The following is a 57,438-nucleotide window of genomic DNA, read 5'->3' as shown; positions in this document are numbered from 1 at the left end:
GGAGGGAGGCATGGCGGAGCCATGCCTCCCTCCTCCGCCTTGCGATCCACGGCACCGGACCCCGCTCACCGATCCGGCCCGATCGACACGAAAGACCCTAGGAGGACCGGAAGCCTCCGGCCCGGTCGGGGCTCGCTCGACCGCGTTCGGGGACCGCGCCGTCCGCACCGACGGCTTCGGTCACTCCGCCGCGGCGGTCGGGCTCCCGGCGTCCTGGTGCAGCTTCTCGAAGATGAACTCGTGCTTGAGGAAGGACGTGTCGTACTCGTGTCCTGGATGCGGCGGGATCAGCTGGGAGGCCTGGATCAGCCGCCAGCCGTCCAGCAGGGCCTCCAGGCCCGTCTCGTAGGGGGGCTCGTCGGCGTCGCCCGTGGTCGGGCGGGTCCGGCCGGTGCCGTCATAGGCCGACCAGCCGATCACGCCCGCGTCGAGCGCCGAATTGGCCAGGAAGAGGATCAGGACCTGCTGCCTCATGCGTTGCTCCCCAGGGCCGGCCGGTTGTTCACGCGCGTGACCCAGTAGTCGATGTCGAAGGTGTCGTCGCCGGTGAGCGCCCGCCAGAGCAGCACCCGGTTGTGGATCTCCAGTCGGCCCGCAGCCGCCTCGTACCAGTCGAAGCCGGCCCGCAGTTCGCGCTCCACCTGCGGGTCGCCGAGATCGTCGGTGTTCCACAGGCGGACCTGCGGAACCACCGGGTTGAACCGGACCTTGAACATGTACCGGGGTATGTCGCTGTCGTTCCTGCGCCCGCCGTGCCAGATGCCGTGGTGGAGGAGGACGACCGTACCGGCCGGGCACACGAGCCGGGTCTGGCCCCGAAGGTTCTGGTAGCGGCCCGTGTCGGTCTCGTTGGTGCGGCGCAGATGGCTGCCGGGCACGCTCAGGGTGCCGCCCATGTCGGCCGTGACCTCGTGCGGGTAGTACATGAGCTGGATGTCGAAGGCGTCCGGCCGCACGTCGATGATGGCGTCGCCGTGCAGCGGCTGGGCTGAGCCCTGGTGCGGCTCCCGTACGTGGACGGCGTGGTGGTCGACCGTCGGTTCGGGACCCACGAGGCTCCGAATGGCGCCGGCCACGGTCGGCAGTGACGTCAGGCGCTGGGCGAAGGAACCTGGGGCGAACGCCTGCGGGAGCGGCGTCCCGTAGGGCACGGGAGGTATCCCCGCGTCCAGGACCTCGACCGCCTGCTCGTTCATCTCGGGCGGTACCACCGCGTCCAGGCGCAGAGATCCGCTCGCGACGAAGCGAGCGACTTGGACCGAAGTCAGCAGGTGTTCTCTGGTCGTCATATGGCAACCGTATGAGTTCCCAGCAGTCAGGGCATGGGCTCCTTTCGTTGACCACTGGTAGATTTTCGTCATGGAACAGGTCTCGCTGTCACTGGCCGCGCCTCCGGGTGTGGTGAACATCGGAGTCGGCGTACACGGCGTCAGCGGTCTGCGTGACGTCTTCCGGCTGCCTGACCTGTGGCAGATGCACCTGTACGGGTACACCGGACACCTCACCGTCGGCGGCAGGCGACATGCCATCGGTCCCGGACGCGTGAGCCTGATCCCGCCCGGCACCGAGGCCACCTTCGACTACCGCGGCCGGTCGGAGCACCTGTACGCGCATCTGCGTGTGGCGGACGCCGGGGAGCGTCACCGAGTACCTGTCATGCAGGACGCCGGCACGGAGGCCCCTCTCCTCTCCGGGCTGTTGAACCGGGCGCTCGCCGCCATGCCGGGGGCGCCGGCCCAGGCGACGGCGGAGATGTGGACGGCGCTGTGGCGAGTCGCGCGGCTCGCCGGGAGTGAGCGACCGGGCGGCGCGCACGGAGCGGTCGCTTCGGCCATGGCTCATATCGAGGCCAATCTCGCCGCCCCGCTGACGGTGCCGGAGATAGCCCGGCGCAGCGGGATCTCCCACAGCCAACTGACACGCCTGTTCCGCGCCGAGACCGGCTCGACCGTGGCGGCCTACATCCGCTACCGCCGCCTTGACCACGCCGGTCACCTGCTGCGTGAGTCGACGATGTCGATCCAGGCGATCGCGAGCTCGGTGGGCATCAGCGACCTCCAAGCCTTCAACAAGGCGTGCCACCGCGAACTCGGCGGGTCCCCACGCGCGATCCGCAGCCGGCTCCTGCCCGGCGGGGGCGCCGCACCGAAGTGACGACCGGGCCGGTCAGGTCACCGGGCCACGGCCCGGCAGTAGTCCTCGTCGGACGCGAGGAGGTGGCGATGTGTGTCCTCGGCCGTGATGACGCCGTCGTCCAGGACGAGGACCCGGTCGGCGGCGTCCAGGAGAGCGGGGCTGCTCGTGATCACGACGGTGGTGCGGCCCTTGCGCAGTTTCGCGATGTTTCGCGCGATGAGCTGTTCGGTGACCGCGTCGACGGCTGTCGTCGGGTCGTGCAGGACCAGGACGTCGGAGTCGGCGGCGAGGGCGCGGGCCAGGGACAGCCGTTGGCGCTGCCCCCCGGACAGGTTCGCGCCACGGTCGCGGACGCCGTGGTCGAGTCCCTCGCGGTGGAGGGCGACGACGTCGGTCAGCAGCGACGCCTCCACGGCCTCGGGGACCATCGAGCTGGTGCCCGACGGATCGATGTTCGTGCGGAGGCTGCCCGCGAAGATCTCCCCGTCGTACGGATTCACCAGCATGTGCTCGCGGAGGGCCTCGACCGACAGGTCCGTGATCTCCCGCCCGCCGACCCGCACCACTCCCTCGTACGCCTGGGGCGGGACGTTCACGCCCAGGATCGAGGCGAGCTCGGCCGCCGCGCGTGGCCGGTAGGCGGCGACGGCCACGAACTCACCGGCGTGCACATGGAACTTGAGCTCGCGCAGGGACCCGTAACGGACACCGTCGATCTCGAGGTCTCCGCCCGCGGCAGGGGTGTCCCGGCCCGGGTTCGTCAGCGGCGGCGCGGCCAGCACCAGTGCCATCCGATCGGCCGAGGCGCGCGCCATCATCACGTACTTCGGCATCTCCGAGAACATCTTGAGCGGTTCCATGATGAACTGCGCCAGTCCCACGGCCATGACGAGCTCGCCGATGGTGATCAGGCCTCCGTACGCCAGCCAGCCCGCCGTCAGGGTCACGGCGGCGGCGAGAACCGCGTTGAGGGCCAGTGCGGTGCCCGCGTAGACGCCGTTCACCCGGGCGACGGTGATCGCCTGGTGCTTCGCCTCCGTGCTGACCTTCCGGTAGGAGAGGAACGCCGCGTGGTTGCCGCCGAAGCCGTGCAGCGGGCGCAGGCCGGTGATCAGGTCGGCGACCTTGGCGCCCGCCCGTGCCACGCGGGCCTGCTGTTCGCGGGTGCTCGAGCCGATCCGCCTGGACATCACGCTGAGGACGGACAGGATCCCGACGGTTCCCACGATCACCAGCAGGCCGAGCCGGACGTCGGCCAGGCCCAGGGCGACCGACGCGACCGCCACCGCGACGAGCGAGCTGATCAGCAGGGGGACGACCTCGACGATGTCGGCGGTCTGGTCGGCGTCCTCGGTGGCGATGGTCAGCACCTCACCGGACTTCAGGTCGACGTCCCTGGCCACGGACTGGAGTCCGCAGGCCGCGACCCGGACCCGCCACCGGTGCGCCTCGGTCGTGTTGGCCTTCTGCAGGACACGCATCCCGAAACGCCACGACAGGGACACGGTCGTGATGATCACGGCCAGCGCGCCGATCGACAGGCCGAGGGAGCCGGGACTCCGGTCCTGCATCGTGTGTTCGACGATGAGGCCGAGCGCGATGGGGAAGGCGGTCTCACCCGCCTGGTACAGACCCATGAGGACGGTCCCCCGGACGACCGCGCCGGCGTTGCGGCGCAGGGCGGTCCGGAGGATGTCGGCCCCCGGGCGGGGCCGCTGTGCGTCAGTTGTTGTCATCAAGGTGGCGGGCAATCGCTTCCGGGGTTCGAAGGGTGAGCAGATCACGGATCGTGACCACAGGACCGTACTCCCGGCGGAGCAGCCCGATCAGCCGCACCGCCAGCATGGAGTGCCCGCCGAGGGACACGAAATCACTCACCGCGCTCACCTCGTCGTCGTCCAGGTCCAGTGCCTCCGCGAAGAACTCGCAGACCGACGTCTCGGTCCCGGTCCGCGGGCCGCGTTCGTCCACCGTGGTGAGCACGCCCAGCGGCTTGGCCTCCGGCAACGCCTTCGTGTCGGCCTTCCCGTTCACCGTCAGCGGGATGCTGTCGACCTGGGCGTAGTGCGTCGGGCGCAGGAAGTCCGGCAGGCCGCTGCCCACCTCGGCGGCGACCGCCGCGAGGTCGGAGCCGCTGAGCACGAGGTAGGCGGCCAGCCGGTGGGCGCCGTCGACCTGTGGGTCGGGCTGAGCGACCGCGGCGACGAACCGCACCGCCGGGTGCGACGCGAACGCGGCCTCGACCTCGCCCGGTTCGACCCGGTGGCCCCGGATCTTGACCTGCTGGTCGGTGCGGCCCAGATACATGAGATTCCCGTCGGGCCGGCGGAGCACCAGGTCCCCGGTGCGGTACATGCGCTCGCCGGGTGCGCCGAACGGGCACGCGACGAAGCGGTGCGCGGTCTGGGCGGGCTGCCCGAGGTAGCCGCGCGCGATGCCGACACCGGACACGTACAGCTCCCCGGGAACCCCGTCCGGCAGGGGCCGCAGCCAGGGGTCCAGCACATACACCTCGGTGTTGTCGATCGCGACGCCGACCACCGGGTCCTGGCATTCGAAGGTGCCGACGCCGAGGGTGTTGATGGTGTACTCGGTCGGCCCGTACAGGTTGTAGCCCGCCGTCCCCTCGGTCTCCGCGAGCCGCTGCCACAGCGTCGGGGTGACGGCCTCACCGCCCAGCAGCACCAGTGCGGGCCGCCGTGCGGGGTCGTCCAGCAGACCTTCGGCGACAAGTTGCTGCGCGTAGGTCGGGGTCACGTTGATGACGTCGATCCCGTGCTCGAGGCAGTACTCGACCAGCCGGGGCGCGTCGCGGCGCAGTTCCTCGTCGCAGATGTGCACCTCGTGGCCGTCCGCGAGCCACAGCAGCTCCTCCCACGACATGTCGAACGCGAACGACACGGTGTGCGCGATCCGGAAGACCCGGTGCCCGTGTTCCGCGAGTACCGGCTCGAAGATGCGGCGCTGATGGTTGATCAGCATGTTGGTGAGACCGGCGTACTCGGTCACCACGCCCTTGGGCTTCCCGGTCGATCCGGAGGTGAAGATCGTGTACGCGGGGTGCCGCAGGCGGTCCGGGGCGTCCGGCGCGAACGTCACGAACGGTTCCGCCTCCGGCAGGGGACGGTCGAGTTCGATGAGGTCGCCGGTCAGCCGGGGCGACACGGCGCTCACGGTGAGGATCACCTCCGGGCGGGCCTCGGCGACGATCGCGGCGATCCGCTCGTCCGGGTGGTCCAGCTCCAGCGGTACATACGCGGCGCCGGCGCGCAGCACGGCGAACAGTGCCACGATCGAGTCGAGGGAGCGCGGGATCGCGAGACCCACGGTCGTCTCCGGCCCGATTCCGCGCCGGACCAGTGCACCGGCCACCGCGCGGCTGCGGTCGCGGAGTTGCGCGAAGGTCATGGTCGAGCCGTGGGCGACGAGGGCGATCCGCTGCGGGTCCTGGTCAGCCGCCCGGTCGAACCTGTCGACGACGGTGTCCGAGCCGACCTCCGTGCGCTCGGCGGGCTCGGGCTGCGGGCCCGGGCCGCACAGTGCGCCGACCGGGCCGGTGGACCGGGCCAGGTCGTCGAGCACACGCAGGTAGTCGTCGAGGAGACGACGGGCGTTCCCGGTGTCGTCGTCGCGGTGCTCCAGCTTGACGGTGAGCCGGTCGCCGGGCGTGACGACCCAGGTGAACGGGTAGTGCGTCGAGTCGTCCGCCTTCACCGAGGTGATGCCGTGCCTGGCGTTCATCTCGGCGAACGCGTCCATGTCCAGGAAGTTCTGGAGCACGAAGAGGTTGTCGAACAGGCTGTCGTGCCCGCTGGCCCGCTGGATCTCGCCGAGCCCCAGGTGCTCGTGCTCCATCGCCTCGACCCTGGCCGCCTGGACGGCCGCCAGGTACTCCCGGACCGTGTCGTCCGGCCGGGCCCGCGTCCACATGGGCACGGTGTTGAGCAGCACGCCGACGATGTCGGACAGGCCCTCGCCCTCACGGCCGGAGACGGTCACGCCGAACACGGCGTCGCTCCGGCCCGTACGGCCGCCCAGCATGAGGCCGAAAGCGCCGGTCAGCACCGTGTTCAGTGTGACGCCGTGCACCCTGGCGGCCTCGCGCACCAGTTCCGACTGTGCGGCGGACAGCTTGTGCACGAGCGCGTGCGGCAGGTCGTCCGTGAGGACGGGGTTCGGGCCGGCGAGGAGCGTCGGGCCGGTGAGACCGGCCAGGTGCTCCGCCCAGAAGCGTTCTGATACGGCGGGGGGCCTGGCGTCGAGCTTCCGGGCGTAGTCCTCGAAGCCCGGCGTGACCGGGGTCGCGTCCAGGGGCTCGCCCGCGACGACTGCCCGGTAGGCGTCGAACAGGTCCCGCAGCAGGATCTCGCGGGACCAGCCGTCCCACAGCAGCAGGTGGTAGCTGAGCAGCAAGCCGTCGCGGTCGTCGGGCAGACGCATCACGGTCAGCCGGATCAGCGGCGGCTCGTCCGGGTCGAATCCGATGTCGCGGTCCCGGATGCGCAGGGCTTCGGCTTCCGCGTCCGTCGCAGGATTGATCGTGCGGACGTCGACCCGCCGGCCCGCCTTGAGGACCTGGACCGGGTTTCCGTCGTCGTCGGTGGTGAAGCCGGCGCCCACGACCGGGTGCCGCGCGATCACGTACGCCATCGCCTCGGCCAGCGCGTCGGTGTCCAGGCGCCGGTCGAAGGTGAAGTAGCTCTGCGCGACGTAGTGTCCGGCCGTGCCGGCCATCTGGGCCTGGAAGAACAGACCCCGTTGGAGCGGGGTGACCGGTGCCGTGCGTTCGGCCGTGGCCGAGGCGTCCGCGATCCGTTCGAGTGCGCCGCGCCAGTGGTCGGTCACCTCGTCGGGAATGCCGTCGGCGAGGGTGAAGCCGGCGTGCAGGCTTCCCGTGGTCTCGTCGGTCCACGCGTTGACCTCGACGGCGTACGGGCTGTACCCGTTTCCGTCGGTGATGGTCAGGGCCTGGGACTCGCTCCCCCTGCCGAGGTAGTTGAACAGCACCTGCGGGCGGGCGTCGAGCAGCGGGGCCGTCTGCGCGTCGAGGTACCTGAGCCGGCCGTAGGCCACGTGGCCGCGCTCGTCCGGCTGGCGTTCGGCGACTTCGCGCGCCGCGGCGACGGGGTCGGTGTGCGCCGTGAGCCGCACGGGCGCGATGGAGGTGAACCAGCCGACCGTGCGGGTGTAGTCGTGGTGTTCCAGCGCCGGGACCCGGCCGTGCCGCTCCAGCTCGACGGCGAGGTCGGTGGGCGACGGCTGGACGTGTGTGAGCGCGGCCCGGAGCGCGCCGCACAGCAGCTCCGTGAGGCCGAGCCCGAGTACGGCGGGCGCGGTACGCGTCACCCGGTCGCTCACGTCGGGCGCGAGCACGACGGTGGTCTCGCGCAGCCCTTCGACCGAGGGCAGCAGCGCGGGGGCCTGGAGTGTGGTGATCCAGTGGCCCAGGTCGTCGGTGACATCGGCGGACCGGGTGTTCAGGGCTTCGGCGTACTCGGCGTAGGAAGTGGTCGGCGGCGGCAGCGTTCCCCCGCGCAGGGCGGTGGCCAGGTCGTCGAGCAGGATCAGCCAGGACACGGAGTCGACGGCGAGGTGGTGGACGGTGACCACCAGGGTCCGGCTCGGCTCCAGCCACGAGAACGCGATGACTTCCCCGGCCTCGGGATCGAGGTGCCCGGCGGCTTCGTTCGCCACGGCCGTCGCGTCGGCCGTGTCACTGCGTACGACGGTGGCCCGGCGGGCGGCTTCGGTGCGCAGTGCCCACACGCCGTGCGCGATGTCCAGCCGCAGCCGGAGGACCGGGTGGGCGGCCAGGACGGCGTTCGCGGCGCGTTCGACGTCGGCGAACCCGGTGCCCTCGGCCGCGACCAGTGCCCTGGCCTGGGCGAACCGGGCAAGTGAGCCACCCAGTTCACGTCGGCGCAGGATGATCGGGGTCGGCGTCAGGGGTCCGTCCTCGCGGCGGGCGGGGGCGGGCACCGCGGCCTGCGGTGTGCGCGACCCCAGGTGCTCGGCGAGCGCGCGCGGTGTCCTGAACAGGAACACGTCGCGTGGCGCGATCGACAGGCCGAGTGCCCTGGCCCTGTTGATCACGGTGATGGCGACGATGCTGTCGCCCCCCGCCATGAAGAAGTCGGTGTCGCCGTCCACGGCGAGGGAGCCGGGCAGCGTCTCGGCGAAGATCCCGACCATCGCGGCGAGTGCGGAATCGCTCGCCGCGGACTGTGTGACGTCCTGAGCGGCGCGCTCGGTCAACGCCTTGCGGTCCAGCTTGCCGTTGACCGTCAGCGGCAGGGCTTCGGCCTGGAGCACCCGGCCCGGGACCATGTGCACGGGCAGCTTCGCGGACAGGCGGCCGGTGAGGTCGCCCGGTACCCGGCCCACGACGTGTGCGACCAGGTGGTCCTCGCTGTCGGCCACGGTGACGGCCACGTCCACCACACCGTCGAGCCCTCTGATCGCGGACTCCACCTCGCCGAGCTCGATGCGGAAGCCCTTGAGCTGCACCTGGTCGTCGGCGCGGCCGGCGAACTCCAGCTCTCCGTCGAGCGTGCGGCGGGCGAGGTCGCCCGTGTGGTACATGCGGGAGCCGTCGCCCGCGAACGGGTTCGCCACGAACCGGCCCGAGGTGAGCCCGGGCCTGCCCAGGTAGCCGAGCGACACCTGGTCACCGGCGACGTAGATGGCGCCCACCCGGCCGGGCGGCACCGGCCGGAGCCGTTCGTCGAGAACGTACGTGGCGAGGCCGGGAACCGGACCGCCGATCGGGCTGACGTCGCCGCCGAAGTCCTCGTCCGTGAGCACCCGGTGGGTGACGTGGACGGTGGTCTCGGTGATGCCGTACATGTTGACCAGCTCGGGCGAAGCGGTGCCGTACCGCTCCACCCAGCCGCGCAGTCGCGCGAGATCCAGCGCTTCGCCCCCGAAGATGATCCGGCGCAGCGCGGTGACGGGCTCGGCGGCGTGCCGGTCGGCCTCGATGAACCGGTAGAAGGCCGAAGGGGTCTGGTTGAGCACGGTCACTCCGCGCTCGCGGACCAGCCGGTGGAAGTCCACCGGGGAGCGGGTCAGCCCGTACTCCGGCACCAGCAGCTCACCGCCGTGCACCAGCGCGCCCCACAGCTCCCAGACCGCGAAGTCGAAGGAGTAGGAGTGGAACTGGACCCACACGTCGTGCGGACCGAAGCCCATGCCGGGCCGTGTGTTCGCCAGCAGCGTCACGACGCTGGAGTGCGGGACGACGACACCCTTGGGTCTGCCGGTCGATCCGGAGGTGTAGATCACGTACGCGGGGTCGTGCCATCCGGCCTCGGGTCCGGGGGTGTCCTGCGGCACGTCCGCCTGCGGTGGTTCGTCACCCAGCACGAGCACGCGGGCTTCCACGTCTGGGAGCCGGCTCAGCAGTTCCGTGAAGCGGTCCCGCTGCTCACGGTCGACCAGGACCACCTGCGGAGCGGCATCGGTGAGGATGTACTCCAGCCGTTCGTCCGGGTATGCCAGGTCCAGGGGTACGTAGGCCGCGCCCGCGGAGACGATCGCCACCAGGGCGACGACCTGCTCGGGGGAGCGCGGGACGGCGACGGCGACGCGCTTGCCCGGGCCGGCACCGGCCGCGCGCAGGGTCGAGGCCAGCTCGTTCTTCGCGGCGGCCAGATCGCCGTAGGTCATCGACCGGGTTGCGCCGTCGAGGGCGCAGTGGGTCACGGCGGTGGCCCCCGGGTCACGGCCGGCTGCGGCGTCGAACAGGCCGCCCAGGGTCGTCGGGGCGATCCGTTCGGGGCTGCGGGCGTTGTCGGGTGCCAGGTCGTCGATGAGCGCGTCCGGCCGGGTGAGCAGGCCGGTGAGGGTCCGGGTGAAGCTGCGGAGGATCGCCTGGGCGCTCGTCCCGCGCAGCAGCTCCCCGTCGTAGATCAGGTTGAAGCGCGCACGGCCGGCGGGTGTGCGCTCAACGACCAGGGTCAGCGGGTAGTGGGGGGCGCCCTCGTTCACGATGCCGGTGACGGCCAGTTCGTCGCCGGGCCGCCGTAGAGCACCCACATCGGTCGCGACGTCGAAGACCACCAGGGTGTCGAACAGGGCGCCGCCGCCGGCCTGGCGGCCGATCCTCGCCAGGGAGACGTGCTGGTGCGCCAGCACCGCGCTCTGGTGTTCCCGCACCGAGGTGAGCAGGTCGCGAACCCTGGTGGCACCGGTCCAACGGGCACGCAAGGGGATCGTGTTGATGAACAGACCCACCATGTCCTCGATGCCGGACAGCTCCGCGTCGCGACCGGAGACCGTGGAACCGAACACCACGTCCCTGCCCTGCAGGATGCCGCCCAGCGTCACCGCCCAGGCGCTGTGCACGGCCACGCTCAGCGGCACGCCCGCCGACCGGACGGCCGCGTCGATGTCGTCGTCCGGCTCCACCGCGGTATCGGCGAACCGGTCGGACGGGGTGTGACCGTCGGCGACCAGGGAGGGGCCGGGCAGATCGGTGAGCTGGTCGCGCCAGACCCGGTCGCTCTCGTCGTCGTCGAGGCCGGCGAGCCGGTGTACGTAGTCGGGGAAGCCGCCGAGCGGATACAGGCTCCCGGGCGCGTGGTACTCGGCCAGCAGTGCGCGGAGCATCGGCGGCACCGACCAGCCGTCGGCGATGATGTGGTGCACGGTCTGCACGAGCACTGTCCTGCCGGGTCCCCCGCGGATGAGCGTGTACCGCATCAGCGGGCCCGTGGCCAGGACGAACCCGGCGCGGCGGTCCCGCTCGGCGTGCTCACGGATCTCGGCGTCGGTGATGCCGGGGCGGTCCAGCGTGGTGAACGGGGCTTCCACCCCGCTCTCCAGCACGGAGACCACACGGCCGTCGGCGAGAGCCGCGAACCGGGCGGCCAGATTCGGGTACAGCGTGAGCAGCCGGCTCGCCGCCGTCGCCAGTCGGCCGGCGTCCACCTCGCCGTCCAGGGTGAGCAGTTGCTGCTCGACGTAGCTGCCCGCCGAGTCGTCGTCGAAGACCGAGTGGAAGTACAGGCCCTCCTGCAGCGGGGTCAGGGGAAGGATGTCCAGCAGCGCCGGGCCGTCCAGGGCGTCGACATCGCCCTGGGTGAGCGGCACCAGGGGGAAGTCGCCGGGCGAGTGGCCGCCCTGTTCGAGCGCGGCCAGCCCGGTCAGGGCTTCTCGCAGATAGACGCCGATGTCCGCGGTGTCCTCGTCGGTGAACATCCCGTCGGGCCAGGAGATGGTGGTGACGAGCTCGTACTCGCCGTTCGAGGCGGGTTCGGCGATCGCGTTGAACTCCAGGGCGCGTGGCAGGCGCATCCTCGGGTCGCGCTTCTCGCCCAGCTGCCCGGTGGCGCCGGCGAACTGCCAGTCCCCGGCCGTGCCCGAGTCGAAGCGGCCCAGGTAGTTGAACAGCACCTGTGGGGCGGGCGCGTCGAGCCCGGTGTCGGTCAGGTACCGCAGGGCGCCGAAGGAGAGGCCGTTGCTCGGCACCCGGGCGAGGCCGTCCTTGACCGCCTTCAGCGCGGCGGCCAGGTATGCGGGGGCGGTGGGATCGGCCGTCGCACCGGGGTCCACGACCACCGGGAACAGTGTGGTGAACCAGCCCACGGTCCGCGACAGTTCGGGCTCGAAGCCGGTGCTGTCCGCCACGAACCGTGCTTCGCGGCCGTGTCCCTCCAGTTCGATGTGTGCGAACGTCTGGTCCTGTCCGAGGTCGCGGCGCCACCGGGCGAGAGCGACGGCGAGCCCGGTCAGCAGCACGTCGTTGACGCCCGCGTGGAACTTCGCGGGTATCTCCCCCAGCAGCGCCGCCGTGGCCTCAGGACCTACCGCGACGGTCCGGGTCCGTTCCCGGGCGACGGTGTCCGCCTCGGACAGTGAGCGCCTGCCCAGGGGGCCGTCCGCTCCGGGCAGGGGCCGCTCGTACGCAGCACGGTCCGATTCGAACGCCGCACTCTCCAGCACCTGCGTCCAGCGCCGGAACGACGTACCCGCCGGGGGCAGCTCGACCGGCACGCCGGACGCGAACTGCCGCCAGGCGGCGGCCAGGTCATCCATGAGGATCCGCCAGGACACGCCGTCGACGACCACGTGATGGACGACCACGACGAGCTGCCGTGCCTCGCGGCGCCAGACGGCGCGCAGCATCGCGCCGCGCTCGGGGTCGAGCCCTTCGGTGGCGAGTGCCACGCAGGCGTCGAGTGGCAGACCGCTCTCCTGCCACCCCACGACGGCCTGGTCGGCCTCCGGGATGTCGAAGCTCCAGCGGTCGCCGCGCACCAGCCTGGCCCGGAGCATGTCGTGCCGGCCGGCCACCGCGGTGAGGATCGCGTCGAGGGCGTCGGCGGTCAGGTCCGCCGGGGTGTTCAGCACGACCGACTGCACGAAGCCGTCGATCGCGTCCGTCGTCTCGCCGAGCCACTGGACGACGGGTGATCCGACGACGGGCCCGGTCGCCACATCGTCGTGCCCCGCGGAGGAGATGTCCTCCCGGCTCACGACCGCCGCCAGCGCACCCACGACGCTGTGGGTGAAGATCTGCCGTGCCGTGACGTAGAGACCCGCGGCGCGCAGGGCGCTCAGCAGCGAGATCGCCAGAATGCTGTCTCCGCCGAGCCGGAAGAAGTCCTGGTCGACACCGACCTCGTCCAGTCGCAGCACCGACGCGACCGCCGCGCACACCAGGCGCTCGTTCTCGGTGGCGGGCGGGACGAGCGAGCCCGTCCCGACGCGGGGCTCCGGGAGTGCGCCCCGGTCGACCTTGCCGTTCGCGGTGAGCGGGAACTCCTTCAGCACGACGATGTGGGCCGGCACCATGTATTCCACCATGTGCTCGACGGCCCACGCCCTGACCTCGTCCCCGTGCAGCTCCTCACTGCCGGTGACCGGGATGACGTACCCCACCAGGTAGCTTCCGCCCGCCGTGTTCTTCTTCGCTACGACGCAGGTGTGCCGTACCGAGGGGTGCTCCCCGAGGCCCACCTCGACATCCTCGATCTCCAGCCGCATGCCGCGGATCTTGATCTGGTTGTCTGCCCGGCCGAGGAAGTCCAGCGACCCGTCCGGGGCGAACCGCGCGAGGTCACCGGTCCGGTACAGCCGGGACCCGTCCCCCGCGAAGGGGTTCGCGACGAACCGGGACGCCGTCAGGCCGGGCGCATTGACGTATCCACGCCCCAGGAGGAACCCTCCCACGTACAGCTCGCCGCCCACTCCGACCGGGACCGGACGCAGTTCGTCGTCGAGCACGTACAGCTGGGTGTTGGGGTTGGCCTTGCCGATCGACGTCGACAGCCGCTCCGCCGCTCCTCGGTAGATGACGTGCGAGACGCCGATGGTCGTCTCGGCCGGGCCGTAGCCGTGGTACATGGGGATGTCGAGCCGGGTGCGGAAACGCTCGTACAGTTCCGGGGTCAGGACCTCTCCGCCGCACCACACGTGCCGCAGGCTGTCCAGCCGCCCGGAGTCGCCGGCCATCTCCAGCAGTACGTCCAGCATGGACGACACCAGGTACGTGAAGGTGACGCGCTGATCGGACAGCACGCTCAGCAGGTGGTGGGGGTCGCGTTCGCCGCCCGGCCGCAGGACCACGAGCCTGCCGCCGCGCACGAGCGGCAGGAAGATCTCGTTGATGGAGATGTCGAAGGACAACGGGGCCTTGAACAGTGACGCGTCGTCGTGGCCGAAGCCCAGGATCTCCTGGGACTGCCACAGCAGGCGCTCGCTGATGGCTTCGTGCCGGATCATGGCGCCCTTGGGACGGCCGGTCGAACCGGACGTGAAGATCACGTACGCGAGGGCGGCGCCGGGGACGGCGACGTCGGTGCGCTCGGCGGGGTAGGAGCGGAACCTCCAGGCGTCGAGATCGACGGGCACCGCTGCCGGTTCACCCGCCCGCTGCTCACCCGAATCGTTGAGCTGCAGCACGACACGGGCGTCCTCGATGACGACTGCCCGGCGCTCGGCAGGCCACTGCGGGTCGAGCGGCACGAACGCACAGCCGGCTTGGAGCACGCCGAGCAGCCCGATCACCATGTCGGCGGAGCGACCCAGTGAGATGCCGACGACCTGTTCGGCGGTGAGCCCACGCCCGATCAGGTGGTGGGCCAACTGGCTCGAGAGCGAGGCCGCCTGACGGTACGTCAGGGACCGGTGCTCGTCGACGATCGCGATGGCGTCGGGCCTGGTCCGTGCCTGCTCGAGGAACATCTCGACGACTGTCGGGCGGATTCGATCGGCCCCGGTGTCGTTCCACTCGGTCAGGGCCTTGATCCTCGCCGCCGCGCCGACAGGGCCGATGGTCCCGACGGGCCGGTCCGGGAAGTCGGCCAGGTCGTCCAGCGCCAGCTGCGCGTCTGCCGGCATCACGCCTTCGGGGGCACTGATGCTTCGGCCGTCGGCACCGATCTCCCAACCCGCGGGTGCTGCACCGCCGTTGTCGACCCACCGGAGAACGTCGGCGAACAGGGTGGTGGAGGTGAGGTCGATGCCGTCGGGGCTGCGGCCTGTCGCCCAGTACGACAGTCCGATGGCGCACGCCTCGGTGATGGTCCGGTCGGAATAGTCCCCGGTTCGCCTGCGTACGTCGTCCAGGCTCGCGGGAGAAAGCAGCGCGCAGAGAGCAGTGGGATCCGTCATCGGAGACTCATCGTCCTTCCAGCGTATGAGAGTTGGACCAATCCCAACTCAGGGGTGCCTAGCTGCCCTCGCGCCAGGCGCGCCACAGTCGCGCGTACCGTCCACCCAGAGCCACCAGTTCCTCGTGGGTTCCCTGTTCCACCACACGTCCCGCGTCCAGCACGGCGATCCGGTCCGCCGCCATCGCCTGGGTGAGCCGGTGCGCCACGAACAGCGTGGTCCGGCCCGAGCACGCGGCCTGTACGGACCTCTCCAGCTCGGCGGCGCCCTCGCTGCCGGCCTCCGCGGTCGACTCGTCGAGCACAACCACCGCCGCCCGGTTCAGCACCAGCCGCGCCAGGGCGATCTGGGCGACCTTCGTGACATCCAGGCGTTCGCCGCCCTCGCCGACCATGGTGTTCAGCCGGTCCGGGAGCGCGTCGACCCAGTGTTCGGCTCCGACGGTGCGCAGTGCGTCCATCAGCTCGGCATCCGTCGCTCGTGGCGCGGCCAGCCGCAAGTCGTCGGCGAGCGGACCGGAGAACACGTGCGTCTCCTGCGTGAGGATGCTCACCAGAGCCCGCGCGCCCGCCTCGTCCAGACCGGCGAGGTCGTTCGGCCCGATGCGTACCGACCCTGCCTGCGGGGTCCCGATGCCCGCGATCAGCGCGGCCAGCGTCGACTTGCCCGCACCTGTCGCCCCCACCAGGGCGAGCGATCCGCCGGCCGGGATCGTCAGGCTGACGTCCCTCAGGACCGGCTCCTCGGCGCCGGGATAGCTGAAGGTCAGCCCCTCCACCGTCACCGGGTACGGCATGGCGTCCGCGGACGCCACGGAGGTGTCGCCCACCAGCCGGTCCTCCGCGGCCTCCCCCAGCACCCCGACGAGCCGGGTGAGGCTCGCACCCGACTTCTGCGCCTCGTCGAAGGTGAACATGATGGCGCCCAGCGGGGTGAACAGCCGGTGGAACATGAGCGGCGCCGCCGACACCTCGCCCAGGCTCGCGGCGTCGGCCTCCAGCAGGACGTAGCCCACCACGAGGATCAGGACCAGCCCGATGAATTCGGCACGGTTCTCCCTGCCGACGAACCGGCCGAAGATCCGGAAGACCCCGATACCGAGATCGCGTACGCGCCACGACTCGGCGGTGACCTTCTCACGGAAGGCACCCTCCAGGCGGTAGGCCCGGACGGTGTCGATCCCGTTCAGACCGCTGATCAACGCCTGCGCGCGGTCGGCCTGGGCCGCCCTCTGCTGCTGGTACAGCGGGGCGGACCGGGGCAGGTACCAGCGAAGTGCCAGCGCGTACGCGGGAAGTGCGCCGGCACCCGCAAGGCCGAGTCTCCAGTCGAGTCCGAACATGCCGACCGTGGCGATGGCGACCAGCACGCCCGCCGAGAACACCGTGGGGATGGCCGTGCGGATGCCCCTGGACAGCACGGCCACGTCGTCGCCGACCCGGGACAGCACGTCTCCCCGGCCGACCTGCTCGATCCGTGCGCTCGGCATCCCCAGCACCGCTCGGACGGCGGCTTCCCGCAGCCGCGCGAGAAGATCCGCGCCCAGCCGCCCGATCAGGTACGTCGACACCGCGGTGGCCGCCGCGCCGAGCAGCGCGGCGGCTCCCATCAGGATCCCGATCGTGACCAGGACCGAATGCCCGTCGCCCTCGACCACGCCGTCGACCACTTGGCCGAGAAGGAGCACCGGAAGCACCTGGAGCGCCGCCCCTGCCACCGTGGTGAGCACGGTGGAGGCCGTCAGCCACGGCACCTCACGGCAGCGCTCGGCGACCCATCGGGTGGACTCGCCCCCGGCCGCCGTGCGCAGGGTGGCCGGGGCGACGCGGGTGTCGGTGCTGCTCACTCAGGAACCGGGCCGGGCCGGCGACGGGCGCGGGCGACGGGCCTCACTGCTCGACCGACTTGACGAGCTCGTCGATCGCGTACGGCAGGGACAGCAGGGTTCCCTGGGACATGGCCGCGCCGACAGCCGGGCCCTCGCTGTCCAGCATGTACGACACCTTCCCGGCCTTGGTCGCGGGCAGGTTGGCGAACAGCTCGAACTTCTTCAGCGCGTCCTGGTCCGCCTTGTCGTTGATGACGAAGATGCGGTCGACGTCGACGAGGTCCATGCGCTCGGGGGAGAGCTTGGTGTAGAACTGGTCGCCCGCGATCTCGTCGATCTTCGTCACTCCCTTGAAGCCGATGCCCGTCACCAGCCGTCCGCGTACGTCGGTCGTGGTGAACGGTGCGACCGAGTCCTCGTACCAGGACAGTGCGACGGCGGTCTGGTCCGCGAACTCCGGGTGCGCCTCACGAGCCGCGTCGAGCTTGCCCTGGATGCCCTTCACCAGTGCGGCGCCCTCGTCCTCCTTGCCGAGCGCCTTGGCGATGTGGACCGCGTTGTCCTGCCAGGGCGCGCTGAAGAGTTCCTTCTCGGCCTTGGTGCGGCCCACGGTCGGGGCGATCTTGGAGAGCTTGTCGTAGGCGGCCTGATCGATCTCGGAGTAGACCGCGATGATCAGGTCCGGCCGCAGGGCGGCGATCTTCTCGTAGTTGGGGCCCGAGTCGCCGTTGCTCATCACGACCTCGGGACGGGTGTCGCCCCACTTGTCCTTCACCCAGGGCCACTGGGTGTTGATGTCGGGGGACGTGCCGGCCGGGTTCGGGTACTGGTCGACCATGCCTACCGGCTTGATGCCGAACGCGAGGATGGCCTGGTCGTCGGTGTAGCCGACGGACACGACCCGTTCGGGAGCCTTGGTGACCTCCGTGGATCCGAACGCGTGCTCCACGGTCACCGGAAACGCGCCGGCGGCGGCCTTCGGGGACTTGTCGCTCGTCCCGTCCTCCGGGTCGGAACCGCATCCCGCGAGGAGGCCGACGCCGAGCGTCACCGCGGCAAGGGTCGCCGCCAGTCGCCGCCCTGGCTTCGCAAACGTCGATCTGTGGAAGAGCATCCGTCAATCCCCTGCTTTCGCGCTGTCCGCTACACCCCGTCTGAGGGCAGCCAAACCTTACCCATACAGGGTGAGGTTAGCCTAGCCTAACTATAGCTATTTCCCTTACGGACAGCTCAGTTGAGCTGCACATGGGTACGCCCGATGGGCACGATGAGCGGGCGGTCGCCCACCGGGTCGTCGATCACCTTGGCCCGCAGCCCGAACGCCTCGTGCAGCAGCTCGGCCGTGATCACGTCGCGGGGGTGCCCCTGCGCCAGGATCGATCCCGCCCGCATGACGATGAGATTGTCGCTGTACCGGGTGGCCAGATTGAGGTCGTGCAGCACCATGACCACGGTGCGTCCCGACTCGTGCAGGTCGTCCACCAGGTCGAGCACGTCGATCGCGTGCGCCAGGTCCAGATACGTGGTCGGCTCGTCCAGCAGCAGCAGGTCGGTGCCCTGAGCCAGCGTCATCGATATCCAGACGCGCTGACGCTGCCCGCCGGACAGCGAGTCCACGGGGCGGTCGGCCAGCTCGGACACCCCCGTCATGGCCAGCGCGCGCTCCACGACGGAGGCGTCGTCCGACGACCACTGCCGCAGCCAGCTCTGGTGCGGATGGCGCCCTCTGGCTACCAGGTCGGCCACCGTCAGCCCCTCCGGCGCGACCGGGGCCTGCGGCAGGAGGCCGAGCTTCTTCGCCACGTCCCTGGTCCTGAGCTTGACGATGTCCTCACCGTCCAGCACGACCGCGCCCGCGGTCGGCTTGAGCAGCCTCGTCAGGGTGCGCAACAGGGTCGACTTCCCGCAGCCGTTGGGGCCGATGATCGTGGTGATCAGCCCTGGCGGCACCGTCACGTCGAGACCGTCGATGACGGTCCGGCCGCCGTATCCGACCGTGATGCCCCTGGCTGCCAGCCGTGGGACGTCCTCGACCGCTGATTCGGTCCTCGTCATGTGCTGAGTGCCCACAGGTCCCCCCGTTGTCCGGTTCGTACGGTCGTCTTCGTCAGCCATGCGTCAACTGCCTGAGGTTCGCCCGCACCAGCAGATATACAAGGAAGGGGCCGCCGATCGCGGCGGTGACCACGCCGACCGGGAGAGTGATCGGCAGCGCCGAGCGCGCGATGAGGTCCGCGCCGATCAGCAGCAGAGCGCCCACCAGTCCGGAGGCCACCAGGGGCGGCGTGGGATACCTCGCCAGGCGCATCGCCACCTGCGGCGCCACCAGAGCCACGAAGGGGACCGGTCCCGCCGCGCTCACCGCCGCGGCCGCCAGCAGGACCGCGCACAAAAGGAGGACCGCCCGCACCCCCGAGAAGCGCACGCCGAGCCCGGCGGCCACCTCGTCCCCGAGGTGCATGGGCTTGAACTGGAACGCCACGCCCGCCACGACGGCCATGAGGACGAGCGAGCACCAGAACACCGTCCGGACCTCGTCCCACGACCGGTTGTCCAGCGAGCCGACCAGCCACACCTGCGCCCGCGCCACATCCCTGATGTCGGCCGAGGTGAGGAGCCACGTCGTGATCGCCTCCATCATGGCGGTGACCGAGATGCCGATGAGGATGAGCCGGAAGCCGTCGATCCCGCGCCGCCACGCCAGGAAGTACACCAGCAGACCCGTGCCGAGGCCCCCCGCGAGCGCCGCCGCCGACAGGCCCACGGTGCTGACGACCGCGGCGGTGGCCCCGCCCGACACCGTCACCAGGCAGACCGCGACGGCGCTCGCTCCCCCTGTGATCCCCAGAATGTCGGGACTGGCCAGCGGGTTACGGGCGACGGACTGCGTGATCGCCCCGGACACCCCCAGAGCGATCCCCACGAGAAGTCCGGCCAGAGCACGCGGCATCCGCAGATCCATGATGACGAACTCGTCGACCTGCTCGCCACGGCCCAGGATCGTGGCGATCACCCGGGGCATCCCGATGGGGAAGTCCCCGACCCCGACGGACAGGCAGAAGACCAGAAAGGTGGTCGCCGCCAGCAGCAGCGTGACGCACAGCAGCCAGGGCCGCCAGACGAAGGACGCCTGACCCAGCCGTACGCCGGGCGCCACCGATCGCTTCACATCCGTACCGTTCATGCGCTCCTGAACTTTCCTCGCCACACCAGAGCCGCGAAGAACGGGGCACCGAGAAGGGCGACGACGACACCCGCGTCCAGCTCGCCCGGCCGCACCACCACTCGTCCCACGATGTCGCAGACCAGAAGGACGACGGCTCCGAGGAGGCCTGCGTACGGCACCAGCCAGCGGTAGTCCGGCCCGGTCAGATACCGGGCCACATGAGCGACCATCAGCCCGAGGAACGCGATGGGACCGCATGCCGCCGTCGCCGCCCCCGCCAGCAGGGTGATGGCGACGATGCCCACGGTCCGGCTCGAAGCGATGTTCACGCCCAGCCCTCGTGCCACGTCGTCCCCCAGGTTGAGCAGGTTGAGCGAGGGCAGCGTGGTCAGGGCCAGCACGAGTCCGACCGCGATGAACGCGGTCACCGGCCAGATGATTTCGAAGCCGACACCGGCCACCGAGCCCGCGTTCCAGAACCGCAGCGCGTTCAGCGACTTCAGGTCGGACAGCGCGACAGCCGTGGTCATCGCCGCGAGGAACACCGTGACTCCCTGACCGGCCAGTGCGAGGGTCAGCGGGTTGCCGGCCCCCCGGCCGATACTCGACAGCCCGAAGACGACGACACCGGCGGCCGCCGCCCCCAGGAAGGCGAACCAGACGTACTGGAAGGGGGAGGTGAAGCCGAACAGGGCGATACCCGTCACCACGGCGAACGAGGCACCGGAGTTGATGCCCAGCAGCCCCGTGTCAGCGATCGGGTTGCGTGTGTACCCCTGGATCAGCGCTCCGCCGATCCCCAGGGCGATGCCCGCGACGATCGCGAGCACCGTCCGGGGCACCCGCACCGTCCGCACGATGAGCCGGATCTCGGTGAGGCGCTGGTCCGTCTCCGGCGCGGCGAACAGCCCGTGCCACACCTCCGCGGGACTCAGCGCGCGCGCACCGACGGCCAGCGACGCGGCCGCCCCGATCACGAGGATCGCCACCAGCGCGCCCAGACCCACAACCCGTCTTCGGCGGGCTTCCGTCGCGCCCCTGGGAGCGGGACGCTCCACTGCAGTCGTGCTCATGTCGACTTACGATATCCCTTTGATCTACGCACATTTCACGGCCAGTTGGGCACCTGCGGCCCTCAGGCCGGGCGCGTACGCCCGAGGAACGGAGTGCCCGCGACATCGCGCCGTCCGGAGTGACCGGCGGTGCTGCCGGTCCCCTCCACCACCAGTCGGGCCTCGTCGGAGGCCGCCTTGACGCCCCGGTCGAGCAGCGAGTCCAGGATCTCGCCGACCCGGATCGCGGTGTTGGACAGCAGGGCCGAGGTGATGCCGTGCGTGTGCTCCGTTCCGCCCTGAAGGTAGATGCCGCAGCGCAGGTCCGGATCGGTCGAGATGCGGTAGTCGCGCTCGACGCGCACGCGCCCCTCCTCGTCACGGAGGCAGCGCTCCGCGACCTCGCCGAGGAGGCCGAGGGGATCGACGGGGCTGTAGCCGGTGGCGAACACCACGACGTCGGCGTCCAGGACGGTCTCCTCCCCCGTGACGAGGGACTTCACCGTGGCGTGGACGGTGTCCGGCTTCTCATCGACGGCGGCGAGCCGGGACACGTTGAGGAAGCGCAGCCGCTCGGTGCCGAGGACCTTCTCCTGGTACGTCTGCCGGTAGAGGTCGTCGATCAGATCGATGTCCACCACGGAGTAGTTGGTGTTGCCGTGGTAGTCCATCAGCCTGCGCTTGACGCTCCCGGGTGCGGCGAAGTACTCGTCGACCGCCCCGGGGTCGAAGATCCGGTTGGCGAAGCTGCTGTCGTCCGCGGGGCTGTAGCCGTAGCGCGAGAAGACCGCACAGACCTCGGCCCGGGGGAAGCGGCGGTGCAGGTAGGCGACGTTCTCGGCGGCGCTCTGCCCGGCGCCCACGACGACGAAGCGGGAGGGCGACTCACCCTCCAGCCCGTCGACCTTCGCCAGCAGTTCGGAGTTGTGCCAGACGCGGTCACCGCGCTCCACGCCCTCGGGCATGAGAGGTCGCAGCCCGGTCCCGATGACGACGTTGCGTGCGCGGTGGACCGTGAGACCGTCCCCCGAACGGACCGTCACGTCCAGGTACTCCACGGCTCCGTCATCCACGACAGGCGTGACCCCGACGACCTCGTGGCCGTAGGAGACCATGTCTTCGACCTTGGCCGCGGCCCACTCGAAGTAGTCGTGGAACTCGACCCTGAGGGGGAAGAGGTTCTTGTGGTTGATGAAGTCGACCAGCCGCCCCCTGCTCTTCAGGTAGCAGAGAAAGCTGAACTCGCTGGTCGGGTTCCGGAGCGTCACCAGGTCCTTGAGGAAGGACACCTGCATGGTCGCGTCGTCGATCAGCATCCCACGGTGCCAGCCGAAGCGCGGTTGCTGTTCGAAGAAGTGGGCGGTGACCGGCTCCTGCGCTCCGACGCCGGCGTTGTGCTCGCCGATCGCGATCGCCATGGCCACGTTGGACGGCCCGAAGCCGATGCCGATGAGGTCGTGGACCTGTGGTGCGTCGCCAGGCTGAACCTGAGACATGTCACTCCCATCGTGCGGGGAAGCCGCCTGAAGTCGCGGGGGAAGACCGAAGTCCGGGCACGCCGAACGGAGTGGCCCGTCGTAATTTAGGTGAGCCTAAGCTCATCTCCCGGAGCTGTCGATAGGGCACGGCAAGTGCGACCCGATGACGGCCCCCGCGCAACAAGGCCACCGCGAGGCCCTGTTGCGCACTAAGGTAAGCCTCGCTTTACTGGGCGTTCGTCAGCCCCTGCACCAAGGAGGAACACATGCGGGTCGTCATGTTCGGGTACCAGACCTGGGGGCACCGCACCCTGCAAGCCCTCCTGGACTCCGAGCACGACGTGGTACTGGTCGTGACGCACCCCAAGAGCGAGCACGCGTACGAGAAGATCTGGAGCGACTCCGTCGCGGACCTCGCCGAGGCACGGGGCGTCCCGGTGCTGATCCGCAACCGTCCCGACGACGACGAGCTGTTCGCGCGCCTCGTGGAGGCCGCCCCGGACATCATCGTGGCCAACAACTGGCGGACGTGGATCCCTCCGCGCATCTTCGGCCTCCCCCGCCACGGCACACTGAACGTCCACGACTCGCTGCTGCCGAAGTACGCCGGATTCTCCCCGCTGATCTGGGCTTTGATCAACGGGGAGTCCGAAGTGGGCGTCACCGCGCACATGATGAACGAGGAACTCGACGCCGGCGACATCGTCCGGCAGGAGGCGGTCCCGGTCGGCCCGGCGGACACCGCGACCGACCTCTTCCACAAGACCGTCGATCTCATCGGCCCGGTCACCATCGGCGCGCTCGGCCTCATCGCAGCGGGGAAGACGGAGTTCACCCGGCAGGACCGCTCCCGGGCGACCTTCTTCCACAAGCGGTCCGTCGAGGACATCCGCATCGACTGGAACTGGCCCGCGGAGGACCTGGAACGCCTGGTCCGCGCCCAGTCCGAGCCGTACCCCAGCGCCTTCGCCTTCCACAAGGGCAGGCGCATCGAGGTACTCGCCGCGGTGGTGTCCCAGGGGCGCTACGGCGGCACTCCCGGCCGCGTCTTCTACCGAGAGGGCGACGGCGTGGTGATCGTCGCCGGATCCGACGCCCGCACCGGCCGCAACCATGGCCTGGCCATCACCCGCGTACGCACCGAAGACGGCCGGGAAGTGCCCGCGACGGAGTACTTCACCGCCATGGGCGGCTACCTGACCAGCCGTCCCTGACGATCGCGGCTCCTGACTACGGCTCGCGGATCGCCTCCACCGCCTCCCGGACGTCCGGGTGCGGGTCGCCGGCCAGGCCGTCCAGCAGCTCGGTCACGCCGGGGGTGGACCAGCGGGCCACCGCCCACACCAGCTCCTCGCGCACACCGGGGTCGGGGTGCGCGGCCAGCCGCGCCAGCTGGGCGAGCGGGCCGCGGCGACGCGTCCCGAACCAGTGCAGCACCTCCCGCAGTACGACCGGGTCGCCGGGGTCGCCGGACGCCGCGACCCTGGCGAGCAGCACCCTGACCGGTGGCGGCGGGCCGTCCAGCGGATGCGGCAACCGCTCGAGCAGGCGCCGTGCCCCGTAGCCGCCGCGCACCCTGCATCCGAAGCAGGTGCAGGGACGCACGCCGTGCGCGTCCGGCAGATACCGCCAGCCCACGACCTGCGGTGCGGCGCGGAGCCTGTGCACTTCGCCCCGCCGGATCGCCCTGGGCACGAACACCTCCCAGCCGCGGGGGTCCTCCAGGGCCGCGATCCTGCGCACCGCCTCAGCCGCGGGGATCGCGGCCGGGATCTCCCGCACCCGGTCCGAGTAGCGTCCGAGCGACACACGCTGCCCGTCGTCCAGCCGCAGATGAACGGCGACCAGCCCACCGCGACTCCCGGAGCGGGCCAGCTCCCGCAGCCACTGGTGGGTGAGGGTGTACGAGGGCAGCACCGGGAAGCAGTACACGCCACGCGGGCCTCCCTGCGCGTCGCCGGCCGCGCGGATCCCTGACCGCCGGATGCGCGGAGCGTTCGCCGCAGACGTCAAATGCACGAACATCGCCATGACTTGGCATGCTAAGCGATCGGCGGGGCGGTGGTCCGGCTGGTAGGGACGCCCCCACGCCCACCCCGCAATAAGGGCAGGCTAACCTAAGGTCCATGAGAGCTGGTGAGAGCACTTCCAGTGCTGTGGATGCCCGTGTGGCTACCGGTGTGCCGCGTGCGCGTGGTCACGGTTTGTCCGCCGACGGGGTGACTGTGGCGTACGGCCGGGTCGACGTCGTACACGAAGCGGGCATCACCCTCCGGCCCGCCGAGGTGACTGCCCTCGTGGGCCCCAACGGCAGCGGGAAGTCGACGCTCTTGCGCACGCTCGCCCGCCTGCAGACCGCTCGCACCGGCTCGCTCACGGTCGGCACGGAAGCCGACGAGGCCACGGACGGCTTCGCGCTCGGCGCCCGTGAGTTCGCGCGTCGCGTCGCGCTCCTGACGCAGTCGCGCTCGACGCCGGGCGGACTCACGGTCCGGGACGTGGTCGACTTCGGCCGCTACCCCTACCGGGGCCGCTGGGGCCGTCCCGATCCGCGCGGCGCCGCAGCGGTCGACCGGGCGCTCGGCCTCACCGGTGTCGAGGACCTCGCCGACCGTGGCGTCGACCAGCTCTCCGGCGGGCAGCTCCAGCGCGTATGGCTCGCGAGCTGCCTCGCGCAGGAGACGGGTGTCCTGCTCCTGGACGAACCGACCACATATCTCGACCTCCGCTACCAGGTCGAGCTCCTCGACCTGATCCGCGATCTCGCCGACGACCACGGGATCGCCGTGGGCGTCGTCCTCCACGACCTCGACCAGGCAGCCGCCGTCGCCGACCGCGTCGCGCTGCTGCAGTCGGGACGCATCGTCGCCGACGGTGTGCCCGAGGACGTGTTCACCCCAGATCTTCTGTCGGACGTCTACGGCATTCGCATCGACGTAGGCACCGATCCCTCGACCGGCCGGCTGCGCACCCGCGCGATAGGCCGCCACCACTCCAGATCCGAAAGGCTCAGCACCTCCTCATGAGACGCCACCTCCTCGCCACGGCCACCGTCGCCGTCGCCGCCCTCTCCCTGGCTGCCTGCGGGACCACGGAGCCGTCCTCCGACGACGCCGCGGCTTCCGGCAAACCTGCCGAGAAGATCACGCTCACCGATGCCAAGGGCACGAAGGTGACCCTCGACGGCCCGGCCACGAAGGTCGTCGCCACCGAGTGGAACGTGGTCGAGGACCTGGTTGCCCTCGGAGTCGCCCCCGTCGGCGTCGCGGACGTCAAGGGCTACACCGCGTGGAACACCGCGGCCCCGCTCACCGGTGACCCCAAGGACATCGGTACGCGCGGCGAGCCCAGCATCGACACCGTCGCGGCGCTGGCGCCCGACCTCGTGGTCGCCACCAGCGACCTCTCGCCGGCCGTCGTGAAGCAGCTCCGCAAGGTCGCGCCCGTCATAGAGATCACGTCCGCCGACGGCGCCGACCAGATCGGCACGATGACGGAGGGCCTCGACCTCATCGCGAAGGCCACCGGCAAGGAGGCGGAGTCGGACGCCCTCAAGAAGGACTTCGAAACGAGCGTCGCCGAGGGCAAGAAGGCCCTTGAGGACGCCGGCCTCGGCGGCGCCGAGATCGCCTCCGCCGACGGCTACGTCGCGTCGAACCAGGTGTCCATCCGCGCCTACACCGGCGGATCCCTCCTCGGTGCCGTCAACGAGAAGCTCGGCCTGAAGAACGCCTGGACCGTGAAGGGCGACGAGAGCTACGGCCTCGCCACCACCGACGTCGAAGGTCTCACAGGCCTCGGCGACGTCCAGTTCACGTACGTCGCGAACGACGCCGACGGCGACGCCTTCGCCGGCCCTCTCGCGAAGAACGCCGTGTGGAAGTCGCTGCCCTTCGTGAAGGACGGCAACGTGCACCGGCTGCCCGACGGCGTCTGGATGTTCGGCGGTCCCCGCTCCATGGAGGCGTACATCGACTCCCTCGTCGACGCGCTGACGAAGTAGCACGCCGTGGCCGTCATCGAGAACACCGCGGTCGGCCGTGACCGCTCCGCCGCGGCCACGACGGGTGCGGTCGCAGTGACGGCCACGCTCGTGCTGCTGGTCATGGTCCTGGCCGCCGTCGACATCACCCAGGGCACCGCCGACGTCGGCGCGTCCGAGGTCTGGAACGCGCTCACCGGCAACGCGGCTGCGGGAGACGCCTCCGTCGTCATCGCGTCCCGGCTGCCGAGGATGATCGCCGCCGTCCTCGTCGGACTGGCACTCGGCGTGGCCGGCGCCTCACTCCAGTCCGTCAGCCGTAACGTGCTCGCCTCGCCGGACACCCTCGCCGTGAACGCCGGCTCCTACCTGGCGCTCGGGATCGTCGCCGTCACCGGCACGACCATTCCGCTCCTCGCCTCGTCCGGCGCGGCGTTCGTCGGCGGCCTCGCCGCGGCGGCGGTCGTGCTCGGGCTGTCCGGTCTCGGCAAGGGCACCGTCCGCCTCGTCCTCGCCGGCACCGCGCTGGCCCTGGGGCTCAACGCGGTGACCGAGGCGCTGCTCCTCCTCTTCCCCCAGCAGACCGAGGGCCTGTACAGCTGGAACCAGGGAAGCGTCGGGCAGAACGGGTTCGACGGGGTCCTCCAGATGGCCCCGGTCATCGTCGTGGGCATGGTCGGGCTGCTGCTCGTCGCCCGCCGCATCGACGCCCTGGCCCTGGGCGACGATGCCGCGCGGGGGCTGGGTGTACCCGTCCGCGGGACCCGCGTCACCACCGTCGTGCTCGCCACCCTGCTCTCCGCTGCGGCGGTCACGCTCGCCGGCCCGATCGGCTTCGTCGGTCTCTGCGCGCCCGCGCTCGTCCGGCCCCTCACCCGCCGGTTCCGGGGCCTCGTACGCTCCCGGGTGAGCCTGCCCGTTGCCGGCCTCGTCGGTGCCGCGCTCGTGCTCGGCTCGGACGTGCTGCTGCGCGCCGTGGTGCCTGCCGACACCGCTGTGGAGGTGCCCACCGGCGTCGTCACGACCGTCGTCGGCGGGGTGTTCCTCGTCGTGATGGCACTCCGTCTCCGGGACACCGCATCGGCAGAGGCTCCGGACCGGCTGCGGATCCCGAGCCGGACGGCGTTCCTCGTGACCGTGCTCGTGCTCGCCGTCGTCCTCGTGGGCGTACTCTTCGCGGCCGTGCTCCTCGGCGACTCGAAGCTGCTGCTCGGAGACGTCGTGAACTGGGCCCAGGGCAGGGCCGGCCGGGTCGTCACCTTCGTCCTCGACACCCGGGTGCCCCGGGTGACGGCCGCGCTCCTGGCGGGTGGCGCGCTGGCCCTGTCCGGCACCCTCGTGCAGGCCGTGACCCGCAACCCCCTCGCGGAACCCGGCGTCCTCGGGGTCTCCGGAGGTGCCGGTCTCGGCGCCGTCCTCCTGGTGACCACCGCGCAGTCCCCCGGCTCGTGGGCGGTCGCGGGAGCGGCCTTCGCCGGAGCGGCCGTCACCGCGGCGTTCGTGTTCGGGCTGGCCGCTCGGGGCGGTTTCCAGCAGAACAGGCTGGTGCTGCTGGGGGTCGGGGTCTCCGCCGCCGCGGCGGCGCTGATCAGCCTGGTCATCGTGCTCAGCGACCCGTTCGACACGACGAAGGCCCTCACCTGGCTTTCGGGATCGACGTACGGGCGGAACATGCCCGATGTGGTCCCGGTGGCCGTCGTGCTCGCCGTCGGGGTCGTCCTCGCCGTGGTGCGCCGACGGGAACTGGACCTGGTCGCCCTGGACGAGGACACCCCGAAGCTGCTGGGCCTGGGCCTCCCCCGGGCCCGACTCGGCTTCCTCGTGGTGGCCGTGCTGCTCGCCGCCACCGCCGTGGCTGCTGCGGGCACGATCGGCTTCGTCGGACTGGTCGCCCCGCACGCGGCGCGCGCCCTCGTAGGCCGGCGGCACGTACGGGTGGTCCCGGTCGCACTCCTGCTCGGCGCCGTACTGGTCTGCCTCGCTGATCTGGCAGGGCGCACGGTGATCGCCCCGGCCCAGCTCGGCGCCGGCTTGATGACGGCCGTCATCGGTGCGCCGTACTTCGTCTACCTGCTGGTCCGCACGCGGCGCTGAGCACGGTCGGGGCGGGCCCCTCGGTCGGCACCGATGGCCCGTCCCGGCCCCCACCCCGGTTGCGCGCGCGAAGCACCGGAAACTCCATACCCGACTCCCGTCACGTGGACGGCGGCAGTTGTCCGCGTACCCAGGCAGGATCGGGGTTGACGTGCGGCCGGCCTGCCACCACTACGGTCGGCACCGTCTCGTCGCCGTCGTTGGCCGCCCTCACCGCCGCCGCCCCTTCCGGGTCGCGCCAGATGTCGACCCAGTGCAACCGGCCCGCGCTCCGGCCCAACCGGATCCGCAGGCGCAGGCAGTACTTGCAGCCCGCCCTCCAGTAGACGACCGGCCGGCCGTCGACCGCGCTGCGCCGTAGTGCCTCCACAGAGCCGATCGACCGCGGGAACGCCAGTGGCGAGTGCAGCCCTGCGAGCACGACGAACACCAGCAGCAGCCCGACGGCGGCGCCGAGGGACCCTCTGACGACCTGCGCGGTCGCGACGAGTGAGCCGCAGACCACGAGCGATATAGGCAAGATCCAAGCGCGCATCATGGTGAGGCAGGCTACCTGTGGCAGGGGTCCGGCGGACCGACGGGCCCGCGCGTCCGCCCACAGCAGCACCGCTCCGGAGAGAATCATGGACACGTCCGCTCTCGCGCGTCAGCAGGAGTCACCTATGTCCATCTGCAGGGTCATGCCCGACATCCGCTCGGAAGCCATGGAGGAGAGCCGGGACTTCTACGAACTCCTGGGGTTCGAGGAGGTCATGAACCACGGGTGGGTCATGACGCTTGCGTCTTCCTCCAATCCCACAGCGCAAGTCACCTTCATGAGCCACGACAGGAGCGCGCCGGTCGTGCCCGACATGAGTGTGGAGGTGGACGATGTGGACGCGGCCTACGCGGTGATGCGGGAGAGCGGCGCGGACATCGTGCACCCGTTGCAGGACGAGGAGTGGGGCGTGCGCCGGTTCTTCGTCCGTGACCCCAACGGCAAGGTGGTCAACGTGCTGAGCCACCGATGACCCGCCCCTGACTCACGCACGGCATCCGGCCCGCCGCTCACTTCCAGCAGCGGGCCCGGGTGACCGCGTCCGGCGTCCACCGGGGCGGTCCCCGGAGTCCAACGTCCCGGACGAGCGCGTCCCGCCGCCGCGTTCAGCTGCCGGGCGTGAGCCCCAGCGTGTTGAGCACCCCGTACACCCCGAGGAACAGGATCGCCGCGCTGCTCATCACGAGGGCGCCGGTCAGCCAGGGGTTGGAGCGGAAGCGGGGCGGGACGCCTGTGTAGCGCAGGCGCCAGACCGCGACCACGACCGCGAGCAGGAAGATGCCGCCGGCGATGCCGCCGATCTGCACCATCAGGACCGGGGACTGCATCCACAGGAAGAAGCACATCCACACCGGGGGCAGGCAGCAGGTGAGGATGCGGATGGTGCGGGTGCGCACGCGCATGTCGTGCCAGTCGATCACTCCGAGCAGACCGAGGGTGTTGGCCCACAGGCGGGGAACGCTGGCCGACGAGGCGACGGTCACCGAGAAGAGGACGGCGATCGCACCACCCAGGAAGAGGTACTCGGCCCATGGGCCGAGCGTGTCGGTGTAGATGTGCGACAGCGTGGTGATCATGTCGTTGCCCTCGGGCACCAGGCCCTGCGGATGGAGCACCGAGGCGCCGATCACGTAGAAGGACAGCGTGCACACGGTGCACACGATCCAGGAGACACCCACGTCGAGCCGCATGACCTTGAGCCAGCCCTCGGCCCGCCGCGCGCGCTGCTCGGTGCCGTCGTCCGGGCCGGTCCAGCGGGCGTAGCCCTTCTCCAGGCACCAGTAGGTGTATGTCGTCATCTCGTCGGCCCCGACACCGGTGATGCCGAACATGGCGAGTGCGATGCCGACCGTGCCCGCGGGTATCTGGAAGCTCAGTCCGTCGGCGAGTTGCTCGGTGCCGTACCCGAAGACGGTGAAAGGCAGGGCGAGGGCCAGGCCGAAGGTGATGATCGTCTTGAGCGTGATGCCGACGACCTCGACGCGCTCGACGACGTTGTACTTGCCTGTCTGGAGGATGAGGACGGCGGCGGCGGTGACGATGAGGGCCCAGATCGTCAGCGAGGACGCGCTCAGCGCGCCGCCGTGGATGGGCAGGAGGATGGAGCAGGCCGCCGCGGTGCCGCCGATGATGCCGCCGCGCTGGAACATCTTGGCGAAGTCCATGCCGATCCAGAGCCAGTTGATCCAGCTCAGCCGGCCGATCCTGGGTCCGACGTCACGGAAGCCGTCGAGCGCGGGGCGGCCGTTGAGGATGGTCCAGCGGGCCAGCTCCATCTGGACCCACACCTTGACCATGGTGGAGATGATCACCAGCCACAGGAGCGCGAACCCGGCCTTCGCGCCGAGCGAGGTGGTGGTGATCAGTTCACCGGAGCCGACGACGGCGGCGGACAGCACGAGCCCCGGGCCGAGGTGGCGGATTCGGCCCCGGAAGGTCTCGGGGGCCGGGCGGGCGTCTTCTGCACGCAGCGCGTACGGGTCGGTCTGCGCGGAGGGTGGCACCGCCGTGGCGCCGTCGGTCGTAGTGGCCATGTCAGGTCCTTGGGGATCTTCCGGCGTCGTCGCCGGTATCCGGAATGGGGACAGGGTCGTGCCGTGGTGCGTCTTGCCGTGCTGCCGTGTTCCGTGGTGAGTCGTGCCGTGGTGGTGCCGTGCGAGTCGTGCCGTAGCGACCCGTAGGTGGCGACTCACGCCGTGGGGCCTCAACCCGCCCGGTGGTGCGGCTCCTTGCCCGCCAGCACACGGACGACGTCCTCGGCCACCATCTCCCCCATGGCCTGGTTGGCCTCGGGTGTGCAGGCGGCCATGTGCGAGGTCAGGAGAGCACGGGGCGCCTGGCGCAACGGGTGATCGGCGGGCAGCGGCTCGATGCTGAACGCGTCGAGGGCCGCGGCCCCGAGGTGTCCGGAGCCGAGCAGGGCGGCGAGCGCGCCTTCGTCGACCAGGCCTCCGCGCGCGGCGTTGACCAGGACCGCGCCCGGCTTCATCGCCGCCAGACGTGCCCGGCCGAGCAGCGGGGTGCCGGACGGGTCGGGCGGGGTGTGCAGGCTGACGGCGTCGGAGCGCGACAGCAAGGCGTCGAGCGCCACCGGTTCTGCGCCGTGGGCACGGACGTCGTCGTCAAGGACGTACGGGTCGTGGGCGAGCAGTTCCATGCCGAAGGCACGCGCGTAGCCGGCGAGGAGGCGGCCGATGCGGCCGAAGCCGACGATACCCAGCGTCCTGCCGTGCAGTTCGGGGCCGAACAGCTTGGGCCAGCCGCCCGCGGTCACGGCGGTGTGCGAGGCGGTCAGGGAGCGGGTCGCGGACAGGAGGAGACCGAAGGTGTACTCGGCCACCGCACGCGAATTGCTGCCCGGCGCGTACACGACCGGGATGCGGCGGGCGCGGGCAGCGGACACGTCGATGGTGTCGACGCCGACGCCGTGCTTGGCGATCACCTTGAGGCGGGGCGCCGCGTCGATGACCTCGGCGGTGATCGCGTCCATGCCGACGATCAACGCGTCCGCCTGGGCCGCGTACGTGAGGAGTTCCTCGGTGGGCAGTGCCGCGTTCCCGCCCGGGCGCAGCGGCCCCACTCCCGCCTCCTCCAGGATGTCCCATGGACGCGACGCGTACCGGGCGAAGGTAGGTGTCGTGACGATCGTGGTCGGCATCAGCGCTCCCCGCCGCGTGCCGCTTCCAGGTGGGACGTGGCGATCTGCTGCAGGTGAACGACGTCGGCCGCGACGGTCGCGAACGTGAAGCCCTCGGCGAGGCGGCGGGCGGCGCTCACGCCGTCGGCGTTGTGGATGCCGGCCGCGATGCCCGCGGCCTCGGCCGCCTTGCGGATGCGGGTGAGAGCCAGTTCGAACTCGTCCTGCACGGAGGGGTCGTTGGAGGAGGCACCGCCGATGGCCAGGCGCAGGTCGGACGGGCCGACGTAGATGCCGTCCAGGCCGGGGGTCGCGCAGATCTCCTCGACATGGGCCAGACCGTCGGCCGTCTCGATCATCGCGAGGACGGCGGTCTGCTCGTGCGTGTCGGCGGGGTTCGGGCCGATGCGCAGCTGGGCGCGCATCGGGCCGTACGAGCGGCGGCCCAGCGGCGGGTAGCGGACGGCGGCCACCGCGTCTGCGGCGTCCTGTGCGGTGTCGATCAGAGGGACGATCACGGCGGTCGCGCCCGCGTCCAGGGCCTTGCCGATGTAGGTGAGATCGTTGGCCTCCACGCGCACCATCCCGACGGCGGTGCTGCCCTTGGTGTCGGTGGCGAGGAGGTTGTTGAGCATGCCCTGGTAGCCGAAGAGGCCGTGCTGGGCGTCGAAGGCCAGGTAGTCGTAGCCGACACGGGCGAGGCGCTCGGCGGCGATCGGTGAGTCGAGCAACGACCAGTAGCCGATGAGCTGTTCACGGTTGCGCAGGGCGGCGGTGAATTCGGCAGAGGTGCGGCCGATGGCCATGTCTGTCTCCGTTTAGAGGTGAGGGCGAGGTCAGGTCAGGTCAGCGGTTGTAGGCGGGCATCGGGCCGCGGAGGCGGGCGCCGATCTCGTCGCAGGCTGCCAGGACGTCCGCCGGCAGGGGGCCCGCGGCCGCGGCGGCGATGTTGGCCTTCAGGTGGTCGACCTTGGAGCCGCCCAGCAGCATCGCGTCCGTGGACGGCTGCGACAGCAGCCAGCGCAGCGCCAGGTCGGTCAGGGGCAGGCCGGCGTCGGAGGCGATGCGGGTGAGGTCGGTGACCGCGCGGAACAGATCCTCGTTCCAGTACCGCTCGCGGTACATCGCGGCCAGGGCGGAGTCGCCGAAGCGACCGCCGTCCGGCGCCTGTTCGAAGCTGTGGCGGCCGGTGAGCAGGCCGCCGCCGAGCGGGTTGTAGGCCATCGTGCGCAGGCCGGTGGCGGCGGCGTACGCCGTGTACTCCTCCTCGATACGGCGCGCGAGGAGATTGTGGAGCTGCTGGGCCACGACTGGGCGAGGTGCGCCGACCTCGTCCGCCACGCGGTTCAGCTCGGCGATCTGCCAGGCGGCGAAGTTGGACACACCGAGGGCGAGGACCTTGCCCTCCTGTACGAACTCGGCGACGGCGGCGAGGGTTTCGGCGAGCGGCGTCCCGCGGTCCGGCTGGTGGAGGTAGAAGAGATCCACGTGGTCGGTGCCGAGGCGCTTGAGGCTTCCCTCGAGCGCGGCACGCAGGCCCTCCGAGGAGAGCGGCGCGTGCTCGCCCTGATCGGGGTGCGGTATGCCTGCCTTCGTGGCGAGAACCACCTGGTCTCGACGGCCGGGCAACAGCTCGGCGAGGATGCGCTCGCTCTCCCCGCCGGCGTAGCCGTTGGCGGTGTCCACGCCGGTGATGCCCGCATCGAGCGCGGCGTCCACCATCGCGGCGGCCGTCGCACGGTCGGCGGTGTCTCCGAACGTCATCGTGCCGAGGACGAGGCGGGACAACGGTACGGAAACATGCGGGAGTTCAAGGCCGACGGTCACGGCGGGTTCCTTCCGGGGCGGGGTGGTACGGGTGGTGCGATCTCGTGCACAGACACACCTTCATGCGTGATCTGCGCATCACGGTTGGTGCCGTGCGGCTGGACGGCCCCGACCGGCCGCCGCGGTGGCTCCAGCGACGGCCGCGCTGCGGTCAAGTGCGGTGCGCCGTGCGGTGTTAGCAGGTAGGCGTCGCGTCCACGAGGGCGACGCGGTCCGTGGGTGACGGTCGTCGGCGCCACCGGAACGCTCGCACGACTGCGTAAATCACGCAAGAGGTCTCGCGCACTTCGCGCAATCTGTGTCATGATCCGGGCCGGGCCACCCACCGCCGGACACGCCCGAGGAGGTTCGATCCCGTGGCTTCCCTGCCCCCGCTCCCGCCCGTCTCACCGTCCGTCCCACCGCCCGCACCGCCGTACGTCCTCGCACTCGCGGACGACCTGTCCGGCGCGGCGGAGACCGCCCGCGCCCTCGGCGGTCCCGTCCGCGTGTCCCTCGCCGTCGCCGACGTAACTGCCGCGCACGACCTCGTGGTGGACCTGGACACCCGTCACCTGGCTTCCGCCGATGCCGTATCCGCCGTACGGGCGGCGCTGCGCGCGACGGAGGCCGGCCCGGCCCGTCTGCTGTACAAGAAGGTCGACTCGCAGCTGCGCGGCCACCTCGCCGCCGAGGCCGCCGCCTACGCGGAGGGGGCCGAAGCCGTCGTCATAGCCCCCGCGCTTCCCGCGGCCCGGCGCACCGTGACCGGCGGCGTGGTGCACGTGAACGGAGTCCCGCTGCACCGCACGGACGGCTGGCGAGCCGAGCGCGCACCCGTGCCGCGCTCACTGCCGGAGGCTCTGTCCGGTCTGCCGGTCCGTTCGGTCCCCCTCCACACCGTGCGGTCGGGACCGAGAGCGCTGGACGCGGAGTTCCGGCGGATCGCCGCGTCCGGCGCGCACCCCGCCCCGGACGCCGAGACCGACGCCGACCTGGACGCGGTGGCCGCGGCGGCGCTACGGCTCGGCCCCGGGTTCCGGCTCCTCGGCAGCGGCGGGCTGGCGGGCGCACTGGGGCGGGCGCTGGCACGTCCCGCCACCGCGCCGCCGTCCCCGCCCGCCCGGGACCACGCTCCGTTGCTCGTCGTCGTAGGGACCGCCGAACCCGGCGCGATTGCGCAGATCGCGCACCTCACCGCGCTCGGCGCGCACCATGTGCTGCTGGATCCGGCCGACTTGGCCTCGGGGACGGTCCGCCCGCCGCTTCCCGGCTCCGCTCCCGCTCTGACCGTGTTCTCCATCGACGGTTCGACAGGCCTGCGTCCCGGCGCGGGACGGGCCCTCAGCACCGCCCTGGGTGCGCTCGCGTCCGCGCACCCGGGCCGGCCCGACCTCGTCCTGACCGGAGGCGAGACCGCTCGCGCGACTCTGGATGCTCTGGGGATAAAGGAGTTGGAGCCTCTCTGCGAGATCCACCACGGCGCTGTCCACTCCCGCACCCCTGACGGCCGCCGCGTCGTCACCCGTCCCGGCAGCTACGGCTCCGAGGACTCACTGCTGCGCATCGCTGTCGCACTACGGCCCCGCCTCGCTGTCGCCACGAAAGCCGTCTGAATCCGTCATCGCCCTTTCTCCCGCCTAGGAGTTGTTCTCATGCGCACCACCCTCCCCCTCATCGCCGTCACCATGGGCGACGGCGCCGGCGTCGGCCCCGAGGTCGTCGTCGCGGCCCTGCTCGACGACGCGGTCCTGACCCGCTGCCGACCCGTCGTCATCGGCGACGCGCACCGGCTGCGCGAGGCCGCCCGTATTCTCGGCCTGGACTGCGAGATCTCCGCCGTCGACCACCCGCGCGACGCCGAGTTCACGCCCGGACGCGTCAATGTCGTCGACCTCGGGCTGCTCCCCGCCGATCTGCCCTGGGGCAAGCTGTCGCCGGTGGCGGGCGGCGCCGCCTACGCCTACATCGAGCGTGCCGCGGAACTCGCCGTCGCAGGTGAGGTGCACGCCATCTGCACCGCCCCGCTCAACAAGGAGGCGCTGCACGCCGCCGGCCACCTCTACCCCGGCCACACCGAACTCCTCGCCCACCTGACGGGGACCGAGGAGGTCTCGATGATGCTCTCCACCGAGAAGGTGAAGGTCATCCACGTCACCACGCACATCGGCCTGATCGACGCCGTCAACCGCATCGAGCCGGGCCTTGTCGAGCGCACCGTGCGCCGCGGCCACGAGGCGATGGTCCGCGCCGGCACCCCGGCCCCCGTCATCGGTGTCTGCGGCATCAACCCGCACGCGGGTGAGAACGGCCTGTTCGGCTACGGCGAGGAGGGCGAGAAGATCGTCCCCGCCCTGGAGAAGCTGCGCGCCGAGGGCGTGGACGCCCGGGGGCCCCTCCCTGCGGACACCGCCTTCTTCCTCGCTTCACGGGGCGACTACGACCTGATCGTGGCGATGTACCACGACCAGGGCCACGGCCCTGTCAAGGTCATGGGCATCGAGGCTGGTGTCAATCTCACCGTGGGACTGCCCGTCATCCGCACCTCCGTCGACCACGGCACCGCGTTCGACATCGCCGGAACGGGCACGGCGGAGGCCGGTAGCATGGTCGAGGCGCTGCGCCAGGCGGCCGCGATGGCTTCGGCGCCCGCCGTCCCGGCGGCCTGAACCGCCGTCCCCTGCACCGCCGTTACCGCCGCACCGTAGAGGACTCCGTAGATGCCGCCGACCACCTCCCAGGCACGACGCGACCGCATCGTCCGCCTCGCCACCACCACCGGCCTCGCCAGCGTCGAGGAACTCTCACAGCTCTTCGACGTCACCCCTTCGACGATCCGTCGCGACCTCGCCCGTCTCACCACGGAGGGCCGCCTCGCGCGCACCTACGGCGGCGCGATGGCGCTGTCCGCGCACCCCGAGGCGTCGCTGCGCCAGCGCACGGGCGAGGCGTACGAGGAGAAGCGGGCCATCGCGCAGTGGGCGGCGCGGCAGGTCGAGCCGGGCGAGACACTGCTCCTCGACGCCGGTACGACGGTGGGCGCGCTGGCCCACGAGCTGCGTGGGGCGAAGGAACTGACGATCGCGACGACGGGCCTGACCGCCCTGCACGCGCTGGCCGACGCGGAGGGCGTGCACGTCGAGTGCCTCGGCGGCACGCTCCGCCCGCTCAGTCAGGGCTTCGTCGGCCCGCTCACGGAGGCGGCGCTCGAACGCATGTCCTTCGACCGCGTCTTTCTGGGGGCCGACGGCGTCACGGTCGACCGGGGCATCTGTGAGGCGGACCTGCGCCAGACCCGCCTCAAGGAGCTGATGTCACGCCGCGCCGACCGGGTCTATGTGCTGGCCCACGGAGCCAAGTTGGGACGTACGCCGTTCCACGCGTGGGCGACCCTCAGGGACGAGTGGACCCTGGTCACGGACGCGTCGGCGCCCGACTCACAGATTCGCGCTTTCGAGGCCCGCGGCGTGCGTGTCGAGGTCGCCCCGTCCGCGGCGGAGTGACAGATCCCCACGCCCGCCCGGCCCTCGCCGTCGGCTACAGGAGCCGGGTGCTCCGGTCGTTGATCACGATGGCCTGACCGTCGCGCAGGGGCTGATGGGCAACGCCTTCGGCGTGGTAGCGGTCGGCGACGATGCCGAGGATTTCCGTTTCGGGATGGCCCGGTGAGTCGATGTGAGGTACCACGACGTAGTCGAGAAGCGCCAGTCCGTCCCAGCGGGGCCGGTCACCGTAGGCGGTGCGCACCGCTCGCGGGTCGTCGCACTGTTCCAGGCCGTGCAGGTCAGGCGCCAGCACGCATGCGCCTGCACTGTAGCCCCCATAGACGAGGGCATCCTGCCGCAGCAGATCGGTCAGAGCCCGGTCGGCACCACTGCGGGCCAGTGCCTGACGCAGGACGAACACGTTGCCTCCGCGGACCCAGACCAGGGGGAAACGGGAGAGAGCGGCCGCGACCCATGTGGAGGGCTGATCGAAGAACGCACGCAGGTCGACCTCGACCGGCCGCAGTCCGAGCCCGGCGAGCGCACCGAACTCCCGCTGGACCGCCACTCGGCGCTCACTGTCCGGCAGGGCGTCGATCGCGTTGGCGATCACCGCGACATCTGTCGTGGAGGCGGGGCGGGTCAGCAGCGCCAGCATCTGGTCCGGGTGGTCGCCCGTTCGAAAGGAAGAGAGATACATGCGCATCTGTGGACCGTAGTGCGGCAAGGACATCGATCGCCACCGATCGGCAGACGTCAACTCCCGGTCCCGGGGCATCTCCCCATCAAGCCGCAGAAAGTCGGGCTCATCGGTCACATCAGTAACACGAAGGACACACGCACCTGTTGAAGCATCGCCGAAGTGATCATAGACTCGTGCGCCGTCGGTTCCGGTTCGCGTTCGCGACTGTGATCCAGCTCCGCGGATGTGCGCGACCACCGTCGCGCCCCTCACGGCGGGCCGGGGACCGCTGCTCGGCCTGCACCACTGCGAAACCCCGTACCCACCCAGCCGGGAGAAGCATGTGAGAGCACGTCGCACGGCCAGATGGGCCGCCTCAGCACTCGTCATAACCCTCGCGTCGACCGGGCTGCTCGCCGGCCCCGCAGCCGCCTCCGGGCCCGCTGCGGCGCAGGGCCGCCAGGGCACCACCGCAACGGCCCCCGTCACACACGAGGAGAACGACCGCGTCCCGGAGGGTTCGCTCTGGACGCAGCACTACTTCCCGTCCTCGGACCGCTCCGGCACCGAACTGCACGCCGACGTGCTGCTGCCCGAGGGACTGCCGAAGAAGGCGAAAGTACCCGTCATCCTGTCCGTCGGCCCGTACTTCGGGCACTCCGGACAGTCCGGTGTCGAAGGCTGGACCCACACCGGCCCCTCCGCCCGGTTCCAGGACTTCATCGAGGGCACCGACCTGTTCGACCAGGGCTACGCCTTCGTCATGGTCGACCTGCGCGGCTTCGGCGGCTCCACCGGCTGCCTCGACTGGGGCGGCCCCGGCGAACAGGCGGACGTGAAGGCGGCGATCGACTGGGCCGCGAAGCAATCCTGGTCCACGGGGGCGGTGGGCTTGTACGGCAAGTCCTACGACGCCGCGACGGGCCTCATCGGCAACAATCTGGACCAGCGCGCGCTCAAGGCCGTCGTGGCCCAGGAGCCCGTCTGGGACATGTACCAGTACATCTACTCGAACGGCGTGCCCCGCCCGAATGTCACCGGCACCGCCAATGCCTACAACTCCATCGCCACGCTCGGCCAGCTGCCGGACGACGACCCACGCTACCTCGCCAACTCCCGTTACGAGGAGGCCCATCCGGAGTGCCTGACGCAGAACGCGGCCGGGTACCGGATAGCCGACCAGGACGACGAGTTCTGGACCTCCCGCGACCTGGCGAAGGCGGCCAAGGGCACGGACACACCGCTCTTCGTGACCCAGGGCTTCATCGAGAACAACACCAAGCCCGAGGAGATGCAGGAGTACCTCGACAACCACAGGGGCCCCGAGCGCGGCTGGGTCGGCCAGTGGGAGCACGTACGCGGCGGAGACCGCACCAGCGACGGACGCCTGTCCATGGGTCGTGAGGGCTGGTACGACGAGACCCTCTCCTTCTACGACCAGTACCTCAAGGGCGTCAGGCCGGCGGTCCGCTACCCGGCCTACTCCGTCGAGGACTCCACCGGCGCATGGCGGGCCCAGAAGACCTGGCCGGTCGTGGAGCGCCCCGTGACCCTCCCCCTCGGCGGCGGCTCGTACGTGGACGACGGCGGGCTTTCCGCGATCGCCGCCCTGACCGGGTCCGGCGTGCCGGCACCCCAGGAACGCGTGAAGCCCTCCGGTGAATGGGACCTGGAGAACGCGCCCACGACCGACCCGGCCGCACCGGAGGGACTGGCCGGGAAGCAGGCGCTGCTCCAGGAGACCGGGGCCGTCACATCGAGCTTCTTCGTGTGGTCGAAGGCGCTCAGGAAGGCCGTGCGGGTCACCGGCACCCCGCGGATCTCCCTGACCGCCGAGGGCGAGGGCAACGTCATGCTCAAGCTGTACGACGTCGCCCCCGACGGCACCGCCGTCATGTTCGACGAGCAGGTCTCACTGCTGACCACGGGCAGGCTCACCGTGGATCTCAAGTCGACCGACTGGACCCTGGCGGCCGGGCACGTCCTGGCAGTGGAGATCGGGTCCATACAGACCGGCTCGTGGCGTGACACTCCTTCCGGCGAGACGATCGAGGTCAAGGGAGCACGGCTCGGACTGGCCCTGGACGACCCGTCCGACGACGTCGCCACCGGAGGTGCCCGCTCGCCGTACCTGGACACCTACCTGCGCCAGTACACGGTGGCCCTGCCGGCCGGTCCCGCCACATTCACGGTGGTCCCCGGCGGCCGCCTCTGACCCCTGGGCCGGCATCGGCCGCCGGGGTTCCCGGAATCCATCCGGGAGCCCCGGCGCGACGCCGGCCTTACGTGTCGGTCTCACCTGCTGAAACACTGACCGGTCAGGACTTGAGCCGACCGGCGCGGGTCCCCCACAATGCTTGGCATGACCGCTGCTGCCGACTTCCTCGTGGGGCGCCTGCACGTCGACCTGTGTCGCCAGTCCAGCGCGACCTGTCGCGGCTGACGCCTGCCGGACCCGTGGAGCCTTAGGGCCACCTGCCCTCAGCTTCCCCGCGAATCCGCGTCCCCACGGCGCCGCACAACGCCGCGGCCCCGTTTCCTCCCCCCCGTGTCCTCGCGTGCCCGACGCGTACCTGAACGTACGTCGCCGGGCTGCCTCGGCATGCCCCTGCGGCGTGCCGGCACGCCATCCTCCGCACCCCCTCCGGAGCTCTCGCATGTCTGCCCTCACCTTCCATTGGTTCCTCCCCACGACCGGTGACAGCCGGCACATCGTCGGCGGCGGCCACGGCTCCACGCCCGGCACCGCCGGCGGGGACCGCCCGGCCTCGATCGAGTACCTCGGCCAGATCGCCCGCACCGCCGAACAGCTCGGCTTCGTCGGCGCGCTCACCCCCACGGGCGCATGGTGCGAGGACGCCTGGCTGACCACGGCCATGCTCACCCAGGTCACCGAGCGGCTGAAGTTCCTGGTCGCTTTCCGCCCCGGCCAGATAAGCCCGACGCTGTCGGCGCAGATGGCCGCGACGTACCAACGGCAGTCCCACGGCCGGCTGCTGCTCAACGTCGTCACGGGGGGCGAGTCAGCCGAACAGCGCGCGTACGGCGACTTCCTCGACAAGGACCAGCGGTATGCCCGGACCGGGGAGTTCCTGGACATCGTGCGGCGGCTCTGGGCAGGTGAAAGGGTCGACCATCACGGCGAGCATCTGCGTGTCGAGGCCGCCGAGCTGAACCGGCTGCCCGAACCCGCGCCGCAGATCTACTTCGGCGGCTCCTCGCCCGCGGCCGGTGATGTGGCGGCACGGTACACCGATGTGTATCTGACCTGGGGCGAACCGCCGCAGCAGGTGAAGCAGAAGATCGACTGGGTGCGCTCGCTCGCCGCAGCGCAGGGCCGCGACGTACGGTTCGGCATTCGCCTGCACACCATCACCCGGGACACCTCGGCTCAGGCGTGGGCCGAGGCGGAGCGGCTTCTGGGGGCCATGGATCCTGAGCGGATCAAGGCGGTGCAACAGGGCCTGGCGGCGAGCGAGTCCGAGGGGCAGCGCCGGATGCGCGAGCTGCACAACAGCGGGGACACCGGCAGCCTGGAGATCTACCCCAACCTCTGGGCGGGGGTCGGCCTGGTCCGCGGTGGCGCGGGCACCGCGCTGGTCGGCAGCCACACCGAGGTCGCGAACCTGATCGAGGAGTACCACCGGCTCGGCATCGACGAGTTCGTCCTGTCCGGCGTGCCGCATCTGGAGGAGGCGTACTGGTTCGGCGAAGGCGTTCTTCCGTTGCTGGAGAAGCGCGGTCTCTGGCGGCACCCGGCCGGCCCGCGTCCCGTCGAAGCGGGCATCGTCCCGTTCGCCGGCCGTTGAGCGCCGCACGCGTGCCCTCGGAGGCACGGCCCGGCGATCCGGAACCGGAGCAGGATTCAACGGCTCCCCGGCGGCTGAGGACCGTCGTGCTCGCCAGCCTGCTGGGCACCACGGTGGAGTGGTACGACTTCTTCCTCTACAGCACGGCCGCCGGACTGGTCTTCAACAAGCTGTTCTTCCCCACGGCCGACGGCACCGTCGGCACGATGCTGGCCTTCGCGACGTTCGCGGTGGGCTTCGTCGCCCGCCCCGTGGGCGGCCTGCTCTTCGGGCACCTCGGCGACCGGATCGGACGTAAGCACACCTTGGCCTTCACCATGGGTCTGATGGGCGTCTCCACCGCCCTCATCGGTCTGCTGCCCACGTACCAGCAGGTCGGTGTCCTCGCCCCCGCACTACTCCTGGTCCTGCGCGTCGCACAGGGTGTGGCGCTGGGCGGGGAGTGGGCAGGGGCGGTGCTGCTGGCCGTCGAGTACGGACCGAAGGGCCGCAAGGGCCGGTTCGGCAGCTATCCGCAGATCGGACTGGCGCTCGGACTGGCTCTTGGCACCGGTGTGTTCGCGCTGCTGAGCAATGTGCTCAGCGAGTCGGCGTTCCTCGACTACGGGTGGCGGATCGCCTTCCTCATCAGCCTGGTGCTCGTCGTGGTCGGGCTGACCGTACGTCTGAAGATCGACGAGACGCCGGCCTTCCGCGCCGCGCGTCGCCTCCAGGAACTGCCCCGCGCGGCGCCGCTGGTGGAACTGATGCGTGAGCCGGCCGCCCGCCGGCACGTTCTGCTGGGCATGCTGGCGCGATGGGGTGAGGGGGCCGCCTTCAACACCTGGGGGGTCTTCGCCATCACCTACGCGACCGGGACGCTCGGGCTGGACCGCACTCCGGTACTGCTCGCGGTCACGGCCGCGGCGCTCGTCATGGCCGCTCTGATCCCTGTGTCCGGAACCGCGGTCGACCGCTACGGGGCCCGCCGGGTCTACCTCTTGGGCATGGCCGCCTTCACCGTCTCGGTCTTCCCCGCGTTCTGGCTCTTCGGGACCGGCGGGACCTGGGCCTTCGCCGCGGCGCTGTTCGTGACGCTGGGGATCGTGCACGGTTCGTTCTACGGCGCCCAAGGCACCCTGTTCGCCGCACTGTTCGCCACACCCGTCCGGTACACGGGCATGTCGTTCGTCTACCAGATGTCCGGCATCTTCGCGTCCGGCATCACACCGCTGATCATGACCGCGCTTCTCGCACTCGGTACGGGCAGTCCGTGGTGGGCCTGCGGCTACCTGGTGCTGACCGGCCTGGTGAGCGTCTGGGCGACGGGCCGACTGCGGGATGAGGACCAGCACGTGCCGACCGGACGGATCTCCCCGGAGCTGACCTCGCCGGTCGGCTCATCGGTTCTGGTGGGGACCGGCGTGGGGGGTAGCGAGGTCGGTCGCCCCTGACCCACGGGCCGGTCCCCCGGCTTCGGCGCGCCACTGCGCCGAGGCCGGGGACGACCCGGGCATGACCCGGAACGGGCGTGGGCCGGGTCCAGGGCGTCGTCATACGCCCGGTCCCAGACGGGACCACAGCTCCCGTTCCACCTCCGTCAGCGGGATGTGGGCAGCCAGGCACTCCGGGTGGCCCGGCGGAAGGCGAGCGGGAACCTCGTGGGCGCCCGTGCTCGGAGGCCGCCCGCCCTCCTCCTGCCACAGCCAGGCTGCCGGAATCCCCCAGAGCCCACAGCCGGAGGCGAACAGGCCCGGAGCCATCCGGGCAAGCAGCTCGGCCCAATGCTGTCTGGATGACACGGAAGTCTTACCCCAGCGCAGGAAGGTCGAGGTGTTCACGCAGGGTGGTGCCCCGGTATTCGGTGCGGTAGACGCCCCGTTCCTGGAGTTCCGGGACGAGCTTGTCGACGATGTCCGTGACGGAGGCCGGGAGCAGATGCGGCAGGAGGTTGAAGCCGTCGACGGCACGGGTGCTGACATAGCGCGTCCACTCGTCGGCGATGGCCGAAGGGGTGCCGACGAAGGACGGGTGCCCCGGTGACACTTCGAGTACCAACTCGTGTATGGACAGTCCTCGTTCCGCTGCGAGGTCTCGCCACTTCCGGATCAGGGCCGGCTTGCCGGTGCGGCGCTCGACGGAGATCGTGCCGCGTGAAGGGTCGAGTTCGTCCTCGCTGGGCTCGATGTCGGGCAGTGGACCGTCCGGGTCGTAGGCGGACAGGTCGGTGCCCCAGTACTGCTCCAGGAAGGCGATCGCCCGGGGCCCGTTGACCTGCTCGCCGCGCACCCAGTGCGCCTTCTCCTCCGCGTCGGCCGCGGTGTCGCCGAGGACGACGCTCGCGCCCGGGAGGATCCGCAGCGAGTCCGGTGTCCGGCCGTGGCGGGCCAGCCGATCTCGCAGGTCGGCGGCGTAGGCCACGGCCTTGCCGTATTCGGTGTTGGCGGAGAAGACGACGTCGGCATGGCGGGCGGCCAGTTCGCGGCCACCGTCCGAGTCCCCTGCCTGGAAGAGCACCGGACGGCCCTGGCGGCTGCCCGGCACGGTGGCGGTCGCGCGCAGTTCCACGAGGTCGCCGTCGCGCTTCACCGGGGTGATGGAGCCGGGCCGCGCCCAGCTCGCCGCGCGGCCGTCGGGCGCGACGGCGTCCGGTGCCCAGGACGCCCACAGCTCCTTGGCCGCGTCAACGAACTGTCCGGCACGCTCGTAGCGGCGTTCGTGCTCCAGCCAGCCTCCCCGGCGGAAGTTGGCGCCGGTCCAGGCGTTGTCGGTGGTGACGATGTTCCAGCCGGCCCGGCCCTCGGACAGCAGGTCCAGGCTGGCCAGCCGGCGGGCCAGATCGGCCGGATAGTTGTACGTGGTGTTCTGGGTGGCCACCAGGCCGATCCGCTCGGTCACGGCGGCGAGCGCGGACAGCTGGGTGATCGCGTCGGGCCGGCCGGCCACGTCGAGGTCGAAGACCTTGCCACGGTTCTCCCGTACCCGCAGCCCTTCGCCGAGGAAGAACGCGTCGAACAGGCCGCGTTCCAGGGTCTGCGCGATCTCGACGAACGTCTCGAACGCCGTGTGCGAGGGCGCTTGCGGATCGGTCCAGATCAACTGGGGCCCGACGCCTGTGAAGAACACGCCGAGGTGGATCTGCGGAAGGGGATTCTGATCGGTCAAGACACTCACCTCAGGCGTTCGTGGCCGCCGCGGCGGCGAATCGGTTGGCGGGACGGGGAAGGCCGAGCGTTTCGCGCAGTGAGCTTCCGGCCCGGGGGGCGTGCCCGGGCCTCGACGCGGCGACCTTCGGAAGCACCCGCTCGGCCAGGACCGGCAGGTCGACGGCGAGTACGGCCGGATGCAGCCTGACTCCGTCGACCGACTCGGCCAGCTCGCGCAGGAGGTCCAGCAGGGACTCCGGGGAGCCGACATGGCGAAGCCTCCCGGACTCCGGCCAGTCGGCGGCGTCGTTCAGCTCGGCGAGCCGGTCCGCGGCCGGGGCTTCCGCGTCGAGGACCACCTCCACCTCGGCGAAGACCAGGGGCGCGCCCGCTTCCCGCGCCGTGGCCGCCCGGGCCGCGACCGCGGCGGGGTCGGGCCGCCCGACCAGGACCACGTCGGCGCGCGCGTCGGCGTCCAGCGAGTCCGGGGCCAGGACGACGATCTGGCCCTGCGGCGGACGCGGAGTGATCAAGGGGCCCTTGACGGTGAAGGTCGCGCCCTCGAAGTCGATGTGATGCACCCGTCGCGAGTCCAGGAACCTGCCGGTCGCCTCGTCCTTGATGATCGCGTCGTCCTCCCACGAGTCCCACAGGGAGCGTGCGGTGTCGATGACGTCGGCGGTCTCACGGGCCAGCGCGGCAGCGGGCAGTGCCGCTCCCCCTACGGTGGCGAGGTCGTCCTCACCCGCAGCCGCGCCGACCACCCAGCCGGCCCTGCCGTGCGAGGCGTGGTCAAGGCTCGCCAGCTGGGTGGCGAGATGGAACGGTTCCGTGGTGGCGACGTGCAGGGTGGGCGCGAGGCCGATCCGGTCGGTCAGGGGTGAGACGTACGAGGCACGGGTTCCGGCCTCCACCCGGCCGGCCGCCCCGGGGCCCGCATCGGGCGGCAGCGGCGAGTCGGCGAAGGTGACGAGGCCGAAACCCGCGTCCTCGGCTGCGGCGACCACGTCCCGCAGTGCCCCGGGGGCCAGGACGGCACCCGGTGGGCGGCCGGAGTGGCGCCATGCAGCGGGGTGGGCGCCGTCGCCGTCGACTTCCAGGGCGAGATGCAGGCCGGCAAGCCCGGTTTCGCGATCAGTCATGGGATGTTCCTCCGGTCGAAGTGGGTTCAGGGGAAGAGGAGTTGGCGGATGTCCGAATGGGCGGGCGTGCAGGGGCGGGGATGCGGAGGGCTGCGGCTGCCCGGTCACGGAGGGGCGGCCGGGGACCGGCGCGCTGCCGGGAGAGCCACAGCGCCACGGTGAGCGCGGCGAGGACCGCTGCCGCGGCGCCCGATGCCATTCCCCAGCGCACCCCGGCATGCTCGGAGATCCAGCCGATGGCAGGGCCGCCGATCGGAGCTCCGCCCATCGAGATCACCGTGTAGACGGCCATCACCCGGCCGCGCATGGCGTCGCTGACCTCCGACTGGACAAAGGCGCTGACGGCCGTGTTGAGCGTCATCAGCATGAAACCGGCCGGCAGCAGCAGTGCGAGGAAGGTGACGTAGGACGGCATGGATGCGGCCAGCGCCTCGCACACACCGAACAGCACCGCCCCGACGACCACCGTCCGTACCCGCGGGGAGGCACGGCGCGTGGCCACGAGCGTTCCGGCGATCGTGCCGACGGACAGGGCGGTCGACATGAACCCGAGCCCGCGGGAGCCGACGTCGAAGACCCGTCCGGCGAACAGGGTCAGCGTCGTGGAGAAGTTCAGCGCGAAGGTGGAGACCAGGCCGAAGATCGCGAATACTCCGATCAGTTCGGGCCGGGCGGCGACGTACCGCAGCCCCGCCACGCCCGCTCCCACCCATGGCTGCCGCTCCACGGGGACCGGCCGTGCCTGCGGACGGATCGTCAGCAGGCCCGCGAGCACGACCGCGAAGGACACGGAGTTGACCGCGAACACCCCGCCCGTGCCGATCAGGGCGATCAGCACTCCGGCGATCGCGGGGCCGATCAGACGGGCGGCGTTCAGGGACAGGATGTTCAGCCCCGCCGCGTTGGTGATCAGGGTTCTGCCGACCAGTTCCGTGACGAAGGAGAGCCGCGCGGGGTTCTCCACCGTGAACACACAGCCCAGGCCGAACGACAGCAGATAGATCAACCACAGCGGAGCGTTGCCGGACAGCACGGTGACCGTCAGGAGCAGCGCCTGCATCGCGTACAAGGACTGGGCCCACAGCAGCAGGGTGCGCCGGTCGTACCGGTCGGCGAGCACCCCTCCCCACAGGCCGAACATCAGAACCGGGGCGAACTGCAGACCCGCGGCCCAGCCGACGGCGGTCCCGCTGTGGGTCAGGTTCAGCACAAACCAGTCGAGCGCCACCCCCTGCATCGCGGTGCCGATGTTGGAGATCAGGCCCGTGCTCCAGTACACCCGGTAGTCACGGACCCGCAGTGCGGCGAACACCCCTGTTCGTGCGGTGCTCCTGGGCACCGTTTTCCTCTCGATCAGGCGTGCGGGCAGGCCGGAGGCGGCGGTTGCCGAGCACGGGAATCGCGACAGACGTCGAGAAGGGAGAAGGGAACGCGCGGGGCACGCCGGTGATCGTGAGGAGCGCGATCAGATGGCGGCGAGGGCCGGCGCGAGCGGTATGTACGCGCTCAGTGGCGCGGAGACGTCCTCGGACACAGCGCGCTGCTCACCCGGAGCAGGTCGACGTGGCGCCGGGCGACCAGCAGCTCGAAGGCCCCGGCGTGGTGCGGCATGCGGTCGTCGCGCTCGCGGGAGGGTCGAGCCTGCATGCCGGTCACCTCACAGCCGTCGGGTAGGTCAGCAGCTCAGGAATCGCTGCCGACTTGTGTGATCTCTCTTCACGTTAACCGTTCGACCACGGTTGAACAATGCCGTGCCGTCCGTCGACCGGACACCCGCCGGCTCGTGGGCTGGGCGTTCCGCGCCGGCGGGCACGTCCACCTGCCGGAGCATCCTTCTCATACCGGTGTTCGAGCTGGTACGTTGCGTCGCGTCGTCCCGGGTGGACGACACCACGTGTGTCGAAAGGACCGCGCCACTCATGCCGTACCAGCCGACCGCCGCCGGGGCCACGCCCCCGAGCTTGGTTGCCTGTACGCGCTGCGCCGGATTCCTCTGCCCACGCTTCGCGGCCCGTCGGCACATCGATCTGCACCGCGTCTCCAGCGCCATCTGTCAGGCCTGACGTCACCACTGCTTGACCGGCCCGCGCCACGGTACGGCCTGCTTCTGCTCACATCCTTGTCTCCGCAGGTCATTGCCGTGCCCGGGTGTCCTCCCCCTCTCCTGGAGAATCGCTGATGTCCGGACCACGTCCCCAGCACCGTCTTGCCCTGACCTCGCTCGCCGCCGTCACCGTCCTGTCGCTCTCCGCCACCGCCTGCTCCTCGTCCACCGCTGACAGTTCGGGCGGCTCGACGCCGCACTCCGGGGGGCATCTGACCTTCGCCCTGGCATCCGACCCGATCTGCGTCGACCCGCAGCAAGCGGGCAACAACGACGCGATCTACCCGGCCCGCCAGCTGGTGGACTCCCTGACCGACCAGGATCCGAAGACGGGGAAGATCGTGCCCTGGCTGGCGAAGTCCTGGGAGGTGAGCGAGGACGCGACGACGTTCACCTTCCACCTCCGCGAGGGGGTCACTTTCAGCGACGGCACCCCGGTGAACGCCCGTTCTGTGAAGAACAACTTCGACGGCATCATCAAGCTGGGAGCCGAGGCGGTACTGGGCAGCAGCTATCTGGCGGGCTACAAGAGCACCACCGCCGTCGACGAGTACACCGCCGAGGTCGCTTTCTCCACCCCCAACTCCCAGTTCCTACAGGCGACTTCGACCTTCACCCTCGGGCTGCTCGCCGATTCGACGGTGAAGCTGCCGGCCGGCGAGCGGTGCTCGGACAACCTCATCGGCTCCGGCCCGTTCACGCTCGTCGACTACACCCAGAACAAGTCCGTGGAGGAGCGCCGGCGCGCGGGCTACAAGTGGGGCTCCTCGCAGTGGAGCCGCAAGGGCCCCGCCTACCTGGAGAAGCTGTCCTTCAAGGTGATCCCCGAGTCCGGGGTGCGCACCGGCAGCCTGCAGTCCGGCCAGGTCGACGCGATAGGCGGAGTCGCGCCGCAGGACGAGGAGGGGCTGAAGGGCGCCGGCTTCGCGTTGCAGAGCCGGGCCAACCCGGGGCTGCCGTTCGCGCTGTCGGCGAACGTGGCGCGGCCGATCACCAAGGACCTGAAGGTCCGGCAGGCGATCCAGAAGGCCCTCGACCGGCAGGAGGTCGTCGACACGGCCCTGAGCAGCAGCTACAAGCCGGCTACGAGCGCGCTGGCGAGCACCACGGGCGACTACACCGATCTGGGCGACCGCCTCGGCCATGACGCGGCGGGTGCGGAGAAGCTGCTCGACGAAGCGGGCTGGAAGACCGGCTCGGACGGCATCCGTACGAAGAACGGGAAGAAGCTCGCCCTCAAGGTCGTGTGGGCGTCCAACTTCGGCCCCAACCAGACGGCGCTGGAGCTGATCCAGCTGCAGCTGAAGAAGGTCGGCATCCAGATCACCCTGCAGTCCACCACCATCGGGGACTTCGTGGCACTCCGGCAGAAGGGCGACTACGACTTCTCCTGGGGCAATTCGACCCGGGTGGACCCCGACATCCTGCGGACCGGGTTCTCCAGCAAGCTGCTGAACTTCGGCCACCTCTCCGACAGCGAGCTGGACGGCCTCCTGGACAAGGAGGCGTCAGCGAGCGATCCAGCCCGGCGCGCGGCGTACGTGGCACAGGCCCAGAAGATCGTGCTGGACAAGGCGTACCAGATCCCGGTGTTCGAACTCACCACCGTCCTGGGCCTGTCCGGGAAGGTCCACGACCTGGACTTCGAAGCCTCGTCCAGGCTGCAGTTCCACGACACGTGGCTGTCATGAGGAGATATCTGGCGCGGCGCCTGGCGCAGGCGGTGTTCGTCCTCTGGGCGGCGTTCACACTGTCTTTCGTGGTGCTGTACCTGCTGCCCGGCGACCCGGTGTCGATCATGGCGGCGGGCGGCGGCGAGACCAATGACATCAGCCCGGAGCAGCTCGCCGAGCTGAGGGAGTCCTACGGGTTCGACAAGCCGGTCGTCGAGCAGTACGCCACCCAGCTCCGGCACGCGCTCCAAGGGGACTTCGGGATCTCGGTGCAGAGCGGCGACGAGGTCGGCCACCTGATCGCCACGAGCCTGCCGGGCACACTCCAGCTCACCTCCGCGGCTCTCCTGCTGGCACTGGTCCTGGGGGCGGGCGTGGCTCTCCTCGGTACGTACACCAAGTGGCGCTGGCTGCGGCAGGTACTGCTGTCCCTGCCCGCACTCGGTGTGTCCGCGCCGACGTTCCTGGTCGGCCTGGTGCTGGTGCAGATCTTCTCGTTCCGGTGGGGTCTGCTGCCTGCCATCGGCAACGAGGGCTTCGGCAGCCTGATCCTGCCGGTGATCACCTTGTCCTTGCCCACCGGCGCGGTGATCGCGCAGGTCTTCGCCAAGAGCCTGCGGACCACCCTGGCCGAGCCCTACGTCGAAACCGCGCTGGCGAAGGGTGCGAGCCGGGCACGCGTGCACTTCCGGCACGCCACCCGCAACGCGGCCATTCCTCCGCTGACGGTACTGGGAATGCTCGTCGGCAATCTGCTCGGCGGGTCGGTGGTCGTGGAGACGGTGTTCTCCAGGACCGGGGTGGGGCGGCTCACCGCGACGGCGGTGAGCGCCCAGGACATACCGGTGGTCCAGGGCCTGGTGGTGTTCGGAGCGCTGGTGTTCGTCCTGGCGAATCTGGCGGTCGATCTCATCTATCCGCTGCTCGATCCACGGATCACGACGACCGCGGCGGTGACGCGATGACCGAGCTCATGACAGCCGAGGCGCTGACCGGCACGACGGGGGGCACGCCCCCGCCGGCCCCCGACCGCTTCGTCCGGGAGGGAGCGGGGGAACGGGCGCGGCGCCTGGCCCGGTTCCTGCTGCGCTCCCCCGGGCTGGTGCTGTCGATCGTGCTGGTGGCGCTGGTCCTCGTATCGGCGTTCCTCCCGGGTCTCTTCACCTCGCAGGATCCGCTGTCCGGGGTGCCCCGGGACAGGCTTCAGGGCCCCGGCGCCGATCATCTCTTCGGCACCGATCAGCTGGGCCGCGATCTGTTCGCCAGGGTCGTGCACGGCTCGGCGCTGTCGCTCCAGGCGACGGTGCTCGCGGTGGCCGTGGGCCTGGTGGCGGGCTCTCTGCTCGGACTGCTCGCCGGGTTCCTGGGCGGCCGCGTCGACGACGTCCTGATGCGCGCCGCCGACGTCCTGCTGGCGATCCCGGGCCTGCTGCTGTCACTGGCCGTGGTGACCGCTCTGGGCTTCGGCACCGTCAAGGTCGCGGTCGCCGTGGGCATCGCCAGTGTGGCGAGTTTCGCCCGGGTCATGCGCTCCGAGGTACTCCGGGTGCGCGGCGCGGTGTACGTGGAGGCGGCGCGCTCCTCCGGTGCCCGCCCGTTCTCGGTGCTGTTCCGGCATGTGCTGCCGAACTCGGCCGGCCCGGTGCTGGTGTACGCGGCCGTCGACTTCGGCGCCGTCATCCTGCAGGTGTCCGCGCTCAGCTTTCTCGGCTACGGCGCCGTCCCGCCGGCCCCCGAATGGGGCGCGCTGGTCTCGGGCGGCCGCGACTACCTGGCCACGGCGTGGTGGCTCACCACCCTGCCCGGCCTGACCATCGCGGCCACGGTACTGGCCGCCAACCGGATCTCCCGTGCGCTCGACGGGGAAGGCAGGGAGACACGATGAGCGACGCACCACTGCTCGACATACGCGGGTTGCGGGTGTCCTACCGGACCCGCTCGGGCATCGTGCCGGCCGTACGGGGTGTCGACCTGACCGTCGGGCCCGGCGAAGTCGTCGCGGTGGTCGGCGAATCCGGCTCCGGCAAGAGCACGATCGCGCACTCGGTCATCGGGCTGCTTCCGGCCGGCGGCGCGCTGGAGGCCGGGCAGATCCTCTTCGACGGCGTCGATCTGGCCCTGGCGGACGACAAGGAGCTCCGGGCCCGCCGCGGCCGCGACATCGGGCTGATCCCGCAGGATCCGATGGTGTCGCTCAACCCTGTACAGCGCATCGGGAGCCAGGTGGCCGAGGTGCTGCTGATCCACGGGCTCGCCGATCGGGACACCGCGGCGGCGCAAGCCGTGGAGATCCTCGGGCAGGCAGGTCTGCCGGACCCCGAGGTGCGGGCGCGGCAGTATCCCCACGAGTTGTCCGGTGGTATGCGGCAACGGGTGCTGATCGCCGTCGCGGTGGCCGCCAGACCCCGGCTCGTGATCGCCGACGAGCCGACGAGCGCCCTGGACGTCACCGTGCAGCGGCAGATCCTGGACCACATCGAGAGCCTCACCCGGGAGTCGGGCACTGCTGTCCTTCTGATCACCCATGACCTCGGAGTGGCCGCGGACCGGGCGCGGCGGATCGTGGTCATGGCTCAGGGCGAGGTCGTCGAGACCGGTTCCACCCAGCAGGTGCTGCACGCCCCGCAGCACGCCTACACCCGGCAGTTGCTGGCCGCCGCGCCGAGCCTGGCCGGAGGCCGTCTGGTGTCGGAACGCCGGGTTGCGGCCAAACCGTCCGGCGTATCGGCAGGCGGGGCTCCCGCCGAATCACGCAGGCCCGGGACGACCACGGATCTCGTCGTCGCCCGGAACCTCGTGAAGCGATTCCCGCTGCCCGGCGGGACGGGCAGCGCCCGGACGCTGCGGGCCGTCGACGACGTCAGCTTCAGCATCGGCCGCGGCGAGACGTTCGCGCTGGTCGGCGAATCGGGTTCCGGCAAGTCCACGACGGCACGCCTCGTGGTCCGGCTGGCGGATCCCTCGGAGGGCGGCGTCACCTTCGACGGGCAGGACATCACCGGCCTGCGTGGCGGCGCGCTGCGCAGGCTGCGGCGCCGGATGCAGATCGTGTACCAGAGCCCGTACGCCTCGCTGGACCCGCGTTGGTCCGTCGCGGAGGTGATCACCGAGCCGCTGCGGGCATTCGGCGTCGGAAGTCGCAAGGAGCGTTCGCGACGGGCGTCCGACCTGCTGGAACGGGTGTCGCTGCCGGCTTCCGTACTGCGCCGCAGACCCGCCGAGCTGTCCGGCGGCCAGCGGCAGCGGGTGGCGATCGCCCGGGCGCTCGCTCTGGAGCCCGACCTGGTCGTCTGTGACGAGCCGGTGTCGGCGCTGGACGTGTCCGCGCAGTCGCAGATACTGGAACTGCTCGTGGATCTTCAGAACGACCTGGGTCTGAGCTACCTCTTCATCTCCCACGACCTGGCCGTGGTGCGGCAGATCGCCGACCGCGTGGGGGTGATGCGGCACGGACGTCTGATCGAGACGGGCACGACGGACGACATCTTCGCGGCGCCGTCCGATCCGTACACGAAGGAACTGCTCGCCGCCATCCCCGGTGGCCGGCAGCCGTCCGCCGCGACCTGAACCCCGGGGAGGTCGCAGCCGGGGCACCGGGCGGACGCCCCGGGTTCGACGGCAGCAGAAGCCGGCCTCGACGCAAGGAGCACTGCATTGGACGTTCACGCATCCCTGACCGACGTGGTCGGCAACACCCCGCTGGTGCGGCTCAACCGTGTCACCGGCGCGGTGCCCGCACCCGTCTACGTGAAACTGGAGTACGTCAATCCGGGCGGCAGCGTGAAGGACCGCATCGCTCTGTCGATGGTCGAGGCCGCCGAGGAGGCGGGGCAGCTGCTGCCGGGCGGCACCATCGTCGAAGGCACCTCGGGCAACACGGGCGTCGGCCTCGCGATGGTCGCCGCACAGCGCGGCTACCGCTGTGTCTTCGCGATCCCGGAGAAGAGCAGCGCGGAGAAGATCGCCGTACTGCGCGCCTACGGTGCCGAGGTCATCGTCTGCCCGAGCGATGTGCCGCGCGAACACCCCGACCATGTGCACTCCGTGGCCGACCGTGTCGCCGCCGGGACGCCTGGCGGCTGGCTGGCGAACCAGTACGACAACCCGGCCAATCCACGGGCCCATTACCGAACCACCGGGCCGGAGATCTGGCGACAGACCGACGGGCGGATCACCCACCTGGTGTCCGGCATCGGCACCGGCGGCACCATCACCGGGACCGGCGAGTATCTCAAGGAGGTGAGCGGCGGCCGGGTGACTGTCGTCGGCGCCGACCCCGAGGCCTCGCTCTACTCCGGCGGCGACGGGAGCCCGTACTACGTGGAGAGCATCGGCCGGTTCCGCCACCCCGAGACGGTGGACGACACCTGGCCGCAGTCCTACCACCCGGCGGTCGTGGACCGGTTCGAGCGGATCAGCGACAGCGACTCCCTGCTGACCGCCCGGCGCCTGGCCCGGGAGGAGGGGCTGCTGGTCGGCGGCTCCGCAGGCACCGCGGTGGCCGCAGCACTGCGAGTGGCGGCCGGACTGGGCCCCGACGACCTGGTGGTCGTCCTGCTGCCGGATTCCGGCCGCAATTATCTCTCCAAGGTCTTCGACGACGACTGGCTCCGCCGGCTCGGCCTGCTGGGCGACGGGGTTCCCACCGAGCCCGCCGGCCCGGCAGCATCCCCCGCGGTATCGAACGCGCACCGCTGACGGACCAGGCGCCGGCAGCACCGCACCGGAAGAAAGGCACCACATCATGACCCCCTCGCGCCCCTCGGCGGGCTTGGCATCGAGCGCCGGTCCGGCCGGCATCCCGGCACCGCGCGGAAGTCTCGCCGAAGCCCCGCGGGACCGTGCGAACCGGCCCTCGACCGCCGCCCTGGACGGCGTCGCGCCCCCGTGCGACGCCGTACGGTGGGTCGCCGCGAGCTGGGAACATCCCGACGCGCTGGCGCTGCGGAACCGGATGGACGCCGAACTGCGGCCCCGTTACGCCCCCTTCGACGCCCAGCGCGCGGGCCGAAGGGCGGGGCCCCCGGCCGCCGCGGAGATCGCCGTCACCTGGCTCGCCTACGAGGGCGCCAGTCCTCTGGCGACGGCCTCCCTCAGGCTGCTGCGCCAGAACGACGGTGAGGGCCTCTACGAGGTCAAGCGCGTCTACGTGCACGACGAGCACCGCGGGCGCGGCCTGGCCAGAGCGGCGCTCGGCGCCGTCGAGACCAGTGCCCGGTCGCTCGGCGCCGCCCGGCTCTTCCTGCAGACCGGAAAGCTGCAACCGGAGGCTATGGGGCTCTACGAACGGCAGGGCTGGCACAGGATCCCCTGCTACCCGCCCTACGACGCCGATTCGTTCGGCGTCTGCTACGCCAAGGACCTGTGAAAGCCCGGACCGGCCCACGACCACCGCACACGAGGGAGCGAACATGACAGTCCACGATGTCGACCAGGTGAGTTTCGTCCGGGAATGGGAGCAGTGGCACCGGGAACACGAGGAAGCACTCGCCGGGCCGCACGGATTTCTCGCCATCACGAGCCTGCACTGGCTGGGCGCCGAGCCGGCTCGCTTCGAGGACGCCCCAGGGGCCTGGTCGAGCACGCCGGACGGAGTGGTGGTGGAGCTGGCGGAAGGCGAGGAACTCACCGTCGACGGCGTGGCGGTCCACGGCCGGTACGACTTCGGGGTCATCGGCGAACGGGACAGTCTGTACCCGGGATTCGGCGACGCGGTGATCGAGGTGGCCAAGCGTGGCGGACACGACATCCTGCGTCCCCGCCACCCCGGGAACGCATTGCGTACCGCGTTCACCCTGACCCCTGCGTACGCCCCCGGCCCCCGCTGGGTTCGCACCGGCCGGTTCGTACCCTTCGACCGCCCACGCGCGGTGACCGTCGGCGCGGCCGTCGAGGGCCTGGAGCATGTCTACGACTCCCCCGGCCAGGTCGAGTTCGAACTGGACGGCGCCGTCCACCGGCTCACGGCGTTCAACGGAAAGCGCCCCGGCAGCCTGATGGTGCTGTTCACGGACACGACCTCCGGCGTGACCACCTACGCGGCGAACCGTGCCCTGCAGATCGCGCCACCCGACGCCGAGGGCAGGCTGAGCCTCGACTTCAACCGCGCCGCGAACCTGCCCTGCGCTTACACGGACCTGGCGACCTGCCCGCTGCCTCCGGCGGAGAACCGGCTGACGGTCGCGGTCGAGGCCGGCGAGAGGATCCCTCTGGAGCGCGGCGGACAGCCCTGACAGCGGACGGCACTCGCCTGCCGGCGAGTGCCGCTGCCGTCCCGCCGCACGCTCGGTGACTGCCGACGGGGGTAGGGGACGCTCTATGACGGCGAGCCGGCACGACTCGGTGACGCATGCGTTTCCGGCTCTTCCCCCTGCTCTGTGAGCTGCTCGCGCAGGTAGTTCCAGACCACCGCGATCAGCGCGGCAGCGGGTACGGCGAGCAGACTGCCCACGATGCCCGCCAGACTGCCGCCCAACGTCACCGCCAGCAGGACCACCGCGGCGTGCAGACCGAGCCCGCGACTCTGGATCATGGGCTGGAACACGTTGCCCTCGAGCTGCTGCACCACGACGATGACGGCCAACACGATCAGCGCGTCGGTCGGTCCGTTCGACACCAAGGCGATGAGAACCGCGACGAAGCCGGCGAACAGGGCACCCACGATCGGGACGAACGCGGACACGAAGGTCAGCACCGCCAGAGGAAGCACCAGAGGAACTCCCACGATCCACAGGCCGAGGCCGATGAGGACGGCGTCGAGCAGGCCGACATACGCCTGGGAACGCACGAACTCACCCAGCGTCTCCCAACCACGCGCCGCCACGGTCGGAACATCGGTGGCGAGCCGGCCGGGCAGCTGGCGCGCCAGCCACGGCAGGAACCGGGGGCCGTCCTTGAGCATGAAGAACATCAGGAAGACCGCCAGGACCGCGGTGACCACACCGTTGACCACGGTGCTCACCCCGGTCACGACAGTGGTGACCATGCTGCCGATGCTGTCCTGGATACGGGCGGTCGCGGAGTCGAACGCACCGGTGATCTGATCGTCGCCGATGTTGAGGGGCGGCCCGGATGCCCACTCGCGCAGCTTCTGGATGCCTTCGACCACGCCGTCGGCCAGCTCGCCGGACTGGGAGGCCACCGGCACCGCGATCAGCGCCGCGACCCCCACGGCGACGAGGAGGAACAGCACCGTCACCACGGAAGCCGCGAGGGCCGGGGGCCACCCGAGTCGGCGCAGGTAACGCGCTATGGGCCACGTCAGAGTGGTGAGCAGCAAGCCGACTATGAGCGGCCAGACGACCGACCACATGCGGCCCAGTACCCAGATCGCCGCCGCGGCCATGACAAGGACCAGAATCAACTCGCCCGAGACGCGTGCCGAAACACGGAGGGCGGCACGGGTCTTGGTGGAGCTCAACGTGACTGACATGTGCTTCACCCTATGGGCCGACGGCCCCGCTCCGGACCGCTCCTGCCCGGCCCCGGCCCCGCATCGGGGATTGACCCCGTCACTTGGCAGCGCCGCGAAGGTACCCGCACCGTTGGCCGGCCGGGCCCCGCCGCCGCGCCTCGATGTGAGGC

Annotated in this window: 44 protein-coding genes; 21 read left to right on the top strand and 23 right to left on the bottom strand. The window is 70.8% G+C overall.

Going from position 1 to position 57,438, the window contains the following annotated elements; genetic code table 11:
- Positions 1-180: 180 nt before the first annotated feature.
- Together ACFWFI_RS07050 and ACFWFI_RS07045 are read right to left on the bottom strand one after the other, a co-directional pair.
- On the bottom strand, positions 181-474 hold the full coding sequence (locus ACFWFI_RS07050; RefSeq protein ID WP_387386499.1) for a hypothetical protein: 294 nt from the start codon (positions 472-474) through the stop codon (positions 181-183).
- Positions 471-1,289, bottom strand: a complete 819-nt coding sequence (locus tag ACFWFI_RS07045; RefSeq protein ID WP_387386497.1) for a phytanoyl-CoA dioxygenase family protein — start codon at positions 1,287-1,289, stop codon at positions 471-473. The genes ACFWFI_RS07050 and ACFWFI_RS07045 overlap by 4 nt, the downstream gene beginning before the upstream one ends.
- Positions 1,290-1,359: 70 nt before the next feature.
- Between ACFWFI_RS07045 and ACFWFI_RS07040 the strand changes: the two genes are divergently transcribed.
- Entirely contained in the window at positions 1,360-2,154 is a 795-nt protein-coding gene (locus tag ACFWFI_RS07040) for an AraC family transcriptional regulator (protein WP_387386494.1), read from the top strand.
- 17 nt (positions 2,155-2,171) lie between these two features.
- On the opposite strand, the gene ACFWFI_RS07035 is transcribed toward ACFWFI_RS07040, so the two are convergent.
- The 8 genes from ACFWFI_RS07035 to ACFWFI_RS07000 form a co-directional block, all read right to left on the bottom strand.
- Entirely contained in the window at positions 2,172-3,872 is a 1,701-nt protein-coding gene (locus tag ACFWFI_RS07035) for an ABC transporter ATP-binding protein (RefSeq protein ID WP_387386492.1), read from the bottom strand.
- The gene (locus ACFWFI_RS07030; RefSeq protein WP_387386489.1) at positions 3,859-14,754 is read right to left on the bottom strand and encodes a non-ribosomal peptide synthetase; all 10,896 of its coding nucleotides are present in this window, start codon (positions 14,752-14,754) and stop codon (positions 3,859-3,861) included. The genes ACFWFI_RS07035 and ACFWFI_RS07030 overlap by 14 nt, the downstream gene beginning before the upstream one ends.
- A 58-nt stretch (positions 14,755-14,812) precedes the next feature.
- Positions 14,813-16,600, bottom strand: coding sequence for an ABC transporter ATP-binding protein (locus ACFWFI_RS07025; RefSeq protein ID WP_387386486.1), 1,788 nt, complete (start codon positions 16,598-16,600; stop codon positions 14,813-14,815).
- A 43-nt stretch (positions 16,601-16,643) separates the two neighbouring features.
- Positions 16,644-17,696, bottom strand: coding sequence for an iron-siderophore ABC transporter substrate-binding protein (locus ACFWFI_RS07020; protein ID WP_387386484.1), 1,053 nt, complete (start codon positions 17,694-17,696; stop codon positions 16,644-16,646).
- A 116-nt stretch (positions 17,697-17,812) separates the two neighbouring features.
- Positions 17,813-18,637: an ABC transporter ATP-binding protein gene (locus ACFWFI_RS07015; RefSeq protein WP_387386482.1), complete on the bottom strand. Its 825-nt coding sequence runs from the start codon at positions 18,635-18,637 to the stop codon at positions 17,813-17,815.
- 52 nt (positions 18,638-18,689) lie between these two features.
- On the bottom strand, positions 18,690-19,766 hold the full coding sequence (locus ACFWFI_RS07010) for a FecCD family ABC transporter permease (RefSeq protein ID WP_387386479.1): 1,077 nt from the start codon (positions 19,764-19,766) through the stop codon (positions 18,690-18,692).
- Entirely contained in the window at positions 19,763-20,821 is a 1,059-nt protein-coding gene (locus tag ACFWFI_RS07005; protein ID WP_387386477.1) for a FecCD family ABC transporter permease, read from the bottom strand. Before ACFWFI_RS07005 ends, ACFWFI_RS07010 begins: the two co-directional genes overlap by 4 nt.
- A gap of 62 nt (positions 20,822-20,883) precedes the next feature.
- Complete coding sequence (locus ACFWFI_RS07000) at positions 20,884-22,296, bottom strand: lysine N(6)-hydroxylase/L-ornithine N(5)-oxygenase family protein (RefSeq protein WP_387386474.1); 1,413 nt, start codon at positions 22,294-22,296, stop codon at positions 20,884-20,886.
- 248 nt (positions 22,297-22,544) lie between these two features.
- On the opposite strand from ACFWFI_RS07000, the gene ACFWFI_RS06995 reads away from it, so the two are divergent.
- A complete protein-coding gene (locus ACFWFI_RS06995) occupies positions 22,545-23,492 on the top strand; it encodes a methionyl-tRNA formyltransferase (RefSeq protein WP_387386471.1) in 948 nt (315 codons plus the stop codon).
- A gap of 16 nt (positions 23,493-23,508) precedes the next feature.
- Here the strand turns inward: ACFWFI_RS06995 and ACFWFI_RS06990 are convergent, their stop codons facing one another.
- Positions 23,509-24,309, bottom strand: coding sequence for a HEAT repeat domain-containing protein (locus tag ACFWFI_RS06990; protein ID WP_387386469.1), 801 nt, complete (start codon positions 24,307-24,309; stop codon positions 23,509-23,511).
- Positions 24,310-24,404: 95 nt separating this feature from the next.
- Between ACFWFI_RS06990 and ACFWFI_RS06985 the strand changes: the two genes are divergently transcribed.
- Genes ACFWFI_RS06985 through ACFWFI_RS06975 form a run of 3 tightly spaced genes read left to right on the top strand, consistent with a single transcriptional unit; the run spans position 24,405 to position 28,354 of the window.
- Entirely contained in the window at positions 24,405-25,304 is a 900-nt protein-coding gene (locus tag ACFWFI_RS06985; protein ID WP_387386466.1) for an ABC transporter ATP-binding protein, read from the top strand.
- On the top strand, positions 25,301-26,281 hold the full coding sequence (locus ACFWFI_RS06980) for an ABC transporter substrate-binding protein (protein WP_387386463.1): 981 nt from the start codon (positions 25,301-25,303) through the stop codon (positions 26,279-26,281). Before ACFWFI_RS06985 ends, ACFWFI_RS06980 begins: the two co-directional genes overlap by 4 nt.
- Positions 26,282-26,287: 6 nt before the next feature.
- A complete protein-coding gene (locus ACFWFI_RS06975; RefSeq protein WP_387386460.1) occupies positions 26,288-28,354 on the top strand; it encodes an iron ABC transporter permease in 2,067 nt (688 codons plus the stop codon).
- A gap of 100 nt (positions 28,355-28,454) precedes the next feature.
- Here the strand turns inward: ACFWFI_RS06975 and ACFWFI_RS06970 are convergent, their stop codons facing one another.
- Positions 28,455-28,892 (bottom strand): glutaredoxin domain-containing protein, encoded by a 438-nt coding sequence (locus tag ACFWFI_RS06970; protein ID WP_387386504.1) that lies wholly within the window; start codon positions 28,890-28,892, stop codon positions 28,455-28,457.
- A 124-nt stretch (positions 28,893-29,016) separates the two neighbouring features.
- Between ACFWFI_RS06970 and ACFWFI_RS06965 the strand changes: the two genes are divergently transcribed.
- Complete coding sequence (locus tag ACFWFI_RS06965) at positions 29,017-29,364, top strand: VOC family protein (RefSeq protein WP_387386457.1); 348 nt, start codon at positions 29,017-29,019, stop codon at positions 29,362-29,364.
- 133 nt (positions 29,365-29,497) lie between these two features.
- Here ACFWFI_RS06965 and ACFWFI_RS06960 read toward each other — a convergent pair whose 3' ends face one another.
- The 4 genes from ACFWFI_RS06960 to ACFWFI_RS06945 form a co-directional block, all read right to left on the bottom strand.
- On the bottom strand, positions 29,498-30,925 hold the full coding sequence (locus tag ACFWFI_RS06960; protein WP_387386454.1) for an Nramp family divalent metal transporter: 1,428 nt from the start codon (positions 30,923-30,925) through the stop codon (positions 29,498-29,500).
- Between the two features lie 170 nt (positions 30,926-31,095).
- A complete protein-coding gene (locus tag ACFWFI_RS06955) occupies positions 31,096-32,049 on the bottom strand; it encodes a phosphoglycerate dehydrogenase (protein ID WP_387386452.1) in 954 nt (317 codons plus the stop codon).
- A complete protein-coding gene (locus tag ACFWFI_RS06950) occupies positions 32,049-32,834 on the bottom strand; it encodes an HpcH/HpaI aldolase family protein (RefSeq protein ID WP_387386450.1) in 786 nt (261 codons plus the stop codon). The genes ACFWFI_RS06955 and ACFWFI_RS06950 overlap by 1 nt, the downstream gene beginning before the upstream one ends.
- Positions 32,835-32,874: 40 nt before the next feature.
- Positions 32,875-33,855, bottom strand: a complete 981-nt coding sequence (locus ACFWFI_RS06945) for an aldo/keto reductase (protein WP_387386448.1) — start codon at positions 33,853-33,855, stop codon at positions 32,875-32,877.
- A gap of 356 nt (positions 33,856-34,211) precedes the next feature.
- On the opposite strand from ACFWFI_RS06945, the gene ACFWFI_RS06940 reads away from it, so the two are divergent.
- Genes ACFWFI_RS06940 through ACFWFI_RS06930 form a run of 3 tightly spaced genes read left to right on the top strand, consistent with a single transcriptional unit; the run spans position 34,212 to position 37,337 of the window.
- Positions 34,212-35,450 carry a four-carbon acid sugar kinase family protein gene (locus ACFWFI_RS06940; protein WP_387386445.1) on the top strand — a complete coding sequence of 413 codons (1,239 nt, stop codon included), beginning with the start codon at positions 34,212-34,214 and terminating at the stop codon, positions 35,448-35,450.
- A 39-nt stretch (positions 35,451-35,489) separates the two neighbouring features.
- Positions 35,490-36,503: a 4-hydroxythreonine-4-phosphate dehydrogenase PdxA gene (gene pdxA, locus ACFWFI_RS06935; protein ID WP_387386442.1), complete on the top strand. Its 1,014-nt coding sequence runs from the start codon at positions 35,490-35,492 to the stop codon at positions 36,501-36,503.
- Positions 36,504-36,554: 51 nt separating this feature from the next.
- A complete protein-coding gene (locus tag ACFWFI_RS06930; RefSeq protein ID WP_387386439.1) occupies positions 36,555-37,337 on the top strand; it encodes a DeoR/GlpR family DNA-binding transcription regulator in 783 nt (260 codons plus the stop codon).
- A gap of 34 nt (positions 37,338-37,371) precedes the next feature.
- On the opposite strand, the gene ACFWFI_RS06925 is transcribed toward ACFWFI_RS06930, so the two are convergent.
- Positions 37,372-38,025, bottom strand: coding sequence for a Type 1 glutamine amidotransferase-like domain-containing protein (locus ACFWFI_RS06925; protein ID WP_387386437.1), 654 nt, complete (start codon positions 38,023-38,025; stop codon positions 37,372-37,374).
- A 319-nt stretch (positions 38,026-38,344) separates the two neighbouring features.
- Here ACFWFI_RS06925 and ACFWFI_RS06920 point away from each other — a divergent pair, with 319 nt between their 5' ends.
- The 4 genes from ACFWFI_RS06920 (at position 38,345) to ACFWFI_RS06905 (ending at position 43,243) form a co-directional block, all read left to right on the top strand.
- A complete protein-coding gene (locus ACFWFI_RS06920; RefSeq protein WP_387386434.1) occupies positions 38,345-40,216 on the top strand; it encodes a CocE/NonD family hydrolase in 1,872 nt (623 codons plus the stop codon).
- Positions 40,217-40,354: 138 nt separating this feature from the next.
- Positions 40,355-40,444 (top strand): putative leader peptide, encoded by a 90-nt coding sequence (locus ACFWFI_RS06915; protein WP_387386431.1) that lies wholly within the window; start codon positions 40,355-40,357, stop codon positions 40,442-40,444.
- 214 nt (positions 40,445-40,658) lie between these two features.
- A complete protein-coding gene (locus ACFWFI_RS06910) occupies positions 40,659-41,810 on the top strand; it encodes an LLM class flavin-dependent oxidoreductase (protein WP_387386430.1) in 1,152 nt (383 codons plus the stop codon).
- Between the two features lie 86 nt (positions 41,811-41,896).
- Entirely contained in the window at positions 41,897-43,243 is a 1,347-nt protein-coding gene (locus tag ACFWFI_RS06905; RefSeq protein ID WP_387386427.1) for an MFS transporter, read from the top strand.
- 99 nt (positions 43,244-43,342) lie between these two features.
- On the opposite strand, the gene ACFWFI_RS06900 is transcribed toward ACFWFI_RS06905, so the two are convergent.
- The 5 genes from ACFWFI_RS06900 to ACFWFI_RS06880 all read right to left on the bottom strand — a co-directional run bounded on the left by ACFWFI_RS06900 (position 43,343) and on the right by ACFWFI_RS06880 (position 47,724).
- Positions 43,343-43,552: a DUF6059 family protein gene (locus tag ACFWFI_RS06900; RefSeq protein WP_387386501.1), complete on the bottom strand. Its 210-nt coding sequence runs from the start codon at positions 43,550-43,552 to the stop codon at positions 43,343-43,345.
- Between the two features lie 46 nt (positions 43,553-43,598).
- Entirely contained in the window at positions 43,599-44,963 is a 1,365-nt protein-coding gene (locus ACFWFI_RS06895; protein WP_387386425.1) for an NtaA/DmoA family FMN-dependent monooxygenase, read from the bottom strand.
- A 1-nt stretch (position 44,964) separates the two neighbouring features.
- On the bottom strand, positions 44,965-46,077 hold the full coding sequence (locus ACFWFI_RS06890; protein WP_387386423.1) for an LLM class flavin-dependent oxidoreductase: 1,113 nt from the start codon (positions 46,075-46,077) through the stop codon (positions 44,965-44,967).
- The gene (locus ACFWFI_RS06885; RefSeq protein WP_387386421.1) at positions 46,070-47,416 is read right to left on the bottom strand and encodes an MFS transporter; all 1,347 of its coding nucleotides are present in this window, start codon (positions 47,414-47,416) and stop codon (positions 46,070-46,072) included. The genes ACFWFI_RS06890 and ACFWFI_RS06885 overlap by 8 nt, the downstream gene beginning before the upstream one ends.
- 167 nt (positions 47,417-47,583) lie before the next feature.
- The gene (locus ACFWFI_RS06880) at positions 47,584-47,724 is read right to left on the bottom strand and encodes a putative leader peptide (RefSeq protein ID WP_387386420.1); all 141 of its coding nucleotides are present in this window, start codon (positions 47,722-47,724) and stop codon (positions 47,584-47,586) included.
- Between the two features lie 272 nt (positions 47,725-47,996).
- On the opposite strand from ACFWFI_RS06880, the gene ACFWFI_RS06875 reads away from it, so the two are divergent.
- The 8 genes from ACFWFI_RS06875 (at position 47,997) to ACFWFI_RS06840 (ending at position 56,087) form a co-directional block, all read left to right on the top strand.
- Positions 47,997-48,140, top strand: a complete 144-nt coding sequence (locus tag ACFWFI_RS06875; RefSeq protein ID WP_387386417.1) for a putative leader peptide — start codon at positions 47,997-47,999, stop codon at positions 48,138-48,140.
- A 115-nt stretch (positions 48,141-48,255) separates the two neighbouring features.
- Positions 48,256-49,872, top strand: a complete 1,617-nt coding sequence (locus tag ACFWFI_RS06870) for an ABC transporter substrate-binding protein (protein WP_387386415.1) — start codon at positions 48,256-48,258, stop codon at positions 49,870-49,872.
- The gene (locus ACFWFI_RS06865) at positions 49,869-50,819 is read left to right on the top strand and encodes an ABC transporter permease (RefSeq protein ID WP_387386412.1); all 951 of its coding nucleotides are present in this window, start codon (positions 49,869-49,871) and stop codon (positions 50,817-50,819) included. The genes ACFWFI_RS06870 and ACFWFI_RS06865 overlap by 4 nt, the downstream gene beginning before the upstream one ends.
- A complete protein-coding gene (locus ACFWFI_RS06860; RefSeq protein WP_387386410.1) occupies positions 50,816-51,739 on the top strand; it encodes an ABC transporter permease in 924 nt (307 codons plus the stop codon). The genes ACFWFI_RS06865 and ACFWFI_RS06860 overlap by 4 nt, the downstream gene beginning before the upstream one ends.
- Positions 51,736-53,421 (top strand): dipeptide ABC transporter ATP-binding protein, encoded by a 1,686-nt coding sequence (locus ACFWFI_RS06855; protein ID WP_387386408.1) that lies wholly within the window; start codon positions 51,736-51,738, stop codon positions 53,419-53,421. Before ACFWFI_RS06860 ends, ACFWFI_RS06855 begins: the two co-directional genes overlap by 4 nt.
- 87 nt (positions 53,422-53,508) lie before the next feature.
- On the top strand, positions 53,509-54,552 hold the full coding sequence (locus ACFWFI_RS06850; protein WP_387386406.1) for a PLP-dependent cysteine synthase family protein: 1,044 nt from the start codon (positions 53,509-53,511) through the stop codon (positions 54,550-54,552).
- Positions 54,553-54,598: 46 nt separating this feature from the next.
- Positions 54,599-55,222: a GNAT family N-acetyltransferase gene (locus ACFWFI_RS06845; protein ID WP_387386404.1), complete on the top strand. Its 624-nt coding sequence runs from the start codon at positions 54,599-54,601 to the stop codon at positions 55,220-55,222.
- 43 nt (positions 55,223-55,265) lie between these two features.
- Positions 55,266-56,087, top strand: a complete 822-nt coding sequence (locus ACFWFI_RS06840) for a DUF1684 domain-containing protein (RefSeq protein ID WP_387386401.1) — start codon at positions 55,266-55,268, stop codon at positions 56,085-56,087.
- An 83-nt stretch (positions 56,088-56,170) separates the two neighbouring features.
- Here ACFWFI_RS06840 and ACFWFI_RS06835 read toward each other — a convergent pair whose 3' ends face one another.
- Complete coding sequence (locus ACFWFI_RS06835) at positions 56,171-57,286, bottom strand: AI-2E family transporter (RefSeq protein WP_387386398.1); 1,116 nt, start codon at positions 57,284-57,286, stop codon at positions 56,171-56,173.
- Positions 57,287-57,438 lie beyond the last annotated feature (152 nt).

Origin of the sequence: Streptomyces sp. NPDC060209 (assembly GCF_042728155.1) — a bacterium.
In the GTDB taxonomy this organism is placed as follows: Bacteria; Actinomycetota; Actinomycetes; order Streptomycetales; family Streptomycetaceae; genus Streptomyces.
Note: the sequence above shows the minus strand (reverse complement) of the source record. Positions and strands in the feature narration are given on the sequence as shown.

Excerpts from the sequence above, each read along its gene's own strand:
- ACFWFI_RS06835 (WP_387386398.1), bottom strand. The coding sequence starts at position 57,286 with ATGTCAGTCACGTTGAGCTCCACCAAGACCCGTGCCGCCCTCCGTGTT.
- ACFWFI_RS06985 (WP_387386466.1), top strand. The coding sequence starts at position 24,405 with ATGAGAGCTGGTGAGAGCACTTCCAGTGCTGTGGATGCCCGTGTGGCT.
- ACFWFI_RS07010 (WP_387386479.1), bottom strand. The coding sequence starts at position 19,766 with ATGAACGGTACGGATGTGAAGCGATCGGTGGCGCCCGGCGTACGGCTG.
- ACFWFI_RS06870 (WP_387386415.1), top strand. The coding sequence starts at position 48,256 with ATGTCCGGACCACGTCCCCAGCACCGTCTTGCCCTGACCTCGCTCGCC.
- ACFWFI_RS06980 (WP_387386463.1), top strand. The coding sequence starts at position 25,301 with ATGAGACGCCACCTCCTCGCCACGGCCACCGTCGCCGTCGCCGCCCTC.
- ACFWFI_RS06880 (WP_387386420.1), bottom strand. The coding sequence starts at position 47,724 with ATGCAGGCTCGACCCTCCCGCGAGCGCGACGACCGCATGCCGCACCAC.
- ACFWFI_RS06915 (WP_387386431.1), top strand. The coding sequence starts at position 40,355 with ATGCTTGGCATGACCGCTGCTGCCGACTTCCTCGTGGGGCGCCTGCAC.
- ACFWFI_RS06950 (WP_387386450.1), bottom strand. The coding sequence starts at position 32,834 with ATGGCCATCGGCCGCACCTCTGCCGAATTCACCGCCGCCCTGCGCAAC.
- ACFWFI_RS06855 (WP_387386408.1), top strand. The coding sequence starts at position 51,736 with ATGAGCGACGCACCACTGCTCGACATACGCGGGTTGCGGGTGTCCTAC.
- ACFWFI_RS07035 (WP_387386492.1), bottom strand. The coding sequence starts at position 3,872 with ATGACAACAACTGACGCACAGCGGCCCCGCCCGGGGGCCGACATCCTC.
- ACFWFI_RS06840 (WP_387386401.1), top strand. The coding sequence starts at position 55,266 with ATGACAGTCCACGATGTCGACCAGGTGAGTTTCGTCCGGGAATGGGAG.
- ACFWFI_RS06990 (WP_387386469.1), bottom strand. The coding sequence starts at position 24,309 with ATGGCGATGTTCGTGCATTTGACGTCTGCGGCGAACGCTCCGCGCATC.
- ACFWFI_RS07020 (WP_387386484.1), bottom strand. The coding sequence starts at position 17,696 with ATGCTCTTCCACAGATCGACGTTTGCGAAGCCAGGGCGGCGACTGGCG.
- ACFWFI_RS07040 (WP_387386494.1), top strand. The coding sequence starts at position 1,360 with ATGGAACAGGTCTCGCTGTCACTGGCCGCGCCTCCGGGTGTGGTGAAC.
- ACFWFI_RS06910 (WP_387386430.1), top strand. The coding sequence starts at position 40,659 with ATGTCTGCCCTCACCTTCCATTGGTTCCTCCCCACGACCGGTGACAGC.
- ACFWFI_RS06970 (WP_387386504.1), bottom strand. The coding sequence starts at position 28,892 with ATGATGCGCGCTTGGATCTTGCCTATATCGCTCGTGGTCTGCGGCTCA.
- ACFWFI_RS06890 (WP_387386423.1), bottom strand. The coding sequence starts at position 46,077 with ATGACTGATCGCGAAACCGGGCTTGCCGGCCTGCATCTCGCCCTGGAA.
- ACFWFI_RS06865 (WP_387386412.1), top strand. The coding sequence starts at position 49,869 with ATGAGGAGATATCTGGCGCGGCGCCTGGCGCAGGCGGTGTTCGTCCTC.
- ACFWFI_RS07000 (WP_387386474.1), bottom strand. The coding sequence starts at position 22,296 with ATGTCTCAGGTTCAGCCTGGCGACGCACCACAGGTCCACGACCTCATC.
- ACFWFI_RS06875 (WP_387386417.1), top strand. The coding sequence starts at position 47,997 with ATGCCGTACCAGCCGACCGCCGCCGGGGCCACGCCCCCGAGCTTGGTT.
- ACFWFI_RS06925 (WP_387386437.1), bottom strand. The coding sequence starts at position 38,025 with ATGCGCATGTATCTCTCTTCCTTTCGAACGGGCGACCACCCGGACCAG.
- ACFWFI_RS06930 (WP_387386439.1), top strand. The coding sequence starts at position 36,555 with ATGCCGCCGACCACCTCCCAGGCACGACGCGACCGCATCGTCCGCCTC.
- ACFWFI_RS06845 (WP_387386404.1), top strand. The coding sequence starts at position 54,599 with ATGACCCCCTCGCGCCCCTCGGCGGGCTTGGCATCGAGCGCCGGTCCG.
- ACFWFI_RS06860 (WP_387386410.1), top strand. The coding sequence starts at position 50,816 with ATGACCGAGCTCATGACAGCCGAGGCGCTGACCGGCACGACGGGGGGC.
- ACFWFI_RS06995 (WP_387386471.1), top strand. The coding sequence starts at position 22,545 with ATGCGGGTCGTCATGTTCGGGTACCAGACCTGGGGGCACCGCACCCTG.
- ACFWFI_RS07045 (WP_387386497.1), bottom strand. The coding sequence starts at position 1,289 with ATGACGACCAGAGAACACCTGCTGACTTCGGTCCAAGTCGCTCGCTTC.
- pdxA (WP_387386442.1), top strand. The coding sequence starts at position 35,490 with ATGCGCACCACCCTCCCCCTCATCGCCGTCACCATGGGCGACGGCGCC.
- ACFWFI_RS07005 (WP_387386477.1), bottom strand. The coding sequence starts at position 20,821 with ATGAGCACGACTGCAGTGGAGCGTCCCGCTCCCAGGGGCGCGACGGAA.
- ACFWFI_RS06900 (WP_387386501.1), bottom strand. The coding sequence starts at position 43,552 with ATGGCTCCGGGCCTGTTCGCCTCCGGCTGTGGGCTCTGGGGGATTCCG.
- ACFWFI_RS07050 (WP_387386499.1), bottom strand. The coding sequence starts at position 474 with ATGAGGCAGCAGGTCCTGATCCTCTTCCTGGCCAATTCGGCGCTCGAC.
- ACFWFI_RS07030 (WP_387386489.1), bottom strand. The coding sequence starts at position 14,754 with ATGACGGATCCCACTGCTCTCTGCGCGCTGCTTTCTCCCGCGAGCCTG.
- ACFWFI_RS06965 (WP_387386457.1), top strand. The coding sequence starts at position 29,017 with ATGTCCATCTGCAGGGTCATGCCCGACATCCGCTCGGAAGCCATGGAG.
- ACFWFI_RS07015 (WP_387386482.1), bottom strand. The coding sequence starts at position 18,637 with ATGACGAGGACCGAATCAGCGGTCGAGGACGTCCCACGGCTGGCAGCC.
- ACFWFI_RS06955 (WP_387386452.1), bottom strand. The coding sequence starts at position 32,049 with ATGCCGACCACGATCGTCACGACACCTACCTTCGCCCGGTACGCGTCG.
- ACFWFI_RS06960 (WP_387386454.1), bottom strand. The coding sequence starts at position 30,925 with ATGGCCACTACGACCGACGGCGCCACGGCGGTGCCACCCTCCGCGCAG.